General features: G+C 59.6%; 53 protein-coding genes (1 of these 53 running past the window's edge). 39 read left to right on the top strand and 14 right to left on the bottom strand.

Annotated features, from left to right (window positions below):
• Window positions 1–1,180 carry the 3' portion of a hypothetical protein gene (locus ACR0J8_RS20790; RefSeq protein WP_480526841.1) on the top strand. 467 nt of this gene lie to the left of the window's left edge, so only the last 1,180 of its 1,647 coding nucleotides appear in the window; its start codon lies off the left edge, out of view; its stop codon occupies window positions 1,178–1,180.
• A gap of 52 nt (window positions 1,181–1,232) precedes the next feature.
• Here the strand turns inward: ACR0J8_RS20790 and ACR0J8_RS20785 are convergent, their stop codons facing one another.
• The 6 genes from ACR0J8_RS20785 to ACR0J8_RS20760 form a co-directional block, all read right to left on the bottom strand.
• Window positions 1,233–1,616: a carboxymuconolactone decarboxylase family protein gene (locus ACR0J8_RS20785; RefSeq protein ID WP_170613638.1), complete on the bottom strand. Its 384-nt coding sequence runs from the start codon at window positions 1,614–1,616 to the stop codon at window positions 1,233–1,235.
• A gap of 34 nt (window positions 1,617–1,650) precedes the next feature.
• Entirely contained in the window at window positions 1,651–2,154 is a 504-nt protein-coding gene (locus ACR0J8_RS20780) for a sulfotransferase-like domain-containing protein (RefSeq protein ID WP_480892060.1), read from the bottom strand.
• Window positions 2,105–2,383, bottom strand: a complete 279-nt coding sequence (locus ACR0J8_RS20775) for a hypothetical protein (RefSeq protein WP_480892057.1) — start codon at window positions 2,381–2,383, stop codon at window positions 2,105–2,107. The genes ACR0J8_RS20780 and ACR0J8_RS20775 overlap by 50 nt, the downstream gene beginning before the upstream one ends.
• Window positions 2,384–2,435: 52 nt before the next feature.
• Complete coding sequence (locus ACR0J8_RS20770) at window positions 2,436–3,254, bottom strand: hypothetical protein (protein ID WP_480526845.1); 819 nt, start codon at window positions 3,252–3,254, stop codon at window positions 2,436–2,438.
• Between the two features lie 64 nt (window positions 3,255–3,318).
• Window positions 3,319–4,407 (bottom strand): aromatic ring-hydroxylating oxygenase subunit alpha, encoded by a 1,089-nt coding sequence (locus ACR0J8_RS20765; RefSeq protein ID WP_480892054.1) that lies wholly within the window; start codon window positions 4,405–4,407, stop codon window positions 3,319–3,321.
• Window positions 4,404–5,291 (bottom strand): MurR/RpiR family transcriptional regulator, encoded by an 888-nt coding sequence (locus ACR0J8_RS20760; RefSeq protein ID WP_480526848.1) that lies wholly within the window; start codon window positions 5,289–5,291, stop codon window positions 4,404–4,406. Before ACR0J8_RS20760 ends, ACR0J8_RS20765 begins: the two co-directional genes overlap by 4 nt.
• 68 nt (window positions 5,292–5,359) lie before the next feature.
• Between ACR0J8_RS20760 and ACR0J8_RS20755 the strand changes: the two genes are divergently transcribed.
• The 9 genes from ACR0J8_RS20755 to ACR0J8_RS20715 all read left to right on the top strand — a co-directional run bounded on the left by ACR0J8_RS20755 (window position 5,360) and on the right by ACR0J8_RS20715 (window position 14,828).
• Window positions 5,360–7,813, top strand: a complete 2,454-nt coding sequence (locus ACR0J8_RS20755; protein ID WP_480892050.1) for an FAD-dependent oxidoreductase — start codon at window positions 5,360–5,362, stop codon at window positions 7,811–7,813.
• The gene (locus ACR0J8_RS20750) at window positions 7,813–8,895 is read left to right on the top strand and encodes an alcohol dehydrogenase family protein (RefSeq protein ID WP_480526851.1); all 1,083 of its coding nucleotides are present in this window, start codon (window positions 7,813–7,815) and stop codon (window positions 8,893–8,895) included. The genes ACR0J8_RS20755 and ACR0J8_RS20750 overlap by 1 nt, the downstream gene beginning before the upstream one ends.
• On the top strand, window positions 8,892–9,470 hold the full coding sequence (locus ACR0J8_RS20745) for a dimethylsulfonioproprionate lyase family protein (protein ID WP_480526852.1): 579 nt from the start codon (window positions 8,892–8,894) through the stop codon (window positions 9,468–9,470). Before ACR0J8_RS20750 ends, ACR0J8_RS20745 begins: the two co-directional genes overlap by 4 nt.
• Window positions 9,467–10,573: a mandelate racemase/muconate lactonizing enzyme family protein gene (locus tag ACR0J8_RS20740; RefSeq protein ID WP_480526854.1), complete on the top strand. Its 1,107-nt coding sequence runs from the start codon at window positions 9,467–9,469 to the stop codon at window positions 10,571–10,573. Before ACR0J8_RS20745 ends, ACR0J8_RS20740 begins: the two co-directional genes overlap by 4 nt.
• Complete coding sequence (locus ACR0J8_RS20735) at window positions 10,570–10,854, top strand: cupin domain-containing protein (protein ID WP_170806027.1); 285 nt, start codon at window positions 10,570–10,572, stop codon at window positions 10,852–10,854. The genes ACR0J8_RS20740 and ACR0J8_RS20735 overlap by 4 nt, the downstream gene beginning before the upstream one ends.
• Complete coding sequence (locus ACR0J8_RS20730) at window positions 10,851–11,957, top strand: mandelate racemase/muconate lactonizing enzyme family protein (RefSeq protein WP_480892045.1); 1,107 nt, start codon at window positions 10,851–10,853, stop codon at window positions 11,955–11,957. The genes ACR0J8_RS20735 and ACR0J8_RS20730 overlap by 4 nt, the downstream gene beginning before the upstream one ends.
• Window positions 11,954–13,057 (top strand): mandelate racemase/muconate lactonizing enzyme family protein, encoded by a 1,104-nt coding sequence (locus ACR0J8_RS20725; protein ID WP_480526859.1) that lies wholly within the window; start codon window positions 11,954–11,956, stop codon window positions 13,055–13,057. The genes ACR0J8_RS20730 and ACR0J8_RS20725 overlap by 4 nt, the downstream gene beginning before the upstream one ends.
• 1 nt (window position 13,058) lies before the next feature.
• The gene (locus ACR0J8_RS20720; RefSeq protein ID WP_480526861.1) at window positions 13,059–14,330 is read left to right on the top strand and encodes an aspartate aminotransferase family protein; all 1,272 of its coding nucleotides are present in this window, start codon (window positions 13,059–13,061) and stop codon (window positions 14,328–14,330) included.
• A gap of 144 nt (window positions 14,331–14,474) precedes the next feature.
• Window positions 14,475–14,828: a phosphotransferase-like protein gene (locus ACR0J8_RS20715; RefSeq protein WP_480892090.1), complete on the top strand. Its 354-nt coding sequence runs from the start codon at window positions 14,475–14,477 to the stop codon at window positions 14,826–14,828.
• Here ACR0J8_RS20715 and ACR0J8_RS20710 read toward each other — a convergent pair.
• Window positions 14,773–15,606 carry a prephenate dehydratase gene (locus tag ACR0J8_RS20710; protein ID WP_170613612.1) on the bottom strand — a complete coding sequence of 278 codons (834 nt, stop codon included), beginning with the start codon at window positions 15,604–15,606 and terminating at the stop codon, window positions 14,773–14,775. The two genes, ACR0J8_RS20715 and ACR0J8_RS20710, sit on opposite strands and share 56 nt — an antisense overlap.
• A 119-nt stretch (window positions 15,607–15,725) precedes the next feature.
• Here ACR0J8_RS20710 and ACR0J8_RS20705 point away from each other — a divergent pair, with 119 nt between their 5' ends.
• The 5 genes from ACR0J8_RS20705 (at window position 15,726) to ACR0J8_RS20685 (ending at window position 22,097) form a co-directional block, all read left to right on the top strand.
• Window positions 15,726–16,235, top strand: coding sequence for a c-type cytochrome (locus tag ACR0J8_RS20705; protein WP_170613798.1), 510 nt, complete (start codon window positions 15,726–15,728; stop codon window positions 16,233–16,235).
• Between the two features lie 174 nt (window positions 16,236–16,409).
• Entirely contained in the window at window positions 16,410–18,320 is a 1,911-nt protein-coding gene (locus ACR0J8_RS20700) for an extracellular solute-binding protein (RefSeq protein ID WP_480526863.1), read from the top strand.
• A 1-nt stretch (window position 18,321) separates the two neighbouring features.
• Window positions 18,322–19,416: a microcin C ABC transporter permease YejB gene (locus tag ACR0J8_RS20695; protein WP_480526865.1), complete on the top strand. Its 1,095-nt coding sequence runs from the start codon at window positions 18,322–18,324 to the stop codon at window positions 19,414–19,416.
• Window positions 19,417–20,523 (top strand): ABC transporter permease, encoded by a 1,107-nt coding sequence (locus ACR0J8_RS20690; protein ID WP_170613606.1) that lies wholly within the window; start codon window positions 19,417–19,419, stop codon window positions 20,521–20,523.
• Window positions 20,520–22,097 (top strand): ABC transporter ATP-binding protein, encoded by a 1,578-nt coding sequence (locus ACR0J8_RS20685; protein WP_321251197.1) that lies wholly within the window; start codon window positions 20,520–20,522, stop codon window positions 22,095–22,097. Before ACR0J8_RS20690 ends, ACR0J8_RS20685 begins: the two co-directional genes overlap by 4 nt.
• 20 nt (window positions 22,098–22,117) lie before the next feature.
• Here the strand turns inward: ACR0J8_RS20685 and ACR0J8_RS20680 are convergent, their stop codons facing one another.
• Together ACR0J8_RS20680 and hemN are read right to left on the bottom strand one after the other, a co-directional pair.
• Window positions 22,118–24,046, bottom strand: a complete 1,929-nt coding sequence (locus ACR0J8_RS20680) for an elongation factor G (protein WP_480526866.1) — start codon at window positions 24,044–24,046, stop codon at window positions 22,118–22,120.
• 181 nt (window positions 24,047–24,227) lie between these two features.
• Window positions 24,228–25,583, bottom strand: a complete 1,356-nt coding sequence (hemN, locus tag ACR0J8_RS20675; RefSeq protein ID WP_480526867.1) for an oxygen-independent coproporphyrinogen III oxidase — start codon at window positions 25,581–25,583, stop codon at window positions 24,228–24,230.
• A 61-nt stretch (window positions 25,584–25,644) separates the two neighbouring features.
• On the opposite strand from hemN, the gene fnrL reads away from it, so the two are divergent.
• Window positions 25,645–26,388, top strand: coding sequence for a transcriptional regulator FnrL (fnrL, locus tag ACR0J8_RS20670; protein ID WP_170613598.1), 744 nt, complete (start codon window positions 25,645–25,647; stop codon window positions 26,386–26,388).
• Window positions 26,389–26,414: 26 nt separating this feature from the next.
• Complete coding sequence (locus ACR0J8_RS20665; protein WP_170613596.1) at window positions 26,415–26,669, top strand: GlsB/YeaQ/YmgE family stress response membrane protein; 255 nt, start codon at window positions 26,415–26,417, stop codon at window positions 26,667–26,669.
• A gap of 57 nt (window positions 26,670–26,726) precedes the next feature.
• On the opposite strand, the gene ACR0J8_RS20660 is transcribed toward ACR0J8_RS20665, so the two are convergent.
• Entirely contained in the window at window positions 26,727–27,566 is an 840-nt protein-coding gene (locus ACR0J8_RS20660; protein WP_170613594.1) for a universal stress protein, read from the bottom strand.
• A gap of 197 nt (window positions 27,567–27,763) precedes the next feature.
• On the opposite strand from ACR0J8_RS20660, the gene ccoN reads away from it, so the two are divergent.
• From ccoN to nusG, 10 genes are all read left to right on the top strand, one after another.
• Window positions 27,764–29,371 (top strand): cytochrome-c oxidase, cbb3-type subunit I, encoded by a 1,608-nt coding sequence (gene ccoN / locus ACR0J8_RS20655; protein ID WP_170619174.1) that lies wholly within the window; start codon window positions 27,764–27,766, stop codon window positions 29,369–29,371.
• Between the two features lie 14 nt (window positions 29,372–29,385).
• On the top strand, window positions 29,386–30,114 hold the full coding sequence (gene ccoO / locus ACR0J8_RS20650; protein ID WP_170613590.1) for a cytochrome-c oxidase, cbb3-type subunit II: 729 nt from the start codon (window positions 29,386–29,388) through the stop codon (window positions 30,112–30,114).
• Between the two features lie 12 nt (window positions 30,115–30,126).
• Window positions 30,127–30,312 (top strand): cbb3-type cytochrome c oxidase subunit 3, encoded by a 186-nt coding sequence (locus ACR0J8_RS20645; protein WP_170613588.1) that lies wholly within the window; start codon window positions 30,127–30,129, stop codon window positions 30,310–30,312.
• Window positions 30,309–31,172 carry a cytochrome-c oxidase, cbb3-type subunit III gene (gene ccoP, locus ACR0J8_RS20640; protein WP_321251211.1) on the top strand — a complete coding sequence of 288 codons (864 nt, stop codon included), beginning with the start codon at window positions 30,309–30,311 and terminating at the stop codon, window positions 31,170–31,172. The genes ACR0J8_RS20645 and ccoP overlap by 4 nt, the downstream gene beginning before the upstream one ends.
• A gap of 339 nt (window positions 31,173–31,511) precedes the next feature.
• Window positions 31,512–32,939: a cytochrome c oxidase accessory protein CcoG gene (ccoG, locus tag ACR0J8_RS20635; RefSeq protein WP_170678426.1), complete on the top strand. Its 1,428-nt coding sequence runs from the start codon at window positions 31,512–31,514 to the stop codon at window positions 32,937–32,939.
• A 2-nt stretch (window positions 32,940–32,941) separates the two neighbouring features.
• Complete coding sequence (locus ACR0J8_RS20630) at window positions 32,942–33,400, top strand: FixH family protein (RefSeq protein ID WP_480526870.1); 459 nt, start codon at window positions 32,942–32,944, stop codon at window positions 33,398–33,400.
• A gap of 4 nt (window positions 33,401–33,404) precedes the next feature.
• A complete protein-coding gene (locus ACR0J8_RS20625) occupies window positions 33,405–35,582 on the top strand; it encodes a heavy metal translocating P-type ATPase (protein ID WP_480892034.1) in 2,178 nt (725 codons plus the stop codon).
• 4 nt (window positions 35,583–35,586) lie between these two features.
• Window positions 35,587–35,745, top strand: a complete 159-nt coding sequence (gene ccoS, locus ACR0J8_RS20620) for a cbb3-type cytochrome oxidase assembly protein CcoS (protein WP_170613579.1) — start codon at window positions 35,587–35,589, stop codon at window positions 35,743–35,745.
• 67 nt (window positions 35,746–35,812) lie between these two features.
• Window positions 35,813–36,010 (top strand): preprotein translocase subunit SecE, encoded by a 198-nt coding sequence (gene secE / locus ACR0J8_RS20615; RefSeq protein ID WP_050605011.1) that lies wholly within the window; start codon window positions 35,813–35,815, stop codon window positions 36,008–36,010.
• 201 nt (window positions 36,011–36,211) lie between these two features.
• The gene (gene nusG, locus ACR0J8_RS20610; protein ID WP_170407498.1) at window positions 36,212–36,745 is read left to right on the top strand and encodes a transcription termination/antitermination protein NusG; all 534 of its coding nucleotides are present in this window, start codon (window positions 36,212–36,214) and stop codon (window positions 36,743–36,745) included.
• 132 nt (window positions 36,746–36,877) lie between these two features.
• Here nusG and ACR0J8_RS20605 read toward each other — a convergent pair whose 3' ends face one another.
• Window positions 36,878–37,642 (bottom strand): hypothetical protein, encoded by a 765-nt coding sequence (locus ACR0J8_RS20605; protein WP_480526873.1) that lies wholly within the window; start codon window positions 37,640–37,642, stop codon window positions 36,878–36,880.
• The gene (locus tag ACR0J8_RS20600) at window positions 37,639–38,499 is read right to left on the bottom strand and encodes a hypothetical protein (protein WP_480526874.1); all 861 of its coding nucleotides are present in this window, start codon (window positions 38,497–38,499) and stop codon (window positions 37,639–37,641) included. The genes ACR0J8_RS20605 and ACR0J8_RS20600 overlap by 4 nt, the downstream gene beginning before the upstream one ends.
• 313 nt (window positions 38,500–38,812) lie before the next feature.
• Between ACR0J8_RS20600 and rplK the strand changes: the two genes are divergently transcribed.
• Both rplK and rplA read left to right on the top strand, forming a co-directional pair.
• A complete protein-coding gene (gene rplK, locus ACR0J8_RS20595; RefSeq protein ID WP_010440985.1) occupies window positions 38,813–39,262 on the top strand; it encodes a 50S ribosomal protein L11 in 450 nt (149 codons plus the stop codon).
• 1 nt (window position 39,263) lies between these two features.
• Window positions 39,264–39,962, top strand: coding sequence for a 50S ribosomal protein L1 (gene rplA, locus ACR0J8_RS20590; protein WP_170678416.1), 699 nt, complete (start codon window positions 39,264–39,266; stop codon window positions 39,960–39,962).
• Between the two features lie 95 nt (window positions 39,963–40,057).
• Here the strand turns inward: rplA and ACR0J8_RS20585 are convergent, their stop codons facing one another.
• Entirely contained in the window at window positions 40,058–41,035 is a 978-nt protein-coding gene (locus tag ACR0J8_RS20585; RefSeq protein WP_480526876.1) for a phosphotransferase family protein, read from the bottom strand.
• Between the two features lie 423 nt (window positions 41,036–41,458).
• On the opposite strand from ACR0J8_RS20585, the gene rplJ reads away from it, so the two are divergent.
• The 6 genes from rplJ (at window position 41,459) to ACR0J8_RS20555 (ending at window position 53,200) form a co-directional block, all read left to right on the top strand.
• Window positions 41,459–41,977, top strand: a complete 519-nt coding sequence (gene rplJ, locus ACR0J8_RS20580; protein WP_170613569.1) for a 50S ribosomal protein L10 — start codon at window positions 41,459–41,461, stop codon at window positions 41,975–41,977.
• Window positions 41,978–42,057: 80 nt separating this feature from the next.
• Window positions 42,058–42,435, top strand: a complete 378-nt coding sequence (rplL, locus tag ACR0J8_RS20575; protein ID WP_170613567.1) for a 50S ribosomal protein L7/L12 — start codon at window positions 42,058–42,060, stop codon at window positions 42,433–42,435.
• A gap of 250 nt (window positions 42,436–42,685) precedes the next feature.
• Window positions 42,686–46,822 (top strand): DNA-directed RNA polymerase subunit beta, encoded by a 4,137-nt coding sequence (gene rpoB, locus ACR0J8_RS20570; RefSeq protein ID WP_480526878.1) that lies wholly within the window; start codon window positions 42,686–42,688, stop codon window positions 46,820–46,822.
• Between the two features lie 50 nt (window positions 46,823–46,872).
• Entirely contained in the window at window positions 46,873–51,114 is a 4,242-nt protein-coding gene (gene rpoC / locus ACR0J8_RS20565) for a DNA-directed RNA polymerase subunit beta' (protein ID WP_170678407.1), read from the top strand.
• A gap of 203 nt (window positions 51,115–51,317) precedes the next feature.
• On the top strand, window positions 51,318–52,097 hold the full coding sequence (locus tag ACR0J8_RS20560) for a methyltransferase domain-containing protein (protein ID WP_480526880.1): 780 nt from the start codon (window positions 51,318–51,320) through the stop codon (window positions 52,095–52,097).
• A 233-nt stretch (window positions 52,098–52,330) separates the two neighbouring features.
• Complete coding sequence (locus ACR0J8_RS20555; RefSeq protein ID WP_480526882.1) at window positions 52,331–53,200, top strand: DMT family transporter; 870 nt, start codon at window positions 52,331–52,333, stop codon at window positions 53,198–53,200.
• Here the strand turns inward: ACR0J8_RS20555 and ACR0J8_RS20550 are convergent.
• On the bottom strand, window positions 53,185–53,991 hold the full coding sequence (locus tag ACR0J8_RS20550) for a putative rhamnosyl transferase (RefSeq protein WP_480526884.1): 807 nt from the start codon (window positions 53,989–53,991) through the stop codon (window positions 53,185–53,187). The genes ACR0J8_RS20555 and ACR0J8_RS20550 overlap by 16 nt on opposite strands.
• 367 nt (window positions 53,992–54,358) lie before the next feature.
• Between ACR0J8_RS20550 and rpsL the strand changes: the two genes are divergently transcribed.
• The 4 genes from rpsL to ACR0J8_RS20530 all read left to right on the top strand — a co-directional run.
• The gene (rpsL, locus tag ACR0J8_RS20545) at window positions 54,359–54,730 is read left to right on the top strand and encodes a 30S ribosomal protein S12 (RefSeq protein WP_005621086.1); all 372 of its coding nucleotides are present in this window, start codon (window positions 54,359–54,361) and stop codon (window positions 54,728–54,730) included.
• Between the two features lie 15 nt (window positions 54,731–54,745).
• Window positions 54,746–55,216 (top strand): 30S ribosomal protein S7, encoded by a 471-nt coding sequence (gene rpsG, locus ACR0J8_RS20540; protein ID WP_039529242.1) that lies wholly within the window; start codon window positions 54,746–54,748, stop codon window positions 55,214–55,216.
• Window positions 55,217–55,234: 18 nt separating this feature from the next.
• Entirely contained in the window at window positions 55,235–57,352 is a 2,118-nt protein-coding gene (gene fusA / locus ACR0J8_RS20535; protein ID WP_480526885.1) for an elongation factor G, read from the top strand.
• A gap of 60 nt (window positions 57,353–57,412) precedes the next feature.
• On the top strand, window positions 57,413–57,503 hold a 91-nt coding region (locus ACR0J8_RS20530; protein ID WP_215675807.1), incomplete at its 3' end, for a GTP-binding protein.

The raw sequence follows: 57,503 nt of genomic DNA, 5'->3' as shown, positions 1-57,503 counted from the left end.
GATCATGAACCGCACACCCTGGCAGCTTTGGGATTTGCCGACAGGACAACCGGCCGAGGGTGCAGACACCGAAGAGGCCATCGCCGTTCTCGACAAGGTATTCGAAACGCTTCCGGGTGCCTGGGCACATGCCGGGCTGTTGCACATGTATATTCACCTTATGGAGATGTCCCCGCACCCCGAGCGGGCATTGCGCCATGGCGATGCGCTGAGCACTTTGGTGCCTGATGCGGGCCATCTGTTGCATATGCCGACCCACGTGGACGTGCTTTGCGGGGATTACATGAATGTGGTGCTGCGCAACGAAGCGGCAATTGTGGCGGACCGGAAGTTTCTGAAACGCGAGGGAGCGGACAATTTCTATTCGGTCTACCGGTGTCACAACTACCATTTTAAAATCTACGGCGCGATGTTTCTGGGTCAGCCCACTGCCGCGCTGGAAGCGGCCGATGAACTGATCGCGACCCTGCCGTCAGAAACGCTGCGCCCAATGGCAGACTGGTTCGAGGGTTTCATCCCGATGAAACAGCACGTGTTGATCCGGTTCGGGCGATGGCAGGATATTCTGGATCAGTCCTTGCCCGACGATGAAGAGCTGTACAGCGTTACGCGCGCTATGATGCGCTACGCGCGAACAGTGGCGTTGGCCAATACTCAGCGTCTGGAGGAGGCGGAAACGGAACGAGACCTGTTCTATCAGGCGCTGGATCGGGTGCCGGACAGCCGGATGCTGTTCAATAACACCTGCCGCGATATCCTGAAGGTGGCCGAACAGATGATGCTGGGCGAGCTGGCCTATCATCAGGGGCAGTTTGAAAAGGCCTTTGAACACCTGCGCAAATCGGTCGAAATCGACGATAACCTGCCATATGACGAGCCGTGGGGCTGGATGCAGCCGACCCGCCATGCGCTGGGCGCGCTGTTACTTGAACAGGGGCAGGTCGAAGAAGCCGAGGCGGTTTATCGTGCCGATCTGGGGCTTGATGCAACGCTCAGCCGAGCCTGTCAGCATCCGGGCAATGTCTGGAGCCTGCATGGTTTGCATGAATGTCTGAGGCGGCGTGGCGAAACGGTGGAGGCAGCGCACATCAAGCTCCAGCTCGACAAGGCGGTCGCGCGTGCGGACGTTCCGATCCGCGCGTCCTGCTATTGTCGTCAGAAAAACCTGGCCGCAGCGTAAGAACCTCGGTGTCGAAGGCGCGGGGCAAACCGGCCCCACACCGTTGACGGACTTAGCCTTGTTCAATGACCTTGCGCGCCACCCGGAAACACTCCAGCGCCTGCGGTACGCCGCAATAGATGCCGATCACGTGAATGATTGCCCTAATCTCTTCGGTGGTGACACCGTTGTTGATGGCACCCCGGCAGTGGATTTCCCATTCATGCATCTTGCCGAGCGCGCCGATCATTGACAGGTTCATCATCGAACGCGTCTTTGCGTCGATGACGTCATCACCCCAACCGAACCCCCAGCACCACGCGGTCATGGCTTCCTGAAAAGGGCGGGTGAAATCGTCGGCGGCTGCCAGATTTTTCTCGACATATTCAGCGCCCAGCGTTGCTTTTCGCTGTTCCAGTCCTATCAGAAAAAGGTCTTCGTCAAAGATGTTCGCCATTCGGAACCTCCGGTTGGTTTGGGTGAATTCAGGGCTACAGGCGATGCCTGTACAGGTGATCATAATGCGGCTTCATCCGGCGATGAACCTGCCGGACCCTTTCGGGTGCATCTTCGATCGAGATGTGCTTGCGTGGCTGTGGCGCAAGGCCGGTGGAGTTGGCCAGATTGGCGTGAAACGATCCGCCATCCCACCAGCTATGGGCAGACGGATCGCAGCCAGCCTCCCAGGTCAGAGCGTCTTCAATGAATGGTATTCCTATGGAATCGCAAAACTTTTGCGTCATGCTGTGCGGATCTTCCAGCAAGTCGTCGCTGTCGATCACGGGCGGCGGGGTGCCGTTCAGCGCTGTCAGCAGATCAAAAAGGGCGCGTTGCTCGGGGAAGCCGACTTCGCCTTCGGCAAAGTCCGGCCATTGCCGGTACATGGAAGTGATCGTCTTGGCAGGATCGCGGATTAGGAAAGCGTGAGTGAAATGAGACAGCAGCTCAGCATCCCACATGTGATTGATATAATGCGGAAAATCCTTGAGGAACACCGGCCCCTTGCGCGCGCGCCTGGACGTCTTCCCAAACACTTTCAAGGGTCAGGCCCGGCGTGGTCTTTTCGCCCGGCCGAAAGCGATGCCAAAGCGGTTCTTCGCCCTGATACCACGCTTCACCAAAGGGTTCGTGCAGGCAATCGAGATCGCCACGCTGGCGCATCATCCACTCGAAGGCCGTCGAGGTTGACCGGGGTACAGCCCAGAGCGCGAAGATTTGGTGCATTTGTACGACCTTTCAACTGCCATTCTTGTCTTTGTACAAGGCAAAATCCTGGCTACAGACGCCGCAGAAGCTGCCCGTGAGGTGTCTGGGGTGCGATGCCAAGCGATTTGAAGATGCGCCAGTACAGCGCGATGTCGTGGCCGATCACGGGCTTGCTGATTGCGGCCTCGAGATCATCGGCCAGATGCAAGGGACGTTGCGGAAGACCGCCTGGACCGGTTCGGAAATTGCACATGCCGTTGATCAGGATCGCGTCGGCCTTCGGGGCTTTGTCGGCAACATATTCGAAACTGTGGCGGGCCAGATCGCCGTCGAACACCCAGCGATGGCTGTTGACCTCTTCCTGGCTGGAAAACCAACCCTGATCGTGAAAATTGCCGGCCCAGACCACGTCAAACCCGGCCTCGCGCAGGAAGCCGACGGTGCCCTGCCACCATTCGGGCCAGTGATAGGCCGCGTTAAGGGCGACCTTCTCGATGTTCATGTCCCGAAGCGCTTCGACCATGGCATAGCCTGCCATGTGAAACTCCGTGCCGTGTTTGTCGGACAAATCAGCACAGTGCTGCCGCACCCCGTCGACGCCCAGCCCGCAGGCATGGACCCAGTTCGACCCGACCTGACCGCAGACATCCACGCCATTGCGTGACATGCAATGCACGAAATCTTCGAGCATGTCGAAGCTCTTTTTCCGCTGATCCAGCCCGTGGACGTAATCCGGGACATGCAGCATCCAGCCATGAACGCCGACGGTTTCGGGGCACATGCGCAGGAAGTCCGATGGCCCGGCATCGAAATCGAACGGCGGAGAGGTAAAGCCGACCTGATAAGGAAAAAGCTTGTGTTCAGGCCGCCATTCTCCGGGCATCAGCATAATCGGCCTGTCCTTTCGAAGACTGATAAAATTCGACGCATTCCCTGGGACAAAGGCATCGGCGTCATTCGACGGCCTCGCGCATCCATTGTTGCAATTTGGCGATCGAATGTTCCGACATCACGCCGCAACCCGGGTCCAGCACCAGCGGGCCGGGACGATAGCCGCGCGACTTGAGCCCGCGGTGCACGGATTCGACAAGGCGGATGTCTTCCTCGACCGTGGTTTCCCGGTCCTGTACGGCCAGTTGTCGGATCACTGCGCTTTCCGAACCGCCCTCGGTATACCAGCCCCGCCAGACGGTGCAGTGATCGGCATCGTTGGCGCGCCAGTGATAGGTGTTCAGCACGTTGCCCGGGTAGCACTGGAACGAGAACATCGGCCACAGAAACCATGACTGGTAATCGCCCGCATGCGGTACTGACAGGTCAATAGGGTAGGTCATCTTTTCCAGGCTCTGACATTCGGTCGTGTGACGCAGCACATAGCCGCCGCTTGCGTCGGGTTGAATGTCATAGGTCTCGGGCTTGACCACGCCTTCGGCAAAGGTCGGGTGATTGGTCGGGCAGTGGTAGCATTCCGAGTAATTCTCGATACTGACCTTCCAGTTGCAGTTTTCCGGAATTTCCACCCATTCCAGCGGTTCCAGATTGTCGATGTTCGGAACAAAGGCGCGGATTTCTTCGCGCACACCGGGATACCATTCATCCATCGGTGCGGCGTCATCGCCGAGATTGACGAAGATAAAGCCGTTGAAGACCTCGGTGCGGACAGGGGTCAGGCAGATGGCGCTGCGGTCAAAGCCAGGGACGGATTTGATGTTGGGACCGGCGCGCAGTTGGCCGGACAACTCGTAGGTCCAGGCGTGATAGGGGCAGACGACGACGCGCGTGTTGCCCGCGCCGGTGACCATCTCGTGCGCACGATGCTGGCAGACGTTGTAGAAGGTGCGGATTTCGCCATCGCGGCCGCGGATGCAGAACAGGCTTTGCCCGGCGATCTCAAAGGCGAAGTAATCCCCGGTCTCGCGGACCTGCGCGATGTGGCCCGCGAACTGCCACGTACGGGCCAGCAGACCCTGCAACTCCTGCCCGAATATGGCGGGATCGGTATAGTATCGGGCGTCAAGGGAATGGGTCAGGGGGGCGTTCATTCGGGCTCCTCCGCGTAGAGGCCAAGTTGGTGTCTGCGTTGGTGAAACCGTTCCACCCGCTCGACGATCTCATCGCTGGACACCGCGATCACGAAAGACAGCAGTGTTTCCAGCAAAGCGATGGTCGAAACGGAGGACGGGAAGAACTGTGGTGTGTCGGCGGCGACGACAAAACCGTGATGTGCGTTCAGGATCACCGGGCTGGCCGGGCTGTCCGAAATGCCGACGACGGTCAGGCCTTGCTGGCGGGCCAGCTTGATCGCTTCGATCACCTCGGTCCGGTAGGGGCGGCAGGTGATCGCGATCAAAACGTCCTGTTCATCGGCCCAGGCCAGATCATCCACCGGGGTCGAGCCGGGTCGCGGGATGGCGTGGAACTGTTTCATTCCGGTCGAGGCCAGATAGGTGAAATTGCGCGCGTTCGAGTTGTTGACGCCGACCCCCAGCGTGAAGATCTGGCGGCTGCTCCAGATGTCTTCTGCGGCAGCTTTCAGCTTTGTGGCGTCGATACCGGCAAAGGTTTCTTCGATGTTGCGAATCGCGGCGCCGACCATATCGGCGTAAAGCCCGCCCAGTTCGCCCGACTTGCCAATGTCCTGCAACCAGCGGGCACGGTCGGGAAACGACACGCTGCCCTTGCGAATCGCTTCGCGGAAGGGCGCGCGGAAATCCTCGTACCCATCGAAGCCGACCTGACGCGCCATGCGGACAAAGGTGTTGGGCTTCACTTTTGCCGCTTCGGCGATCTCGCGCACGGTCGAGACCCCAACGTCGCTTGGGTTTTCCAGCACATAACGCGCGGCTTTCTGCGCCTCGGGGGTGAGGGCGTCCCATTCCTGACTCAGGCGGTTCAGAACGATTGATGATACATTTGTGTCATTCATGATTGACGATGGTACATTTGTGGAATTAGCCTGTCGAGCAGAAACGCGACTCGGGAAGAGGAAAAATCATGTCCGGGAACGAATTGCCGTCACAGGCCCGTGTGGTCATCGTCGGAGGCGGTGTTATGGGGGTCGGTCTGGCCTATCATCTGGCGCATGAAGGGTGGGGCGGTGATATCGTCCTGCTGGAGAAGGCTGAACTGACCAGCGGCAGCACCTGGCATGCGGCGGGCCAGATCACGCATTCGACCTCGAGCTTTGGGCTGGGCAAATGCGTGGACTACAACATCGGCCTGTATTCCGGCCAGCTGGAGGCTGAGACCGGCCAACCCGTCACATGGCATGGCTGCGGCTCGTTCCGGCTGGCCTATACCGAGGACGAGATGGACTGGTTGCGCCACACGTTGTCGGTGGGCCGGTCGCTGGGGTTCAACATCGAGCTGGTCGGCCCCGAGAAGGTCGCCGAGCTGCATCCGTTCTATAATCTCGAGGGCGTTCTGGGTGCGCTCTATACGCCAGATGACGGGCATGTGGATCCGACCAATGTAACAATGGCGATGGCGACCGGCGCGCGTCAGAAAGGCGTGCGAATCTTCCGCAATTGCCGCGCCACCAACATCACGCAGGCCGAAAATGGCGAGTGGGTGGTCGAAACCGAGTTGGGCACCATCACCTGCGAGCATGTGGTGAACGCGGGCGGCACCTATGCCCGGCAGATGGGTGAATGGTCCGGTTTGCAACTGCCGATGACTTCGATGACCCACCATTACTTCGTGACCGAGCCGGTGCCGGAGTTCCAGAACCTGGATAAGGAGCTGCCGGTGATCCGCGATGACCGCAAAGTCTCAGGCTATATCCGGATGGAGCAGCAGCGCGGGCTGATCGGGATTTATGAGAAGGAAAACCCGAACTCGGTCTGGCACGATCATTGCCCGTGGGAATACGAGAACTGGCTGTTCGACGCGGATTACGACCGGGTGATGCCGTGGCTTGAGGAAAGCCTGAACCGGATGCCGATTTTTGCCGATCTGGGTATTCAGCGCGATGTGCATGGGGCGATCTCGCATCCGCCGGATGGCAATCCGCTGATTGGGCCCGCGCCCGGTGTGCGGAACTACTGGTGCTGCTGCGGGACGCAGATCGGCATTGGCTGGGGCCCCGGCCTGACCCGTGAACTGGCGCGCTGGATGGTTCACGGGGCAGCGGATATCTCGATGCGCGAATTCGATCCGCGACGGTTTGGCAGCTATGCCAACAAGGATTGGCAGGTGATCAAGGCGGAAGAGGATTACTGCCTGCGCCACGAAATCCCCTTTCCGCATTTCAACCGTCTGGCGGGGCGCCCGATCAAGCCGTCCACTCTGTATGAGTTACTGAAATCCAAAGGCGCGGTGCACGAGGAGGTCTATGGTTTCGAACGCCCCCGCTGGTTCGCGCGGGACGGCGTGGAGCAGCGCGATCACTATTCCTTCCGCCGTACATCTGCCGATGACATGGTCGCGGCTGAAGTCAAAGCGGTGCGCGAACGCGTGGGTATCATGGATGTCACCGCCTTCACCAAGGTCGAGGTCTCGGGGCCGGATGCTTATGCCCTGCTGGACCGGCTGACCGCCAACCGGATGCCGCAGAAGGTCGGCTCGATCACGCTGACCCATATGCTGAACCGGCGTGGCCGGATCGAATTGGAGACGACCATTGTCCGCATGGCCGAGGATCGGTTCTATCTGGTCTGTGCGGCATTCTTCGAACAGCGCCTGCTGGATCATCTGGCGCAACAGCGCGCAGGTGAGGATGTTCAGATCACCGCATTGTCCGCAGACTGGTCGGCCCTGTCGCTGAACGGTCCCCGCTCGCGGGACGTGTTGGCGCGGTGCACCGACGCCGATCTGACCAATGCCGGGTTCCGCTGGCTTTCAGCGCAGGAGATCGCCATCGCGGGCCACAAGGTCTGGGCCTTCCGCATGTCCTATGCCGGAGAGCTGGGTTGGGAACTGCACATGCCCAACGCGGCCTGCCGGGATGTCTACAACGCGTTGTGGGTGGCAGGCGAGGCCCATGGCATCACCGATTATGGCAGCTTTGCCATGAACGTGATGCGGATGGAGAAGGCCTTCAAGGGCGCGGGTGAACTGACCAACGAGGTCACGTTGGCCGAGGCAGACGTGCTGCGCTTTGCCCAGACGGACAAGGACTACCTGGGTAAGGACAAGACCCTGAACACTGACCTGCCCTGGGTGTGTGCATATCTCGAAATCGAGCCGGATGGTGTTGCGGATGGCCATGGTGGAGAAGCCGTGATGCTGGACGGGCGTGTCGTGGGGTCGACCGCTTCGGTGGTCTATGGTCACACGGTCGGCAAGATCCTGGCCTTTGCCTATGTCAAACCCGACGCGGCCGCGCCCGGAACCGCAGTAGAGGTCGTGATCCACGGCAAGCCCCGCGCGGGCCGTATTCTTGGTCAGCCGGCCTATGACCCCGAAAGCCTGCGGCCCCGCACAGACGCAATAATGGAGACCGCGTGATGAGCCTGCCCGATACGATGAAAGCCATGGTCACGATGGGTCACGGCGGGCTGGAGCAGATGGTGCTGCACACGGACTGGCCGCGTCCCAATCCCGCCGCCGGAGAAGTTCTGATCAAAGTCGCCGCCTGCGGTCTGAACAACACTGACGTGAACACGCGATCCGGCTGGTATTCCAAGACCGTGACTGATGCGACAACCGGCGGCGCGTTCGAAGAGGTTGGCGAAGAGGACCCCACATGGGGTGGCAATCCCATCACTTTCCCCCGCATTCAGGGCGCGGATATCTGCGGACACATCGTGGCCGTGGGCGAAGGTGTCGACCCCAGGTTGATCGGCGATCGTGTCATTACCGATGGATGGCTGCGCGATCCGGCGGACCCGGGTAATATGGACAAGACCGGGTATTTCGGATCCGAGCGGGATGGCGGCTTTGCGGAATATGCTACGACACTGGCCGTGAATGCGGCGCCGATCACTTCGGATCTTTCGGATGCAGAACTGGCAACGTTTTCATGCTCTTACTCGACAGCCGAAGGGATGCTGACCCGAGCCAACGTGACCGAAAAAGACACGGTGCTGGTGCCCGGCGCGTCCGGCGGTGTTGGGGGCGCTCTGGTTCAGTTGGCCAAGCGCCGCGGTGCGCGCGTGATCGCGCTGGCGTCCGAGGCGAAGCATGCCGATGTGGCGGAACTTGGCCCTGACGTGATCCTGCCCCGCGGACCGGAAAACCTGCGGGCGGCGCTGGGCGACGAGAAGATCACCGTGGTTGCCGATGTGGTAGGTGGCCCCTACTGGCCGACCCTGATCGACATTCTGGAACGAAGTGGTCGGTATACCTGTTCCGGCGCTATTGCGGGCCCGATGGTCGAGTTTGACCTGCGGACTTTCTATCTGCGCGACCTGACCTTTACCGGCTCGACCGTGATCGACCCGCAGGTAATGCGGAACCTCGTGAAGTATATCGAAGCCGGTGAGATTAAGCCCGCGCTCGCCGCGACCTTTCCGCTGGAGGATTTGCGCGAGGCGCAGGCAGCCTTCATCGCCAAACAACACACCGGCAATATTGTGGTGATCCCATGACACTTGATGACGTACTGGAAGCGGCCCGGCTGGTGCATCAGGCACATCCTGATCTTGCCGCTTTCGGGGCCTGGCCCGATGATCTGGCCCCTACAGGTCTGCAGCCTGGCCCCATACCGGCGACCGATCTGGTGCGTGACTTTGCCGAGGACGGCGGGGAGCCGACCCGCGATCTGGTCGCGGCGATCAAGGCGACGGCGCATCTGGCGCAGTGGAAGCTGACCTATACCGAAGAGGAGGTCGGCGCGGATTTTCTGAACCGGTTTGGTTATTACGAACTGTTTGGTCCGACAGGGCATTTCCACTCGACTCAGCTGCGGGGCTACGTCGCGTACTGGGGCGCCGGTCTGAACTATGATTGGCACAGCCATCAGGCTGAGGAGCTGTATCTGACTCTGGCGGGCGGGGCGGTGTTCCGGGTCGACGGAAACGAGGCCTTCGTCGGCCCTAACGAAACGCGGCATCACGAAAGCTGGCAAAGCCACGCCATGACCACGACAGAACAGCCGATCCTGACCTTTGTCCTGTGGCGCGGCGACGGGATGGGCGATCTGCCCAGAATGGAAGCTGCATGAAGATCAACCGTATCCGCGTCTTCCAGACCGGGCTGCCCTATGTAGGCGGTGCGTATGTCTGGGGCGCGGGCAACGCGATCGAAACGGCCACCGCCTCGGTTGTTGTGATCGACACCGACGCCGGATTGCAGGGCTGTGGCGAGTTCACACCCTGCGGCGAGAACTACATGGTGGCGCATTCCGAAGGTGTTCCTGCACTCGCACGTCTGGTGGCACCAAAGCTGTTGGGGGAAGACCCGCGTCAGGTCGGGCGGATCGAACGGCTTCTGGATCATCTGGTGCAGGGGCACGGCTATGCCAAGGCCCCGTTCGATGCCGCATGCTGGGATATTCTGGGGCAGGCCTGTGATCAACCGGTGTGGATGCTGCTGGGCGGAAAGCTGACCGACGGTGCGCCGATGTACCGGGTGGCCCCACAAAAGGCGGTGGACGAGACCGTGGCCGAGATGGATCGCTACCGGGATCAGGGCTATCGCCAGTTTCAGGTCAAAGTCGGCGGCGATTGGGTCACCGATATTGATCGTATCCGCACCACAGTGCCGCTGTTGGAGCCGGGTGAAAAGGCGATGGCCGATGCCAATCAGGGCTGGGGCGTGGACAATGCGATCCGGGTGGCGCGTGCCACGCGTGATCTGGATTTCATTCTGGAACAGCCCTGCCGCACCTATGAAGAATGCCAGCAGGTGCGCCGTGTCGCCGAACAGCCGATGAAGCTGGACGAATGTCTGACCGGCATCCACATGGCGCAGCGGATCGTGGCGGATCGCGGGGCCGAGATCTGCTGTCTGAAGATCTCGAACCTCGGGGGGCTCAGTAAGGCGCGGCGGGTGCGGGATTATCTGGTCGATAACCGAATTCCGGTGGTCAGTGAGGATACCTGGGGTGGTGAGATCACATCCTCGGTCGTGGCACATTTCGCGGCCTCGACCCCTGCAGAGTATCTGCAGAACACCACCGATCTGATGAACTACAACACGCGGTCGACCGGAATCGGCGGTCCGGTGTCGCGTGATGGCAAGCTTTACGCCTCTGATGCGCCAGGGCTGGGCGTAACCCCTGATTTCGAAAGCCTCGGCGCGCCGATAGAGGAGTTCCGCCTATGAGACCACAAGCAACGGCAACTCAAATGATTGACGACGCCCGTGTTCGGGTGACGCGATTTGACTTTGCGCCCGGTGGGGAAACCGGGTGGCATCGGCACGAGATGGACTATGTCATCACCGCCATCTCCGATTGCCATATGCGGCTGGAATTGCCCGATGGCTCGGTCAATGACGTGACGGTCCCGGCCGGATCCGCGTATCGGCGCGATGAAGGGGTCGAGCATAACGTTATCAATAACGGGGACAGCCCCATGTCCTTTGTCGAAGTGGAACTGAAATGAAGATCACCCGGATATCGGTCTATCACGTCGATCTGCCGTTGGAGCATCCCTATTGGTTGTCCGGCGGGCGGCTCAAGTTCGAGGTGCTGGATGCAACGCTGGTCAAAGTCGAAACGGATGAGGGCCTGACCGGCTGGGGCGAGGGCACGCCCTGGGGTCACACGTACGTGCCCGCACACGGGCCAGGTATTCGCGCCGGGATCGAGACGATGGCGCCGTTCGTCCTGGGCCTGGATCCGCGCAAAGTGTTGGATGTGGAACGTGCCATGGATCTTGCCTTACCCGGACATCTCTATGCAAAAAGCCCGATCGACATGGCCTGCTGGGACATCGCCGGTCAGGCGGCGGGCCTGCCCATTGCCGACCTTATGGGCGGCGGGTCACGGACACCGCGTCCGATTGCTTCGTCCGTGGGTGCAAAGACCGTGGAAGAAACCCGCGCGGTGATCGAGCGCTATCGCAGCCGTGGCTACATCGCCCATTCGGTGAAAATTGGTGGAGATGTCGAACGCGACATTGCCCGTGTCCGCGATGTCGAAAGCATCCGGCGACCGGGTGAGATCATCCTTTATGACGTCAACCGGGGCTGGACCCGGCAACAGGCGCTGCGGGTGATGAGTGCCTGCGAGGACCTGAACGTCACGTTCGAACAACCCGGTGAGACGCTGGACGACATTGCGGCGATTTCGGGCAGACATGCCTCGCCCGTTTCGGTGGATGAAAGCCTGGTCACCCTGCAGGATGCGACGCGCCTCGCACGGGATGGGCTTGCCGAGGTTTTCGGGATCAAACTGAACCGCGTCGGCGGCCTGACCAAGGCGGCGCGGATCCGTGATATCGCGCTGGCCCATGGTATTGACATGTTCGTGATGGCCACGGGCGGGTCGGTTCTAGCGGACACCGAAGCGCTGCATCTGGCCGCGACCATCCCGGATGACAACTGCCACGCGGTCTGGGCCTGTCAGGATATGATCACCCTCGATATCGCTGGCGGGCGCGGTCCGCGCAACATTGATGGCCACCTGCATCTGCCCGAAACGCCCGGCCTTGGTGTTTCGCCGGACGAGGATGCGCTGGGCGATCCGGTCGGAGCCTACCAATGAGGATCACCAAGATAACGCTCTGGTCCGTCGACCTGACAAGTCACGAAACCTATCACATGGCCGAGGGCAAGACCTGCGCGACAGTCAAAAGTCATATCCTGTGTCTGGACACGGATACCGGCTTGAAAGGCTGGGGCGAGGTCTGCCCGATCCCGCATTACCTTCCTGCCTATGCCGATGGGGTTCCCTCATCTGTGGCCGAGATGGGGTCGGAAATTCTTGGCATGTCTCCCTTCGGGGTCGATGCGCCCATGCGCAAGCTGGATGGGTTTCTGCAGGGGCATCTCTATGCCAAATCCATCGTGGATCTCGCGCTGTGGGACCTGTTTGGCAAGGCCTCGGGTCAGCCGGTCTATGCGCTGCTGGGCGGGCGGACACAGACGGATATGCCGCTGTACCACTCGATTACCTGCATCGCGCCAGATGACATGGCTCGGATCGCTAAGACCGCCTATCAGACAGGTATCCGCCAGTTTCAGGTCAAGCTGGGCGTCGAAGGCGACTGGCAGGCTGACGCCGAGCGGCTGATCAAGGTACGCGAGGCCGTGGGCCCGGGACCGCTGGTTTATGGCGACTGGAATTGCGGGGCATCGCGGCTGCAGGCGACGCGCACGGGCCGGGCGGTGGCGCATCTGGATGTGATGCTGGAACAGCCCTGCAAAACGCTAGAGGACTGCGCAGCAGTGCGTCAGGCGACCGGCCTGCCGATGAAGATCGACGAAAACGCTCATGATCTGGCGTCGCTGTTGAAGGCGCATGCGCTGGGCTGCATGGATGCTGTCGCTTTGAAAATCTCGAAATTCGGTGGGCTGTCGGCCATGCGCCGGGCGCGGGATCTGACCGTGCATCTGGGGGCCGAGATTTGCGCCGAATGCACCTGGGGGTCGGATATCGTGACGGCCGCGGCGCTGCATTTCGCAGCGTCGACACCGGCTGCGTCGCTGATGAATACCTGCGACCTGTCTTCCTATGTCTCCCCGCGCGTCTGCCCGGACGCACCAAACCGTGAAAATGGCCGGATTGCCCCGCCTGAGGGTCCGGGGTTAGGTGTTACCCCGGACCCGGAGGTTCTTGGCTCCCCAATATTGGAGATCGTTTGAGATGCTGAAAATCAATACTCAATCCGAATGGATCGCCCGCGCGAACGAGGTTCTGCCCGCCGGCGGGTTTGGCAATTTCGATCCGGGTATCATCATCGCCCGCGGCGAAGGCAGCCGCGTCTGGGATGAGGACGGCAAGGAGTATATCGATTACCTGATCGGCTCAGGGCCGATGCTGCTGGGCCATGGCCACCCCGAGGTGATGGAGGCGGTGCTGGAGCAATTGCCCAAGGGTATGACCTTTTTTGCCAACAATGCAAAGGGTGTCGAGCTGGCCGAAGCGATTGTCGATGCGGTGCCGTGTTGCGAGCAGATCCGCTTTGTCGCCTCGGGCGGTGAGGCGGATATGTATGCGATCCGGCTGGCCCGCGCCTATACCGGTCGCGACAAGATCCTGAAATTCGAAGGCGGTTATCACGGGATGAGCGCTGAGGCGCAGATGAGCCTGGCCCCCAGCCGCGAGGTCAACTTCCCGCAGGCCGTGCCCGACAGCGCAGGTATCCCGCAGGGCGTGGCCGACCAGATGCTGATCGCGCCTTTCAACGATCTCGAGGCGGTGTCGAACCTGTTGAATGAACATGACGACATTGCGGCCATCATGGTCGAGCCGCTGCAGCGGATCATCCCGCCCGAGCCAGGTTATCTGCAGGGGTTGCGCGATCTGTGCGACAAGCACAGTGTTCTGCTGATCTTCGATGAGATCGTGACCGGGTTTCGTCTGGCCTATGGCGGTGCGCAGGAGAAATACGGCGTGACGCCCGATATCTGCACGCTGGGCAAGATCACCGGTGGCGGTTTTCCCCTGGCGGCTCTTGGTGCCAGCGCCGAGATCATGAAGCATTTCGACAAGGTGAAGGTGGGCGAAGAGGGCTGGCTCATGCAGTTGGGCACGCTGTCCGGCAATCCGATCGCGTCCGTGGCCGGTTTGAAAACCATGGAGGTTCTGCGCCGCGACGGTGTCTATGACAAGCTGCGCGCAACCGGAAAGGCGCTGCAGACCATGCAGTCCGAAGCGTTGAGCGCCGCCGGTATCCCACACCGGATTTGCGGCGATGAGACACTGTTCGACATCTATTTCACCGCCAACACTTGCCGGGACTACCGCAGCGCGAAACATGACGACCCCCAGCGCAACGTCGTCTACAACGCCGCCTTGCGCGAGGCGGGTATCTTCAAGGCACCGGGTAAGCTGTACCCGTCGCTGGCCGTGACCGAAGCCGATCTGGAGCATACGCGCGCGGCGGTGGCAAAGGCGGTTGCGGCCATCGCCTAGGGGTTTTGACGCCCTGCGATCAGGTTTGCCCGGGCTTGCGCAATGGCCGATGGTCTGCGCAAGTCGCACCTGAGCAGTGTTCCGGGACACAGATCATCGTGAACGAACCCAACAAGCCCTGGCTCCGGGAATTTCGCAGATCATATTCTGCACAGGCCGGGCTGGGCCGAAGCCATGAAACAGGGGCTGAGACACCATGACATGTTGTTTGTCGGCGTGCATTGCCCGGTGCCTGAGCTGATCCGCAGAGAGGCCGCCCGCGGTGACCGTCCGCCCGGCAGTGTGGAACGGGACCAGCGGACAATTCACCGAGGCCGCCAATACGATCTGGAGGTTGATGCGATGGACGGGGTGGATGCCAACGTGGACGCGATCCTTGCGGCGTGGCGCAGTGGCACGCGCAAATCAGAGTTTGCGATCTTGCGTTGGGCGGCCCTGATCCTTAGCCGCGCGGCTGCGCCGCCGGGTAGACGCCCAGAATTTCAACGTTGGTCGTGAAGTGTTCCAGCTCGTCCATGGCCAATTGCACGTTGCGGTCCTCGGGGTGTCCAACGATGTCGGCGTAGAACTGGGTCGCGGTGAACGAGCCGTCGATCATGTAGCTTTCCAGCTTGGTCATGTTGATGCCGTTTGTCGCAAAACCGCCCATCGCCTTGTAAAGGGCGGCCGGGATGTTGCGCACCTGAAACACGAAGCTGGTGATCATGCCGTGATCCCCGCGTGGCGTCAGGTCGGACTGCCGGGACATGACCAGAAACCGGGTGGTGTTGTTGTCGCGGTCCTCGATATGGCGGGCCAGCACGTTCAGGCCGTAGATTTCTGCCGCAAGCTCGCTGGCAAGGGCCGCCGAATGCAGCTCGGCCTGTTCTGAAACCTCGCGCGCGGCGCGGGCGTTGTCGGGGCTGACACGGCCGCGAATGCCATGTTCCTTCAGAAATCCCGCGCATTGCGGCAGCAGCACCAGATGGGAATGCGCCTCGGTGATGTCTTCAAGCTTTGCGCCCGGAACGCCCAAAAGGTTGATGTGGACGCGCACGAAGGCCTCATCGATGATGTGCAGCCCGCTGTGCGGCAGCAGCCGGTGAATGTCGGCCACCCGGCCATAGGTCGTGTTCTCGACCGGCAACATCGCCAGATCCGCGTCACCGGCGCGAACCGATTCGATCACATCTTCGAAAGTGCGGCAGGGCAGGGCCTCCATATCGGGGCGCGCGTTGCGGCAAGCTTCGTGGCTGTAGGCGCCGGGCTCACCCTGAAATGCGATGCGATTGGTCATTTGGTCGATTCCGTGCAACAAGTTCTTGATTTGGGCGTTTAGTCGCGGTGTCTATACCTTGCCTCTTGCAAGGGGAAGCCTTAGACACCCCGCAGACAGCTGAAATGGACTCGCGATCAATGTTCGACACGATGACAGTTACCAAGGCCGCCGCAGGCCTGTTCGGCACCTTCCTGGTGCTTCTTCTGGCCAAATGGGGGGCAGATGTTCTTTATAGTGTAGATGCCCATGGCGCCGAAGCCGCCTATGTCATCGAAACCGAAAGCTCGGGCGAAAGCGCCGACGGCGAAGAAGTGGTATTCGAGGACATGCTGGCAGCCGCCGATCCTGAAAAGGGTGCGAAGGTATTCCGCAAGTGCACCGCCTGCCACAAGCTGGAAGACGGCGCCAACGGCACTGGCCCATATCTGTACGCGATTGTGGATCGTCCGGTTGCGTCCGCCAAGGGCTTTACCGGCTATTCCGCATCCATGCAGGCCCATGGCGGCAACTGGACGCCAGAGGCGCTGGATGCCTTCCTGACAAGACCCAGCAGCTACATTTCAGGCACCTCGATGAGCTTTGCCGGCCTGAAGAAGCCGCAGGAACGTGCCGACCTGATTGCCTATCTGCAGACCATCGGCAACTGATCGGCCCATCGGATGAACCGATTTCAAAGCCGCTGCCCCGTGCAGCGGCTTTATTTTTTGTCTAAGGACAACTTCACAATCCGTTCACGCGTTCTAAACTTGCAACTTACAGTTCTGGCCTTTTAGCTGTCGGTCACAACAATGAAGACGGAAACGACCAAGAGGATGAGCACCATGAAATCCCTTCTGTCCAGTAATCGCAAATTGCACGTCCGGTCCTGGGCTGCTGTTCTGGGGGTTTCTGCCGCTCTGGTCGTGGGCGCCGCGAATCTGGCCGGGGCCGTTGAGGAGGGCGTGACGCGCAGCCACGGGTATTCCTATTTTGGCAATCTCGACTACCCGCCCGATTATCCGCATCTGAACTATGTCAATCCCGAAGCCCCCAAGGGGGGCGAGCTGTCGCTGGCAGGGTCCGGCACCTTCGACTCGCTAAATCCTTATTCGCGCAAGGGCCGCGCCGGGGCGCTGACATCGATCCAGTATGATGCGCTGATCGACAGCGCGTCAGACAGTGTGGGGCAGTATTACGGTCTGCTTGCACACAGCATGGAGTATGATGAAGGGCGCAATTACGTGATTTTCCACATGCGACCGGAGGCGACGTTTTGGGATGGAACACCGGTGACGGCCGAGGATGTGGTCTACAGCCATCGCCTGTTCATCGAGCAGGGGTTGCCATCTTATGCGCAGGCCGTCGGTCGCATGGTGACAGGGGCCGAAGCGCTGGACGATCATACGGTGAAATTTTCCTTCAGCCCGGAAGTGACGCGCCGCGGGCTGATCGAAACGGTCGGGTCGACGCCGGTATTCTCGAAAGCCTGGTTCGAGGCTGACGAATCCCGCCGTCTGGACGAGCCCCGGCTTGAGGTTGCCGTGGGGTCCGGGCCTTACAAGCTGGACAGTTTCGACATCAACCGGCGCATCGTCTACAAACGCCGGGACGATTACTGGGGCAAGGATCTGCCGATCAACGTTGGCCGCAACAACTACGACACCATTCGTATCGAGTATTTCGCCGATCAGACTGCCGCTTTCGAGGGGTTCAAGGCCGGTGAATACACCATGCGGATCGAAAGTGACCCCAAGCTTTGGGCCTCGAGCTATGATTTTCCGAAGCTGACCCAAGGCACGGTTGTCCGCGATGAGATTGCGGATGGCAGCCCGCCGACGCCTTCCGGGTTTGTGTTTAATCTGGGCAAACCGCAATTCGAAGACAAAAAGGTGCGGCAGGCGCTGGCGCTGGCCTTCAACTTTGAATGGGCCAATGAATCGCTGATGTTCGGCTTGAACGCACCGCGCAATTCCTTTGTTCAGGACACCCATATTGAGGCCAAGGGGCCGCCGGAGGGGGCTGAACTGGCCTTTCTGGAAAGCCTTGGCGATATCGTGCCGGATGAGGTCCTGCGCGAACCGGCCCTGGTGATGCACGAATCCAGTTCGGCGCGCCTGAACGATCGGCGAAACATGCGGGCGGCTTCGAAGCTGCTGGATGAGGCTGGCTGGCCGGTTGGAGATGGCAATCTGCGCCGGAACGAACAGGGTCAGACTCTGAAGGTGAACATTCCCTATTCTTCCAGCATTCCGACCTCGACCGCGACGATGATCGAGACTTTTGTTCAGAACCTGCAGGCCACTGGTGTGGATGCAACGGCGGAAAAGGTGGATCCGTCGCAATACACGCTGCGCCGGCGCGAGCGGGACTATGACATGATCCATTCCACCCAGTACGGGGCATTCCTGTCCACGGGTGGCGGGCTCAGCCAGATGTACGGCTCGAAAGAGGCTGCGTTCAGCCTTTTCAATCCGGCCGGTCTGGCCAGCCCATTGGTGGATGCGGTGATCGAAGCCTCGTTCGATACCACGAATCAGGCAGAACAGGACGCCGCGTTGATGGCGCTTGACCGCGTGTTGCGTTATGAGTTCTTCGTGATCCCGGATGGATACGTTGCGGACTATTGGACGGCTTACTACGACATGTATGAATACCCGGAAAACCTGCCTCCATTCAGCCTTGGTTATCTGGATTTGTGGTGGATCAATCCGGAAAAAGAGGCGGCTCTGAAAGCGAAAGGCGCGCTGCGATAACATGGGCGCGTATATTCTAAGACGCCTGTTGCTGGTCATTCCGACCCTTCTGGGCATCATGATCGTCAACTTCACGCTGGTGCAGTTCGTGCCGGGCGGGCCGGTTGAACAGATCATCGCCCAGATCGAAGGGCAGGGCGATGTGTTTGCCGGATTTGCAGGCGGTGGCGATGCTGGGGCGGCCTCGGAACCTGCCGGGGGCGCCTTTGACGACAAATATGTCGGCGCGCGGGGGCTGCCGCCCGAATTCATTGCTGAACTGGAGAAAGAGTTCGGCTTCGACAAGCCTCCGCTCCAGCGCTTTCTGAGCATGATGGGCAACTACCTGACGCTGGATTTCGGCGAGAGCTATTTCCGGTCCATCAGCGTCATCGATCTGGTGCTGGAAAAGATGCCGGTTTCGATCTCGCTGGGTCTTTGGTCGACCCTGATCGCCTATCTGGTGTCGATCCCGCTGGGCATCCGCAAAGCCATCAAGGACGGATCGACCTTTGATACCTGGACCAGCGGAACCATCATTGTGGCCTACGCCATTCCCGGTTTCCTGTTCGCCATCCTGCTGCTGGTGTTGTTTGCGGGCGGATCCTACTGGCAGATATTCCCGCTGCGGGGGCTGACATCGGATAATTGGGACAGCCTCAGCCTGATTGGCAAGATTGCGGACTATTTCTGGCACATTGCCCTGCCGATCATTGCGCTGACGATTTCGGCGTTTGCAACGCTGACGCTGCTGACCAAGAACTCGTTCCTGGATGAAATCAAGAAGCAATATGTGATGACCGCCCGCGCCAAGGGCCTGAGCGAGCGCAAGGTTCTGTACGGTCATGTGTTCCGCAATGCGATGCTGATCGTGATTGCGGGCTTTCCGGCGGTGTTCATCGGGGTGTTCTTTGGCGGCTCGATCATTATCGAGACCATATTCTCGCTGGACGGGCTGGGCCGCTTGGGGTTCGAGGCCGCGGTGGCGCGTGATTACCCGGTGATATTCGGCACGCTGTTCATCTTTGGTCTGATGGGGCTGGTGGTCGGCATCATCAGCGATTTGATGTACGTGGTGGTCGACCCGCGCATCGATTTCGAAAAGCGGGAGGGGTAAATGGCGCTGTCCCCTCTCAACCAGCGCCGCTGGCGCAACTTCCGGCGCAACGGTCGCGCGTTCTGGTCGCTGATCATCTTCTCGGTACTGTTCGGCCTGTCGCTGTTCGCCGAGTTCATCGCCAACGACAAACCGATTCTGGTGAAATACCGGGGCGAGTTCTTCACGCCGGTGTTCAATTTCTACGCCGAAACCGAATTTGGCGGGGATTTTCAGACCGAAGCCATCTATCGCGATCCCGAAGTGCGATGCCTGATCGACAGCGGCGGGCTTGATCAGTGTTTTGACGATCCCGAGCGGATCATCGAAGAGATCGATGCTGGCACTTTTCAGGCGGACGGGTTCGAGCGGGGCTGGGCGATCTGGCCGCCGATTCCGTACTCCTACAACACCAGCGTTGACCGGCCGGGTGCGGCACCCCTGCCGCCGAACGGGCAGAATCTGCTGGGCACCGACGACACCAAACGTGATGTTCTGGCGCGCGTAATCTACGGGTTCCGACTGTCGATCCTGTTCACGCTGGTCGTCACCGGCGCGGCCAGCCTGATCGGGGTGTTTGCAGGGGCCATCCAGGGCTATTTCGGCGGCTGGCTGGATTTGATCTTTCAGCGGATCATCGAGATCTGGTCCGCGACACCGTCGCTCTATGTCATCATCATCATGTTTGCGGTTCTGGGACGAAGTTTCTGGTTGCTGGTCATCCTGATGATCCTGTTCAGCTGGACCGGTTTGGTGGGCGTGGTTCGGGCGGAATTTCTGCGTGCGCGCAACCTTGAATATGTCCGCGCTGCCAAGGCGCTTGGCGTCGGCAACATGACGATCATGTTCCGGCACATGTTGCCCAACGCGATGGTGGCCATGCTGACCTTCATGCCATTTATCGTGACGGGCACCATCGCGGGGCTGGCCAGCCTTGATTTTCTGGGTTTCGGCCTGCCGTCCTCTGCCCCGTCACTGGGCGAACTGACCTTGCAGGCAAAACAGAACCTGCAGGCGCCGTGGCTGGCCTTCACCGCGTTTTTCACCTTTGCCATCATGCTGTCGCTGCTGGTCTTCATCTTTGAAGGCGTGCGGGATGCGTTTGACCCCAGAAAGACGTTTTCATGAGCTTGTTGGATGTGAATAACCTCAGGGTCTCGTTCCGGCAGGACGGGCAGGTTTCCGCGGCGGTCAGGGGTGTGTCCTTCACTGTCGACCGGGGCGAAACGGTCGCGCTGGTTGGGGAATCGGGCTCGGGCAAGTCTGTCACGGCGCTGAGCACGGTTTCGCTTTTGGGTGACAGCGCGATTGTCGAAGGCTCGGTCACGTATGAAGGTCAGGAAATGATCGGCGCGTCCGAGGACCGGCTGATGGATGTGCGCGGCAACGATATCAGTTTCATCTTTCAGGAGCCGATGACCTCGCTCAATCCGCTGCACACGATCCAGAAGCAGATGGCCGAGTCGCTGGCCCTGCATCAGGGCGTGACCGGTGACGAAGCGCGCGAGCGGATTGTGGAACTGCTGATCAAGGTTGGCATCCGCGACCCGAGGGATCGGCTGGACAGTTATCCGCACCAGTTGTCCGGCGGACAGCGCCAGCGGGTGATGATCGCGATGGCGCTGGCCAACAAGCCGGACATCCTGATCGCGGATGAGCCGACAACCGCGCTGGATGTCACAATTCAGGCGCAGATCCTGGAGTTGCTGGCTGACCTGCAGAAATCGGAAAACATGGGGATGCTGTTCATCACCCACGATCTGGGTATCGTGCGGCGGATTGCCGACCGGGTGTGCGTGATGAAGGACGGTGAGATTGTTGAAACCGGCGAAACCGCCGAAATCTTCGACAACCCGCAGCATCCCTACACGCGCAAGCTGCTGGCGGCGGAACCGTCGGGCGAACCCGATCCGGTGGCCGCCGATGCCGAGGAAGTGGCGCGGACGAACCACCTGAAAGTGTGGTTTCCGATTCAGCGCGGTTTCTTCAAGCGGACAGTGGGCCATGTAAAGGCCGTCAACGACGCGACGCTGTCGGTGCGCGCGGGTGAGACGCTGGGGATCGTGGGCGAAAGCGGGTCGGGCAAGACGACGCTGGCGCTGGCGATCATGCGGCTGATTGCCTCTGAAGGCGGGATTACATTCCGCGATCAGGACGTGCGCCGCTGGTCCACGCGTGAATTGCGCCGCCTGCGCAAGGATATGCAGATCGTGTTTCAGGACCCGTTCGGCAGCCTCAGCCCCCGCATGACCTGCCAGCAGATCATTGCCGAGGGCTTGGCGATCCACAACGTTGATCCGCATCGCGCACCGCGCGAACTGGTGGCCGAGGTGATGGCCGAAGTCGGTCTGGACCCGGCGGCGATGGACCGGTATCCGCATGAGTTTTCCGGCGGTCAGCGCCAGCGCATCGCCATCGCGCGGGCCATGGTGCTGCGGCCCAAACTGCTGGTGCTGGATGAGCCGACCAGCGCGCTGGACATGACGGTGCAGGTGCAGATCGTCGATCTGCTGCGCGATCTGCAAAAGAAATACGGGCTGGCCTATCTGTTCATCAGTCACGACCTGAAGGTGGTGCGCGCCATGTCCCACAACGTCATCGTCATGCGAAATGGCGACGTGGTCGAGATGGGCCGGGCCGAGGACCTGTTCGAGAATGCCCAGACCGATTACACCCGAGAACTGATCGCGGCGGCGGGCTGAAAGCAGCCCGCCACGTTGCGTCAGGCGTTGGCCGTTTCACGCGATGCCGATTTCGGCACCGGTCCGCGCAGTTCTTGATAGTGATCGAAGCTCAACTTGACCCAGCCAGTACCGCGCGTGGCACTGGCAAGGGTGCGGTGTAGCTCATCTTCGGCCACGGCGGGAAGCTGGGCGTTGAAGATCTCCCAGCCCGAGGCGTTGGGGTTGCCTTCGAAACCCAGAACCTGCCCCTGTAGCGAGCTGATCGTCGGCACCAGGTCGCCCACAAAATCCGACGGCAGGTGGATCTCGGCATTCAGGATCGGTTGCAGGACAACGGGTTTGCCCTGCGGCAGTGCCTCGCGCACGGCATTCTTACCGGCTGTGCGGAAGGCATAGTCCGAACTGTCCACGTTGTGGTGCTTGCCATCGCTCAGCGTGACTTTGACATCGACAACGGGAAAGCCTTCGGGGCCTTCAACCAGCGCGTCTTTCGCGCCGTGTTCAACCGACGGAATGTAGTTCTTTGGGACCGCGCCGCCTTTGACAACCTCTTCGAACTGAAAGCCCGATCCGCGCGGCATGGGCGCGACAGTGATTACGACATCAGCGAACTGACCGGCACCGCCGGACTGCTTGCGGTGTCTGTGACGATGTTCAACCGGTGTCCGAATGGTTTCGCGATAGGCAGTTTCGACCTGATCCGCCTCGATTTCGATCCCGAAGTCTTCTGCCAGCTTGGCGGTGACGCGCCGCATATGCTGAGGGCCCTGCGAGCCCAGAATCGCGTGACCGCTCAGTTCGTCCTGTTCGAGGGTCAGGCCGGGATCGATTTCGACCAGGCGGCTCAGCGCGTTGGACAGGCGTACGTCATCCCGTTCATGCGCCGGTGAGACGATCTGCCGATGCGCCGCGGGACGCGAGGTGGCCCAGTCTGGCAGAGGCGTGGCGGAGGAACTGTCGTAAATGTTGCCCGGATTGAGGTGATCGGACTTGACGGCGAGACCGATCTGACCGGCCTCAAGCGCGCCGATCTGGGTCTTGGCGTCCAGCGTGGTCAGGTTGCCGACGGTTTCGCCGCCCAACGCTTCATGCGCGGTGACGCCTTCGCCAAGGCCGCGCAGCACGATGATCTTGCCAATGTGTTTTTTCACGTCGGCGAACCCGGCAATGGCGCGGGCATTGTCTGCGGCCTCATCCCGCCCGGCGGCGATGTCGAACTCGGGCGCTTCGTGGCGCAGGGCTTTCATCAGGCGGGTCAGGCCGTTGCCGTGGCTGGCGGCGCCCAGGCAAGCGGGGATCAGCTGGTGGTTCTGCAGAACCTGTGCAGCCAGTTCAAAAACCTCTTCGTTGGGAGGCTGCTTGTCTTCAATCAGCTGTTCCAGCAGCTTGTCGTCGAAGTCGGACAGGGTTTCGAGCAATTCCGTGCGCGCTTCCTGTTCGCGGTGCTCGACCGATTGAGGCAGTTCGATCAGGGCCGAGGGCTGGCCTTCCTGATATTTCCACGCCCGCTCGGATATCAGATCAACTGCGCCGATAATGGCCTCGCCGTCGCGAATGGGCACCTGCCGTAGCGCGATATGATGGGTGCAATAGGTTTGCAGGGCCGCGATGATATCGCGGATGCGGCCGTTGGGGTTGTCCATCCGGTTGATGAACAGGAAGCAGGGAATCCCGGCTTCTTCGACCAGTCTGAGATAGGGGGCGCACAGCACTGCGGCGTCCGGGTCGGGCGGAACCACCACAACCGCCGCGTCCGAGATTGCCATTGCAGGACCGACATAGGCCAGGGAATCCCCGCCGCCATCCACGTCGATGGCGCACCATGGCTCGTCCAAATAAGAAAAACCGTGCAGATGCACGGTTCCGGATACGTCGAATGTTGTTGGCCGACCATCAAGGCGGCTGATGGCCTCGACCAGGGTGGATTTGCCCGATTGACTGGGGCCGAGGACGGTGAAAACGCGCATGAGTGCTGTCCCTCTTTCAGGTTTAAGAACGACTGCGCGATATCGGCTGCCTTGCGCTGACGCGCAGGGGTCAATTGCCTGAAAACGGATCTGCCTCGGGGTTGGGGCGGCTTGCCGCCCGCGTTCTTAAGTTTGCGGAATACCCCCTGTCTGCGTCAACCCCCCCTCTGTCCGAAGTCAATCAGATGGCCGAACTGTGGCCTGCCTTGCTGAGGTCATAGGCGTCAAAGCTGCGGGCGATCATCCGGGTCAAGGCACGGGCCTCGGGCGGTATGAAAAGACCGTCCCCGGTCACCTGCAGCAACCCGTCGAACGCATGGTTGGCCGTGTTGAACATGCCCTGCAATTCCCCGACCGAGATGTCGTGGTCACGCAGGATTTCAGCCGAATCGATCCGGAAATCACACATCAGCGCCTCGATCAGGCGGGCGCGCAGGATGTCCTGCCCCTTGAACAGGTGCCCGCGCGAGGTCGAGAACTGCCCGTTCCGGATGGCCTTGGTATGCGCTGACGTTGCTGGCGCGTTCTGGGCGTACCCTTGCGGAAACTTTGAGATCGAGCTGGCACCAACGCCGATCAGAACCTCGGCCTGATCGTCGGTATAGCCTTGAAAGTTCCGTTTGAGCTTTCCGGTCTGCAGTGCACGGGTCAGCCCGTCATCCTGCGTCGCGAAATGGTCGATACCAATCTCGGCGTAATCGTCCCACATGAACAGGCGGCGCGCGGTGTCGAACAGGTCAAGCCGCTGTTCCGGCGTCGGCAGCGCGTCCGAGGGGATAAGTTGCTGGCGTTTGGCCATCCAAGGCACATGGGCATAGCCATAGAGCGCAACGCGGTCCGGGCTGAGCGACAGCAGCTTTTGTACGCTTTCGGTCATCCGGGTCTTGGTCTGATGCGGCAGCCCATACAGGATATCGGCGTTCAGGCTGGTGATGCCGCGCGCGCGGATCATGTCGATTGCTTTGCGCGTGGTGTCATAGCTTTGGATGCGGCCGATGGTTTTCTGGATTTCGTCGTCGAAATCCTGCACCCCGATCGAGGCGCGATTCATGCCGGCCTCGGCCAGGGCGTCCAGCCGTGCTTCGTCGATTTCGTTCGGGTCGATCTCGACCGAGAACTCGGCGTCCGGGCCCAGCGGCACGATGTCCAGAATCCGCGCTGCCAGATCGCGCATCAAATCGGCGTTCAGCAGGGTTGGCGTGCCGCCGCCCCAGTGCAGCCGCGACAGGGTGACGCCCTCGGGCAGGCGCGCGGCCAGCAGATCAAGCTCGGCCTTCAGAACGTCAACATAAGCGATGACGGGGTTGTCGGTCTGTGTCCCCTGGGTCCGGCAAGCGCAGAACCAGCACAGTCTGCGGCAAAAGGGGACATGGATGTAAAGGGACACGGCGCTTCCGGGCTGAATGCCCGAAATCCAGTCGCCAAACATGCCTGATCCCACATCGTTGCTGAAGTGGGGCGCTGTCGGGTAGCTTGTGTAACGCGGAACTTTAGCGTCAAATAGTCCAAGCTGTGCTAATTGTGGTTTCACTATCATGGCGATACCGTTAAGGGACGGCCTTCAACAAGACCTTGACTGAGATCAAGTGGAAACGCGAATGAACTTGAATTCCCAATTTGACCACTCGAATTGTGCGGACTGCCCGATCCGGCACCGTGCCGTGTGTGCCCATTGCGAACCCGATGAGCTTGTGGAACTGGAAGAGATCAAGTTCTACCGCAGTTTCGAGGCCGGGCAAACAATCATCTGGTCGGGCGATCAGATGAATTTTGTCGGCTCCGTGGTTTCGGGCATCGCCTCGCTGACGCAGACAATGGAGGATGGCCGGACCCAGATGGTGGGCCTGTTGCTGCCCAGCGACTTTGTGGGCCGTCCGGGACGCGAAACTGCGCCCTATGACGTTCAGGCCACAACTGATCTGGTGATGTGCTGTTTCCGCAAGAAACCGTTCGAAGAATTGATGAGCACCACCCCGCATATCGCGCACCGGCTGCTGCAGATGACGCTGGATGAGCTGGACGCGGCCCGCGAGTGGATGCTTGTCCTTGGGCGCAAAACCGCGCGCGAGAAAATTGCCAGCCTGTTGTCGATCATCGCGCGGCGCGATGCTTCGGTGGCCCAGAAAAGCAACTCCGGTCCAATGGTGTTTGATCTGCCGCTCACGCGTGAGGCGATGGCGGATTATCTGGGGCTTACACTGGAAACGGTCAGCCGCCAGATGTCGGCGCTGAAAAAGGACGGCGTCATTACACTGGACGGAAAACGCCACGTGACCATTCCGGACATGGCGCGCCTCATGGATGAGGCCGGCGATGATGCGGACGGCGGTTTTCTGGTCTGACACCCGATACGCAAAAGGAGATTCGGATGGAGTTCACCAGCCTGCTTGCAATGTTGTTCATCGGCGCAATCGCCGGATGGCTTTCAGGCAAGATCATGGAAGGCCGGGGTTTTGGCCTGTTCGGCAATATCATCATCGGGATCGTCGGCGCGTTTCTTGCGGGCGCGATTTTCCCGGCCTTGGGCTTTTCGGTTGGCGGTGGGCTATTCTCGTCGATCTTTTTCGCAACCATCGGTGCGGTGATCCTGCTGTTCGTGATCGGCCTGATCCGGCGCAACTAGTCTAGAATACTGCCCCGATGAAAGGGGCAGTATCTGCAAGCCGCACGTCTTTTCGGATCAATGGGCCAAAAAGACCGGCACAACGGATTGTTCCAGCATGTTCCGGGTGGCACCGCCCAAAATGGCCTCGCGGAACCGCGAATGGCCATAAGCGCCCATGACGATCAGGTCAGCCTCGGTATCGCCGGCATGGCGGTTGAGGATGTCCGAAACGCGGGTCATGGTTTTGCTCAGCACGTCAATTTCACATTTCACCCCGTGCCGGGCCAGCATTTGTGACAACAATCCGCCCGGGTCCGAGCGGTCTGGCCCGTGGCGCGGCGGATCGATGACGACGATGCGCACCAGGTCCGCCTGTTTCAGGAAGGGCAGGGCGCGGCGGATGGCCCGCATGGCCTCGACGCTTTCATTCCATCCGATCAGAACGGTTTTTGGTTTCTCGAACGGCGTCACATCATCGGGCACAACCAGAACCGGGGCGTGGCCTTCGAACATGGCGGCTTCAATGATGGGCTCGGCCTCGGCCGCGCGATCCTCGCCATAAGGCTGCGGCAGCACAACCAGATCGGAAAACCGTGCGCGATGGGCCACGTGGCGGCCGATATCGGCAATCTGGGCCACGCCGTTTTCCGCGGACCAGCGGATCCCGGTTTTGCCCAGGTAGTTCTTTGCATACTCCAGAACAGCGTCAGAATCGGCATTGGCGCGGCTGAGCGTCTCCTGAAGGATCAAGGCGTTTGCGCCAGCGTAATAGTAGCCGGTTTGGCTGCGATCAACGCCGAGACACAGCGCTTCGACATGTGCGTCCTGCGCGTTTGCCAGAGCTACAAGCTGGGCCAGTGCCGCGTTCGCCTGCTTTGTCTCTGTCATGACTGTTAGAAGGGATTTGTAAGCCATTTTGACCTCACTCGATGTGCGCGGGGGGCAAGCTGCGACCAGTTAACCCACTCAATTGTTTATCACTGCCACGGAAAACAGGTTATTGTCTTGACACAGATCAAAGCAGCTATGGCCCTTGTCAGACAGAACAGCGGCCAGTCAAATGGGTTTCGTGCGGCGTCAAGAATCGCACGGGGCATGCAAAGGGACGCAATATGTCAAATTACATCAAGCTGATCGTGCTTGGTCTGATCGTGATTTTTGCCGCGATCGGGTCCAACTATGCACGGGATTTGGCGTATCAGGTGCACGCGATTCTGGTGATGCTGATCGCCGTTGGATTGTTCATCTGGACGCTTAGAAACACAGATGAGCCAGATATTCTCGTAGACCGCTCGGCCGAGTACATGGATGACGTGATCCGCTATGGCGTGATCGCAACTGCCTTCTGGGGCGTGGTCGGGTTTATTGCAGGAACTTTCATTGCGTTTCAGCTGGCCTTTCCGGCACTGAATTTCGAATGGGCGCAAGGATATCTGAACTTTGGCCGTTTGCGTCCGCTGCACACCTCGGCGGTGATTTTTGCCTTTGGCGGCAACGCCTTGATCGCAACCTCGTTCTATGTTGTGCAGCGCACCAGCGCCGCGCGCCTGTGGGGTGGCAATCTGGCGTGGTTCGTCTTCTGGGGCTATCAGCTGTTCATCGTGCTGGCGGCAACCGGCTATGTCCTTGGCGGTACGCAATCCAAGGAATACGCCGAACCCGAGTGGTATGTTGACCTGTGGCTGACAATTGTCTGGGTCGCCTATCTGGCCGTTTATCTGGGCACGATCATCAAGCGGAAAGAGCCCCATATCTACGTGGCCAACTGGTTCTATCTGGCGTTCATCGTCACCGTCGCCATGCTGCACCTGGTCAACAACATGACCATCCCTGTCAGCATCTGGGGTTCGAAATCGGTCATAGTCTGGTCGGGCGTTCAGGACGCCATGATCCAGTGGTGGTATGGCCACAACGCCGTGGGCTTCTTCCTGACTGCGGGCTTCCTGGGCATGATGTACTACTTCATCCCGAAACAGGCCGAGCGCCCCGTGTTCTCGTACAAGCTGTCGATCATCCACTTCTGGGCGCTGATCTTCCTGTATATCTGGGCCGGTCCGCACCACCTGCACTATACCGCGCTGCCTGACTGGGCGTCGACGCTGGGTATGGTGTTCTCGGTGATCCTGTGGATGCCGTCCTGGGGTGGCATGATCAACGGTCTGATGACCCTGTCGGGTGCATGGGACAAGTTGCGTACAGACCCGGTGATCCGCATGATGGTGATCTCGGTCGGTTTCTACGGCATGTCCACCTTTGAAGGCCCGATGATGTCGATCCGCGCGGTCAATAGCCTGTCTCACTACACCGACTGGACCATTGGTCACGTGCATTCGGGCGCGCTGGGTTGGAACGGCATGATCACCTTTGGTGCGCTGTACTTCCTGGTGCCTGTCCTGTGGAAGCGGGAACGCCTTTATTCGCTGCAGATGGTCAGCTGGCACTTCTGGCTCGCGACTATAGGCATCGTGCTCTACGCCGCGTCGATGTGGGTGACCGGTATCATGGAAGGCCTGATGTGGCGTGAAGTGGATGCCAACGGCTTCCTGGTGAACTCGTTCGCCGACACCGTGGCCGCCAAGTTCCCGATGTATGTGGTGCGTGCTCTGGGTGGCGTTCTGTTCGTCGCTGGCGCTGTGATCATGTGCTACAACCTGTGGATGACTGTGCGGAAAGCGCCGGCCAAAGAGGCCAGCCTGACCGTTGCGGTCCCGGCTGAATAAGGAGGGCCGGAGCAATGGCAATTCTCGACAAACACAAGATCCTCGAGACCAACGCGACCCTCCTGCTGATCTTCAGCTTTCTGGTCGTGACCATCGGCGGCATCGTGCAGATCGCGCCCCTGTTCTACCTTGAGAACACCATCGAGAAGGTGGAGGGCATGCGTCCTTACACCCCCCTCGAGATGGCGGGGCGTGAGATCTACATCCGCGAAGGCTGCTATACCTGCCACAGCCAGATGATCCGTCCGATGCGGGACGAGGTCGAACGCTATGGCCACTACTCGCTGGCGGCTGAATCGATGTATGACCATCCCTTCCAGTGGGGGTCGAAGCGTACCGGGCCCGATCTGGCCCGCGTCGGCGGCCGCTATTCGGACCAGTGGCAGGTGGACCACCTGCGTGATCCGCAGTCGGTGGTGCCGGAATCGGTGATGCCGAAATACGGCTTCCTTGAGCATCGCAAGATCGATGGCAAATACATTGGCGACATCATGAAAGCGAATGCGATGGTCGGCACGCCCTACACCGACGAGATGTTGGAAAACGCGGTGGCGGACTTCCGCGCTCAGGCCGATCCGGACAGCGACTATGACGGGTTGCTGGAACGCTATGGTGACAAGGTCAACGTGCGCAACTTCGACGGTCAGCCCGAACTGACCGAAGCCGATGCGCTGGTTGCTTATCTGCAGATGCTGGGAACGCTGGTCGATTTCTCGACCTTCACCCCGGACGCAAGCCGCTAAGGGAGGATCGTGATGGAAGAGTACACCCTTCTCAGGCAGTTCGCGGACAGCTGGATGCTGCTTGTGCTGTTTGTCTTCTTTGTGGGCATCATCATCTGGGTTTTCCGCCCCGGTGCCAGCAAGGAATACAATGACACCGCCAACATCCCCTTCCGGCATCAAGACAAACCCGCCACATCCAAGGAGGCGCGGCAATGAGCAAGACACCTGAAAAACAGCCGGGTGATCCGAACACCACCGGCCACAGCTGGGACGGGATCGAGGAATTCGACAACCCGATGCCGCGCTGGTGGCTGTGGACCTTCTACGCGACCATCGTCTGGGGTGTGATCTACACGATCATGTATCCGGCATGGCCTCTGGTACAGTCAGCAACCGCCGGTGTCATGGGCTGGTCTTCTCGGGCGCTGGTTCAGCAGGAGATGGTTGCGTTCGAAGAAGCCAATGCGCCCTGGAACGCCAAGCTGGTGGAAACGCCGCTGGAAGACATCGCCAAGGATGCCGAATTGCAGCAATACGCCGTCAACTCGGGTGGCGCCGTGTTCCGCACGTGGTGCGCGCAGTGCCACGGCTCGGGTGCGCAGGGCGCGCCGGGCTTCCCGAACCTGCTGGATGACGCCTGGTTGTGGGGCGGTTCGCTTGAGGATATCGAGTACACTGTGGCCTATGGCATTCGAAACGAAGAAAGCGACGATGCCCGCTATTCCGAGATGCCTGCCTTTGGTGAAATCCTCGAAGCGGAAGAGATCACGCAGGTGGTTCAGTATGTCATGTCCCTGACCAACGCCCAGACCGACGATGCAGCGGCACAGGCTGGCAAGGTCGTGTTCGAGGACAACTGCGCGTCCTGCCATGGCGAGGACGGGACCGGCGACGTCACGCAAGGTGCACCGAACCTGACCGACGCGATCTGGCTGTTCGGCGGCTCGGAAGAGGCGCTGACAGAGACGGTTACCTACAGCCGCTTCGGAGTCATGCCCGCGTGGGAAAACCGCCTGACCGAGGCACAGATCCGCGCCGTGTCGGCTTACGTCCACCAGCTGGGTGGCGGTCAATAAAGATAAGTGAACACCTTCGGGCGGTTCGCCGCCCGAAGGCTTAGGCACCGGCTGTTCCATCTGTTCGCGCGTTTCCTGAACAGCCGGTGCCGACATTCCCGAGAATAGAACCAGGACCTGCCCGGGTCCAGTTTCCGGTGTGGCCATCTTCGTCGGATGTCACCGATTAACCTGCCGGTTTTCCGCTTTGCGGCCTATCCTTTCTTCGCTGAAACCGACCGAAAATGTGCTAGGTGTGACAAAAGGTGTCTGCCCGATGCGCATTTGACACATGTCAAAGTTGGTCAGCGCATGATCTGGGAAAAGACGCCTGATCAAAGCCAGACGTGGAGCCAGCCCGTGAGCGATTCCGACCCTGCCCCCAGCCTTTATGCAGCACGTGAGCCGATTTTCCCGCGGCGTGTGTCGGGTCCATTCCGTAACCTGAAATGGATCATCATGGCTGTGACCCTGGGGATTTACTACATCACCCCATGGTTCAGATGGGACCGGGGTCCCAGCCTGCCGGATCAGGCCGTGTTGCTGGATCTTGCGAACCGGCGATTCTATTTCTTCTGGATCGAAATCTGGCCGCACGAGTTCTATTTTGTCGCCGGCTTGCTGATCATGGCAGGGCTTGGACTGTTCCTGTTCACCTCGGCCCTGGGCCGGGTCTGGTGCGGATATGCCTGTCCGCAGACGGTTTGGACCGACCTGTTCATTCTGGTCGAGCGTTGGATCGAGGGCGATCGGAACGCACGTTTGCGGCTGCATCGGCAGAAGAAACTGGATTTCCGCAAGGCCCGCCTGCGGGCGACGAAATGGGGGGCGTGGTTTCTGATCGGACTGGCCACCGGCGGAGCCTGGATCTTTTATTTCGCGGATGCACCGACACTGGCGCGCGATCTGGTGACGGGCAACGCGCATCCGATCGCCTACACAACCATGTTGATCCTGACCGGCACGACTTTTCTGTTCGGCGGGTTTGCCCGTGAACAGATCTGCATTTACGCCTGTCCCTGGCCCCGTATTCAGGCGGCAATGATGGATGAAGACACGCTGGTCGTCGGCTACCGCGAATGGCGGGGCGAGCCGCGCGGCAAGGGCAAGCGGACCGCTGACACGGAATTGGGCGATTGTATCGACTGCATGGCTTGCGTGAATGTCTGCCCGGTTGGCATCGACATCCGCGACGGTCAGCAATTGGAGTGCATCACCTGTGCCCTGTGCATCGATGCCTGTGATGACATGATGGCCAAAATCGGCAAGCCGCGCGGCCTGATCGATTATATGGCGCTGAGCGACGAGGCGCATGAACGCTCGGGCCAGCCGGCCAAGAATGTTTGGAAGCACATCCTGCGCCCGCGCACGATCATGTACACCGCGCTGTGGGCGCTGGTTGGGTTCGGCCTGTTGTTTGCCCTGTTCATCCGTTCCGACATCGACCTGACCGTGGCGCCGGTACGCAATCCGACCTTTGTCACCCTGTCAGACGGCACGATCCGCAATACCTATGACGTGCGTCTGCGCAACAAACATGGCGAGGATCGGTTGTTTAAACTGTCCCTTACCGGAGACCCGGCCATGCGGCTGGAGATTGAAGGCACGATCATAGACACTGTGAATGTCAGCGCGGATACGGCACAATTGAGCCGCGTTTACATCACCGCCCTGAAGGACACCGACCCAGCCAACACCGACGCGACGCCGGTTCGTATCTGGGTCGAGGATCTGATCAGCGGTGAACGCGCGTACAAGGACACCACGTTCAACGGACGAGGGAACTGAGAATGGCAGAACGACAGTTTACCGGAAAGCACGCGCTGGCCGTGTTTGTCGCCGCCTTCGGCGTGATCATCGGTGTTAATCTTGTACTGGCCTACAGTGCGGTCAAAACCTTTCCCGGGCTCGAGGTCAAAAACTCGTATGTCGCCAGCCAGGAGTTCAACGAGCGTCTGCAGGAACAGCAGGCGCTGGGTTGGGACGTGCGGGCCGAGACCAAGGGCGGCTTGTTGATCCTGCACATCAACGACGCGCAAGGCGCGCCGGTCAGGGTCGATCAATTGCAGGCCGTTGTGGGGCGGGCGACCCATGTGCGCGAGGATTTCACCCCCGACTTTGTGTTTGACGGAACCGCATATTCCACCCCGGCGACCCTTGGCGAGGGCAACTGGAACATCCGGCTTGTCGCCAAGGATGGCGAAGGGGCGACCTTCTCGCAGCGTATTCCGCTTTACGTCAAAGGCTAGGCTGATGACGGCGCAACCCTCACCCGGAACCATGGCCTGTCCCGGCTGCGTCGCGGCCCCGGCCGAGCCTGCCCGTCCGTTTCCCGAGGATATCCAGATCGCCCTGTCCTTGCCGGGCATTCACTGTTCGGCCTGCATCTCGACGGTCGAGCGGGAACTGAACGCGCATCCGGGCGTCGAGGATGCGCGGGTCAACCTGACCCTGAAACGGGCGATGATTAAGGCCGCGCCTGACATCCGCGCCGCCGATCTGATCCCGGTGCTGGAACAGGCAGGTTTTGAGGCGCATGAGCTGGACACTGGTGCGCTGTCGCCCACGCAGACGGACAAGGCGGGCCGGGATTTGCTGATGCGGCTGGCGGTGGCCGGGTTTGCGTCGATGAACGTGATGCTGCTGTCGGTTTCCGTCTGGTCCGGGGCCACGGACGCGACGCGCGACATGTTCCACTGGATTTCGGCGGCCATTGCGTTGCCTGCCATCGCCTTTTCGGCGCAGCCGTTCTTCGCCAATGCCTGGAGCGCCCTGCGCGTGCGCCGTCTGAACATGGATGTTCCGATCGTGCTGGCCATCCTGCTGGCGCTGATCACCTCGCTTTGGGAAACTGCGCTGAGCGGCAAACATGCCTATTTCGACGCTGCGCTGACGCTGACATTCTTCCTGCTGGCCGGACGGTATCTGGATTATCGCACGCGCGCCGCTGCCCGGTCCGCGGCCGAGGAACTGACGGCGCTTGAGGTGCCGCGCGCCATCCGGCTGGTCGACGGCACGGAAGAGGAAGTGGCCGTCGCGACGCTGGCCGTCGGTGACCTGATCCTCGTTCGGCCCGGTGGCCGTATGCCCGTGGACGGAGAGATCGTTTCGGGCCGGTCGGAACTTGACCGCTCGTTGCTGACCGGGGAAACCCTGCCGGTTTTTGCCGAAGCCGGGCTGACTGTCAGCGCGGGCGAGGTCAATCTGACCGGTCCGCTGACGATCCGGGCGACAGCGGTGGGCGAGGACACCTCGCTGCACCGGATGGCCGATCTGGTGGCCATCGCTGAATCGGGGCGCTTACGATACACGTCGCTGGCGGACAAGGCGGCCAAGCTGTATGCGCCGGGGGTTCACATCCTGTCGGCGCTCAGTTTTCTGGGCTGGTACATCTATTCCGGCGATATCCGCACCGCACTGAACATCGCGGCGGCGGTTCTGATCATCACCTGCCCCTGTGCGCTGGGGCTGGCGGTGCCTGCGGTGACGACGGCGGCATCGGGGCGGCTGTTCCGCAAGGGAATGCTGATCAAGCACGCCACAGCGCTGGAGCGTCTGGCCGAGGTGGACACTGTTGTCTTCGACAAGACCGGCACGCTGACATCGGGTGCGCCTGAACTGACCAATCTGGCGGATCATACCCGTTCCGATCTGGAAGTTGCGCTGGCGCTGGCCGAGGCGTCGGCGCATCCGCTTTCCGTCGCGCTGGCCAAAGCGGCGCGTGACGCGGGTATCAGGCCGGCCTGCCTTGACGCTGTGGTCGAAGTGCCAGGTTTTGGCACCGAAGGCGAACATAAAGGACAGCGCGTTCGGCTGGGCCGGGCGAATTGGGTCGGAGCCGAACCCGGCACCCAGACGTCAGCATGGCTTGCGGTCGGGAGCTGTAAACCCGTGCCGTTCGTGTTCGCGGACGCTCTGCGACCGGGCGCGGCCAGCGCGGTTGAGGCGTTCAGGAAAGCGGGCAAGGATGTGATCCTGATTTCAGGCGATACACGGGCTGCAGTGGAAAAGCTGGCTGGAAATCTGGGTATCGCAAACTGGGTGGCCGAAGCGCTGCCACAGGACAAGGCGCAGCGTGTTCAGGACCTGCGCGACAACGGGAAAAAGGTTCTGATGGTGGGGGATGGCCTGAACGATACCGCCGCCCTTGCGGCGGCGCATGTGTCGATCTCGCCCGCCTCGGCGCTGGATGCGGCGCGGGTTGCCTCGGATATCGTGCTGTTGGGCAACGACTTGTCGCCCATCGCCGATGCCTGCGACACGGCCACAAAAGCGACCAGACGGATTCGTGAAAACTTCCAGATCGCAACCGTGTATAATGTCATCGCGGTGCCCCTGGCGGTGGCCGGGCTGGCGACGCCACTGATCGCGGCGCTGGCGATGTCGACCTCGTCCATCACCGTGTCCCTGAACGCTTTGCGGCTGAGGTGATCTGATGGAAGTTCTGGCCTATCTCATTCCGATTTCGCTGCTTTTGGGCGGTGTCGGTCTTGTAGCCTTTGTCTATACCGTGCGGTCGAACCAGTACGACGATCCCGAAGGCGATGCCCGGCGGATTCTGAGCGACGAATGGGACGACAAGCCCAAGCCCTAACCGCCCTTGAAATTGCCGCAATGCCCGGCTATGTCGGGCGCATCCGCTAGCAGAGAGACAAAGCCTCATGGCCACCACAAACCCGATCCAGTTCATCCAGCAGGTCCGTGCCGAAGTATCCAAGGTCGTCTGGCCGACCCGGCGCGAGGTGCTGTTGACCACGGTCATGGTGTTCATCATGGCGGCGCTGACGGCCGTGTTCTTTGCGCTGGTGGATCTGGGCATTCGCGGCGGGCTGCAGTTGATTCTAGGCGCGTTCAGCTAAGACGGGACGGGCAGTGCGGAAACGCGGCTGCCCCCTTGCGCCGCGCGCAATGTCAGAGTAGTTCACGCGGAACTATCCGGAATGGGCGTGCGGCGATTCGGGCTGCGCGCCGCTTTTTGTTCCGGGTCTCGTGACAGAATTTCAATGACGGTACATCCGGATGTGCGGATGCGACCTAAGGCAAACAAGGACGGCAGGTTCATGGCGAAACGGTGGTACTCGGTCAGCGTTCTTTCGAATTTCGAAAAGAAGATCGCAGAGCAGATCCGCACGTCGGTGGCCGAGCAGGGCCTTGAGGACGATATCGACGAAGTTCTGGTGCCCACCGAAGAGGTGATCGAAGTGCGCCGGGGCAAGAAGGTTACGACCGAGCGCCGCTTCATGCCCGGCTATGTGCTGGTGCATATGGAAATGTCAGATCAGGGCTATCACCTGGTCAACTCGATCAACCGCGTCACCGGTTTCCTGGGTCCGCAGGGCCGCCCGATGCCGATGCGCGACGCCGAGGTGAACCAGATTCTGAACCGTGTTCAGGAAGGTGAAGAAGCGCCCAAGCTGATGATCACTTTCGAGATCGGCGAAAAGGTTAAGGTCAACGATGGCCCGTTCGAGGATTTCGACGGCATGGTCGAAGGCGTGGACGACGAGAACCAGAAGCTGAAGGTCTCGGTCTCGATCTTTGGCCGGGAAACCCCGGTCGAGCTGGACTTCACGCAGGTGACCAAGCAGAGCTGACAAGCTCGCCAACGCGTTTCGAAGCGCCGCGATGCCCTGGGCAACGTGGCGCTTTTTTGTTGTGCCGGGCCAGTGAATCAGGCCCAGGCAAAAACTGCAGGTTACTTCCCCGGCAATGAAAGCGCTTTTCGGTTATGGTCGGCCGGGGATCAGTTGTTGTTCCTGAAGAACCGTCAGAATGTCGAGAATGGTCGAAGGGCTGACATCCACCGATCCTTCCAGAAAAACACCAAGCCCACCCTCTCCGATCTCCTTTGGACCGCCATTGTCGTAAGTGGGGTCAAGGGACGCGAGTTCGGGGGGTAATTCCGGGCACAAGGGGGTTTCGTTCAATACAAGGTCAACAGCGGCCAGCATAAGTTCCTTGGCAGACTCGAGCGTGTCGTCCTCCAGAAGCTGTTCGCGCTGTTCTTCCGGGGCCGCAAGCGTCAGATCGATGAGTTTGAAGTAGGCACAATTGTCACGCAGTTCGACGGTCGCTTCGGTGGCCATGTTCGCTTGGATTGCCCTTTTCTGTTCACCCCGCTGAAAGTCGCGTTCACTCGTCCGGCTGCATTCGAAAATCGTGATGGTCACGTCTCCATCCAGATCGATCGCATCGTCCAGTGCTTGCAGGCTCAAATCGTCCAGGCGCACTTGCAGACCACAGTTGTCGATTATGGCATTGTCCGCCAATCGCTCGGGCACCGTTTTCTGGATTTCGCGCAGATCGAGAAGGGCGCCCACCCCGATCCGAGTGGGCGCAACAGCGCTCAGGCTCAGATCAAGCTTGTATGGCAGTTCCGTTTCCCGGACCTGCTGGGTTGCATCGATGACAAAAGTCACTTCCTGTGCGCTGGATGATTGGGCACCCAGCGCAGCGGCCATCAGGGCCGGGAAAACCAACCAACGTCTCATTTGGCAAACTCCAATACGCCAAGGTCCTGCAGCCCACCAAGGACTTTGACGATGGTCTCTGCGCTGACATCAGCCGATCCGGTGATGGCTGCGCCCAGCCCGCCGGGCGCAATCTCGCGCGTGCCTCCGGATTCGTAATTCGGGTCGAGAACCGTGAATTCCTCGGGCAAGGGCGGACAGACCGGGTTGGCAGCCAAAAACTCGCCACCCTTTTCAAGGACGGCTTCATTAATGCGGCTGGTCAGGCCGAAGAGGTTTGAGACAGCGCCGATGAACCCGCGCGGGTTCAGATCAACGTCTTCGATACTGAATGTAAGGCACTGGCCTTTCACCTCTGCCTTGGCGACCGCAACCGCGTCCACGGTTCCCCCGAAATAACGAAAGCCCGGTTCCTGGCGCCGGTTGCAGGTTGTAAATCGTGCACGTGCCGAGCCTTCGACCCTGACGGTGTCATCATTGGCGGTGACATCCCGGATCTCGAGGTAGATTTGGCGCTTGCAGCTTTCTTCAAGCGGGCCCGTCAGTATCTGGGGGGCCTTTTCCTGCAAGCCACGCAAGTCCATGAACGCCCTCAACCGCAAGCGGGTAGGGCTGGCTTCTTCCAGGCCGCTGTAGACCGTGAAAGGCACCGGAATGTCGCGAACGGGGACTTCCTTGGTGAACTTGATCTGAAACCGACCGGCGTAACTGGCAGGGTCGATCCCTGTTGCGCCGAAGGAAGCTGTGCTGTTGGTGCCGTCGGTTTGGGTTGCCGATCCAGACCCTTCGCCCTGATCCTGAGCCCTGCTGCCACAGCCCGGCAGCATGGCAAAAAGAACGCAGATCAGTAATCCCTTGTTCAGCCGAGATGATCCCATCCCTGACCACCTCTTTTGTGTCCAAGTTTCACCAAGATACCCACCTGCGTCTCCGACGCAACTTATGTATTCAATAAAATCATTTTGTTCCGTCAGTTCCCTGGCCTCACCGAAGCCCGACCGGTATACAACTGGGTCACTTGGGAATAGGGTGCCAGCCACTTGCCAACCCCTCCGTTCCGCTGTACATGCCGCCTCTATCGTCTTCGGGCGAGATTCTCTCGTGGGAGATTGCAGGGATCGCGATCCCGGATCGGACCACGCAACATAATCTGGGTGAGACGCGTTTCACCTAAGTTGAAAGGAAAACCAAATGGCCAAGAAGCTTGCTGGTACAATGAAGCTGCAGGTTCCTGCAGGTCAGGCGAACCCGTCGCCGCCAGTTGGTCCGGCGCTGGGTCAGCGCGGCATCAACATCATGGAATTCTGTAAGGCGTTCAACGCCAAGACCGCAGACATGGAGCCCGGCGCTCCGTGCCCGACCGTGATCACCTATTATCAGGACAAGTCCTTCACCATGGACATCAAGACGCCACCCGCGTCTTACTACCTGAAAAAAGCGGCTGGCCTTAAGCCGGTTGGCAAGCGTAACCGTCCCCGCGGCGCGGAAAATCCCGGTCGTGAGACCGTGGCAACCGTGACCTCGAAGCAGGTTCGTGAAATCGCCGAAGCCAAAATGAAAGATCTGAACGCCAACGACGTCGAAGGCGCAATGCAGATCATCCTGGGCTCGGCCCGCTCCATGGGCATCGAGGTGAAATAAGATGGCAAAACTCGGTAAACGTACCCGCGCTGCGCGCGAAGCTGTCGCCGGCAAGGAAAACCTGTCGGTCGAAGAAGCCGTTGCCCTGGTCAAAGGCAATGCTACCTCGAAATTCGACGAGACCATCGAAATCGCTCTGAACCTGGGCGTTGACACCCGTCACGCAGACCAGATGGTGCGCGGCGTTGTCGGCCTGCCGAACGGCACCGGCAAAGACATGCGCGTTGCTGTGTTCGCACGCGGCCCCAAGGCTGACGAAGCGAAAGAGGCAGGCGCAGATATCGTCGGTGCAGAAGACCTGATGGAAACCATTCAGGGCGGCACCATCGATTTCGACCGTTGCATCGCAACCCCGGACATGATGCCGATCGTTGGCCGTCTGGGTAAGGTTCTGGGCCCCCGCAACCTGATGCCGAACCCCAAGGTCGGCACCGTGACCATGGACGTGAAAGCAGCCGTGGAAGCAGCCAAGGGCGGTGAAGTTCAGTTCAAGGCGGAAAAAGGCGGCGTTGTGCACGCCGGTGTTGGCAAAGCGTCGTTCGACGAAGCCAAGCTGGTCGAAAACGTCCGCGCATTTGTCTCGGCTGTTGCCAAAGCCAAGCCGTCGGGCGCCAAAGGCACCTACATGAAGAAAATCGCGCTGAGCTCGACCATGGGCCCGGGCGTGACTGTTGATGTTGCGCAGGCTTCGGGCGAATAAGCCTCAGCCTCTGCAAAAGCACAAAATGACCCGGGTGGTTCCAGCCACCCGGGTTCTTTCGTTTTTGGATCGCTTGAATTCCAGTAGATGCCGGATCAACCTGAACTTCGGGGCAGGTTGAATGCCTGTTTAAGTCGTATCTCCAGCCGGGTGCGCCGGTGGTCTTCGAATTCGCTGCAAACATGGCTTGGCTGGCTGAGAAACAGCCAGTCCTTGAGCAGGCGTCCGCGAATGCAGAAATCCAGAATGTCCATAATGATTGGATGGCGGTACTGGCGGAAGAACATGTCCTTGTTTCGTTTCAGGATGCCGCTGCGATCCACATCTGACGGCTGACTGTCGCGGAATATGTCGGCCTTCAGGAAGTCGACGATGTCGTATACGGCCAGCTTTTCGCGTGCCTCGGTGAAATCCAGCCCGATGGTTTTCCCTTGCCCCATGATCAGGTTGAGACCGTGAAAATCGCCATGCGCGAACACCTGAATATCCGGCGCCCCTTTCAGGCGCGCGGCCTCGGCCAGCATCGTGTTGATCATTCGCTGACTTGTGCCGGCAAGATTGGCGGGCAGGTTTTCCGACAGGTCCCGGATGCTGTCGGTCATCCATTTGGGCCGGAACCCATAGTCTTTTGGCGGGCGAAACCCGTGCAGATCGTTCAGCCTTGCTCCGGCGCGGCGATAGACCTGGGCGACCTGATCGTTGTCGGGGCTGTTGTAGATCAGATCGACGGCGGTGGGGCGTTTGATGTATTCGGTGACCATGAAGTCACCTGCGGAGGAGAGGTAGATCGGACGCACAACCTGCGACGTCTTCTTGTCGTCGAAGTATTCGGCAAGCTGACAGAGTAAATTATACTCCTTGCGCAGCCGGTCGGTTATGGGGGCTTGGGTGTTGGCCTTCGGCGCGTACATCGCCCCTTGGGTTTCAAGCTTGAGAACAAGCCGTGTTTCGGGGAAATCATGAGACCGGTAGATACAGGAATGTTCGCGGATGGGGTCGATCGTACCGCTTCGGGAAAGCTGATGCAGATATTGGGATGTCCGGTCGCGCTCTTGTTGAGAAAGGATCAGCATTTTAAGGACGCGCGCCAGTTCGGATCGGGATCGGGGCCATAGACTTTGACAGGACCGCAGCGCGTCCTTGGTGTCAATGAGTGGTTGGCGCGATTTATCCGTGTCAGAACCGATGACGCCACAGCCCGCGAAACCCGTTTTTCGTGCAATTTACCTCTTGGAAACCGAGCGTGTCTGCCCTAAGTAAGGCTACGAAGTAAAGCGTGCGATTCGTCGTGCGCTTTATTTTGTTTCGTCCAAGACGGTGGGTGGGGCCATACGGTTCCTTAATTCCCTGCCTGAGACGGGTAAGACCAAAGAATTCTGAGGGTCCCACCCTCGGGCGAGTTTTGGCCAATCCCGTAACAACGGACCTGAACGCCGGGGCGCAAGCCGCGGCAAATATGAGCCGGGATGTCTGACATCCCTAACTTGGAGAGAACTGTGGATAGAGCCCAGAAAGAGAAAGTGGTCGAGGAACTCGGCCAAATCTTCGAAAGCTCTGGCGTCGTAGTGGTTTCGCACTACGCCGGTCTGACAGTTGCCGAGATGCAGGACCTTCGCGCACGTGCTCGTGACGCGGGTGGCTCCGTGCGTGTTGCCAAGAACAGGCTCGCCAAAATCGCCCTTGAGGGTAAGCCGTGTGCAAGCATGGCCGACCTGCTGACAGGGATGACCGTTCTGACCTATTCCGAGGACCCCGTGGCAGCAGCCAAGGTGGCCGAGGACTTCGCCAAGGATAACAAGAATTTTGAAATCCTCGGCGGTGCAATGGGCGAGAACGCTCTGGACCGCAAAGGCGTTGAAGCCGTTTCGAAAATGCCGTCGCGTGAGGAGCTTATTGCTTCGATCGTGGGCTGCATTGGCGCACCTGCTTCGAACATCGCCGGCGCGATTGGCGCACCTGCAAGCAACATCGCAAGCATCCTTTCCACCATCGAAGAGAAGGCGGAAGCTGCGTAAGCGGTTGGCACTGAATGATCTGCGTGGGGCATTTGCCCTGACGTTGGAACACACACTGTAAAACGGAAAGAGCTAATACAATGGCTGATCTGAAAGCACTCGCAGAAAGCATCGTGGGTCTGACCCTGCTGGAAGCACAAGAACTGAAAACCATCCTCAAAGACGAGTACGGCATCGAGCCCGCAGCAGGCGGCGCAGTTGTCATGGCAGCTGGTGGCGACGCCGCCGGTGGCGCAGCTGAGGAAGAAAAAACCGAATTCGACGTCGTTCTGAAGAACGCCGGCGCTTCGAAAATCAACGTGATCAAAGAAGTTCGCGGCATCACCGGTCTGGGCCTGAAAGAAGCCAAGGAACTGGTCGAAGCCGGCGGCAAGATCAAAGAAGGCGTGTCGAAAGACGAAGCCGAGGAAGTCAAAGGCAAGCTGGAAGCAGCTGGCGCAGAGGTCGAACTGGCCTAAGCCCTTTGTCTGGTGCGTCGCTGATGCGCCTGAAAATTTGGCTGGGTCCGGAGAAATCCGGGTCCAGCCGAACCTGTCTTAGAAAGGGCCTCATGGGTTGGGGCGTTTTCTAAGACACGGTTTTCGGATCGGGAGGCCGCCTTCGGGACGGTGGCCATGAATTGATCCGGACGTGTCGTCTCGAATGTGCAAGATGCCGGGGCCCGACGGTGTCTTTGCCCGCTGAGAACATCGAAAGGTGACATCTGACATGGCTCAAACGTTCCTTGGCCAGAAACGTCTTCGTAAATATTACGGCAAAATCCGCGAAGTGCTGGAGATGCCGAACCTCATTGAGGTCCAGAAATCTTCTTATGATCTTTTCTTGCGCTCCGGCGATGCAGAACAGCCCACAGACGGCGAAGGCATCAAAGGTGTGTTCCAGTCGGTTTTCCCGATCAAGGATTTCAACGAAACCTCCGTTCTGGAGTTCGTGAAATACGATCTGGAAAAACCCAAATACGACGTCGAAGAGTGCATGCAGCGCGACATGACCTACAGCGCTCCGCTGAAGGTAACCCTGCGCCTGATCGTGTTTGATGTCGACGAGGACACTGGCGCCAAGTCGGTCAAGGACATCAAGGAACAGGACGTGTTCATGGGCGACATGCCCCTGATGACGCCGAACGGGACCTTCATCGTGAACGGTACCGAGCGTGTGATCGTGTCCCAGATGCACCGTTCGCCCGGTGTGTTCTTCGACCATGACAAGGGCAAGACCCACTCCTCGGGCAAGCTTCTGTTTGCCTGCCGCATCATCCCGTATCGCGGCAGCTGGCTGGACTTCGAGTTCGACGCCAAGGACATCGTGTTCGCCCGTATCGACCGCCGTCGCAAACTGCCTGTGACAACCCTGCTGTATGCGCTGGGTCTGGATCAGGAAGCGATCATGGACGCGTATTACAACACCGTGTCCTATAAGCTGGACAAGAAAAAGGGCTGGATCGCGCCGTTCTTCCCCGAGCGTGTACGTGGCACCCGTCCGACCTATGACCTGATCGACGCGAAATCCGGTGAGGTGATTGCCGAAGCGGGCAAGAAGGTCACGCCGCGCGCGGTCAAGAAACTGATTGACGAGGGCGCCGTCACCGACCTGCTGGTTCCCTTCGATCATATCGTTGGCAAATTCGTCGCCAAGGACATCATCAACGAAGAAACCGGTGCGATCTATGTCGAAGCCGGTGATGAACTGACCCTGGAATACGACAAGGACGGCGACCTGATTGGCGGTACCGTCAAGGAACTGCTGGATGCGGGCTTCAAAGACATCCCGGTTCTGGACATCGACAACGTCAACGTCGGCCCCTACATGCGCAACACTATGGCGCAGGACAAGAACATGGGTCGCGAAAGCGCGCTTATGGACATTTACCGTGTCATGCGCCCGGGCGAGCCGCCCACCGTCGAAGCTGCGTCGGCACTATTCGACACCCTGTTCTTCGACAGCGAGCGTTATGACCTGTCCGCCGTTGGCCGTGTGAAGATGAACATGCGTCTGGCACTGGACGCGCCGGACACCCTGCGCACCCTGCGCCGCGAAGATATCGTGGCCTGCATCAAGGCGCTGGTTGAACTGCGTGACGGCAAGGGCGACGTGGACGATATCGACCACCTCGGCAACCGTCGTGTGCGTTCGGTCGGCGAACTGATGGAAAACCAGTACCGCGTCGGTCTGCTGCGCATGGAGCGCGCGATCAAAGAGCGTATGTCGTCGGTCGAGATTGACACCGTCATGCCGCAAGACCTGATCAACGCGAAACCGGCTGCGGCTGCTGTTCGTGAATTCTTCGGCTCGTCGCAGCTGTCGCAGTTCATGGACCAGACCAACCCGCTGTCGGAAGTCACCCACAAACGCCGTCTCTCGGCGCTTGGCCCCGGTGGTCTGACGCGTGAGCGTGCGGGCTTTGAGGTTCGTGACGTACACCCGACCCACTATGGCCGGATGTGCCCGATTGAAACGCCGGAAGGTCCGAACATCGGTCTGATCAACTCGCTGGCCACCTTCGCCCGCGTGAACAAGTATGGCTTCATCGAAACACCGTACCGCGTCGTCAAAGACGCCGAGGTGACCGATGAGGTTCACTACATGTCTGCGACCGAGGAAATGCGTCACACCGTGGCGCAGGCGAACGCGACGCTGGATGAGAACGGCAAGTTCATCAACGATCTGGTTTCGACCCGTCAGGCCGGTGACTACACGCTTGCTCCGCGCGAGAATGTGGACCTGATCGACGTGTCGCCGAAGCAGCTGGTCTCGGTCGCTGCATCGCTGATCCCGTTCCTTGAAAATGACGACGCCAACCGCGCTCTGATGGGCTCGAACATGCAACGTCAGGCGGTTCCGCTGCTGCGGGCCGAGGCGCCGCTGGTCGGTACCGGGATCGAGGAAAAGGTTGCGATCGACTCGGGTGCTGCGATCCAGGCGAAGCGCGCCGGTATCATCGACCAGGTCGATGCCCAGCGTATCGTGATCCGTGCTACCGAGGATCTGGAACTGGGCGACGCTGGCGTTGACATCTATCGTCTGCGCAAATTCCAGCGTTCGAACCAGAACACCTGCATCAACCAGCGTCCGCTGATCAAGGTGGGTGACACCGTCCAGAAGGGCGAGGTCATTGCCGATGGTCCGTCGACCGATATGGGTGAACTGGCCCTTGGTAAGAACGTGGTCGTCGCGTTCATGCCGTGGAACGGTTACAACTACGAAGACTCGATCCTGATCTCGGAACGTATCGCGCGTGATGACGTCTTTACCTCGGTCCATATCGAGGAGTTTGAAGTCGCCGCCCGTGACACCAAGCTGGGCCCGGAAGAGATCACCCGCGACATCCCGAACGTCGGTGAAGAAGCGCTGCGCAACCTCGACGAGGCGGGCATCGTTTACATCGGTGCGGATGTTGAGCCGGGCGATATTCTGGTTGGCAAGATCACTCCGAAGGGCGAAAGCCCGATGACCCCGGAAGAAAAGCTGCTGCGCGCCATCTTTGGTGAGAAAGCATCTGACGTGCGCGACACCTCGCTGCGCGTGAAGCCGGGCGATTACGGTACGGTCGTTGAGGTCCGCGTCTTCAACCGTCACGGTGTCGAGAAAGACGAACGTGCGCTGCAGATCGAGCGTGAGGAAGTCGAACGTCTGGCCCGTGACCGGGACGACGAGCTGGCGATCCTTGACCGAAACATCTATGCGCGTCTGCAGGGCCTGATCCTGGGTAAAACCGCTGTCAAAGGCCCGAAAGGCGTCAAGCCAGGCTCGGCGATCACCGAGGATCTGCTGGAAACCCTGACCCGTGGTCAGTGGTGGCAGCTGGCGCTGGAAGGCGAGCAGGACGCACAAATCGTTGAGGCTCTGAACGAGCAGTACGAAGTGCAAAAGCGTGCTCTGGACGCCCGTTTCGAGGATAAGGTCGAAAAGGTCCGTCGTGGCGATGACCTGCCGCCGGGTGTGATGAAGATGGTCAAAGTCTTCATTGCCGTGAAGCGTAAGCTTCAGCCGGGCGATAAGATGGCCGGTCGTCACGGGAACAAGGGTGTGATCTCCAAGGTTGTTCCGATGGAAGACATGCCGTTCCTGGCCGATGGTACGCCGGTTGACTTCTGTCTGAACCCGCTGGGCGTGCCTTCGCGTATGAACGTTGGTCAGATCCTTGAAACCCATATGGGTTGGGCCGCGCGCGGTCTGGGTCTGAACATCGACGACGCTCTGGGTGAATACCGCCGTTCCGGCGATCTGACCCCGGTGCGTGAAGCGATGAAGCTGGCCTATGGCGAGAATGTCTACGAGGAAGGCATCACCGGTCTGGACGAGGATGGTCTGATCGAGGCTGCGGGCAACGTGACCCGCGGTGTTCCGATCGCAACCCCGGTCTTCGACGGTGCCAAAGAGGCTGACGTCAACGACGCGCTAGTGCGTGCGGGCTTCTCGGAAAGCGGTCAGTCGGTTCTGTTCGACGGTCGCACCGGTGAGCAATTTGCACGTCCGGTGACCGTGGGCATTAAGTACCTGCTGAAACTGCATCACCTTGTGGACGACAAAATCCACGCGCGTTCGACCGGGCCGTACAGCCTGGTTACCCAGCAGCCGCTGGGTGGTAAGGCGCAGTTCGGTGGTCAGCGCTTTGGTGAGATGGAGGTCTGGGCTCTGGAAGCTTACGGCGCCGCCTACACCCTGCAGGAGATGCTCACCGTGAAATCGGATGACGTCGCCGGCCGGACCAAGGTCTATGAGTCGATCGTCAAGGGCGAGGATAACTTTGAAGCGGGCGTACCGGAATCGTTCAACGTTCTGGTGAAAGAAGTTCGTGGCCTCGGCCTGAATATGGAACTCCTGGATGCGGAGGTTGAGGAGTAAGGGCGCTGCCCCTTCTCCCGTCCCCCCTTCCGCAAGATTTGAGGTAACAAATGAACCAGGAAATCACCAACAACCCGTTCAACCCGCTGACGCCCCCGAAGGTTTTCGACGAGATCAAGGTCTCGTTGGCGTCGCCCGAGCGGATCCTGTCTTGGTCCTATGGCGAGATCAAGAAACCCGAAACCATCAACTACCGGACGTTCAAGCCCGAGCGTGACGGTCTGTTCTGCGCGCGTATCTTTGGCCCGATCAAAGATTACGAATGTCTGTGCGGCAAATATAAGCGGATGAAGTATCGCGGCGTTGTCTGCGAGAAATGCGGTGTGGAAGTCACCCTGCAGAAAGTCCGCCGCGAGCGTATGGGTCATATCGAACTGGCCGCACCCGTCGCACATATCTGGTTCCTGAAATCGCTGCCGTCCCGCATTGGTCTGATGCTGGACATGACGCTGCGCGATCTGGAACGCGTTCTGTACTTTGAAAACTACGTCGTCATCGAGCCCGGTCTGACCGACCTGACCTACGGCCAGATGCTGACTGAAGAAGAGTACATGGATGCGCAGGATGCCTATGGCATGGACGCGTTCACCGCGAATATCGGTGCCGAAGCCATTCGTGAGATGCTGGCCCAGATCGATCTGGAAGCCGAAGCCGAGCAGCTGCGCGCTGATCTGGCTGAAGCAACCGGCGAATTGAAGCCCAAGAAGATCATCAAACGTCTGAAGGTTGTTGAATCTTTCCTCGAGTCGGGTAACCGCCCCGAGTGGATGGTCATGACCGTGATCCCGGTCATCCCGCCGGAATTGCGTCCGCTGGTTCCGCTGGATGGTGGCCGCTTTGCGACTTCGGATCTGAATGACCTGTATCGCCGCGTCATCAACCGGAACAACCGTCTGAAGCGTCTGATCGAACTGCGTGCACCTGACATCATCGTCCGCAACGAAAAGCGGATGCTGCAGGAATCCGTTGATGCTCTGTTCGACAACGGCCGTCGTGGTCGCGTGATCACCGGCGCCAACAAGCGTCCGCTGAAATCGCTGTCGGACATGCTGAAAGGTAAGCAGGGCCGCTTCCGTCAGAACCTTCTGGGTAAGCGCGTCGACTTCTCAGGCCGTTCAGTCATTGTGACTGGCCCGGAACTCAAGCTGCACCAGTGTGGTCTGCCCAAGAAGATGGCGCTGGAACTGTTCAAGCCGTTCATCTACTCGCGCCTTGAAGCCAAGGGTCTGTCTTCGACCGTGAAACAGGCGAAGAAACTGGTCGAGAAAGAGCGTCCCGAAGTGTGGGATATCCTCGACGAAGTGATCCGCGAACACCCTGTCATGCTGAACCGTGCGCCGACGCTGCACCGTCTTGGCATTCAGGCGTTCGAGCCGGTCCTGATCGAAGGTAAAGCCATCCAGCTTCACCCGCTGGTCTGTTCGGCCTTTAACGCCGACTTCGACGGTGACCAGATGGCGGTTCACGTTCCGCTGAGCCTTGAGGCCCAGCTGGAAGCCCGTGTTCTGATGATGTCGACGAACAACGTTCTGTCGCCTGCAAACGGCGCACCGATCATCGTTCCGTCGCAGGACATGATCCTAGGTCTCTACTATGTGACTCTGGAACGCGAAGGCATGCCGGGCGAAGGCAAGGTCTTTGGTTCGATCGACGAGGTTCAGCATGCGCTGGACGCGGGTGAAGTGCATCTGCACTCGAAAATCACCGCGCGGATCACGCAGATCGACGACGAGGGCAACGAAGTTCAGAAGCGCTATGAAACCACACCGGGCCGTCTGCGTCTGGGTGCCTTGCTGCCGATGAACAACAAAGCGCCGTTCGAGCTGGTCAACCGCCTGCTACGGAAGAAAGAAGTGCAGCAGGTGATCGACACCGTCTACCGTTACTGCGGTCAGAAAGAGTCGGTCATTTTCTGTGACCAGATCATGTCGATGGGCTTCAAGGAAGCGTTCAAGGCGGGCATCTCGTTTGGCAAGGACGACATGGTCATTCCGAACGACAAGTGGGGCATCGTTGATGACACCCGCAACCAGGTGAAAGACTTTGAACAGCAGTACATGGACGGCCTGATCACTCAGGGCGAAAAGTACAACAAGGTTGTCGATGCCTGGTCGAAGTGTAACGACCGCGTCACCGAGGCGATGATGAGCACCATCTCGGACGTCGCCAAGGCCGAAGACGGGTCGGACATGGAGCCGAACTCGGTCTACATGATGGCCCACTCGGGCGCGCGTGGCTCGGTCACTCAGATGAAACAACTGGGCGGTATGCGCGGCCTGATGGCCAAGCCGAACGGTGACATCATCGAGACGCCGATCATCTCGAACTTCAAGGAAGGTCTGACCGTTCTTGAATACTTCAACTCGACCCACGGTGCCCGTAAGGGTCTGTCGGATACCGCTCTGAAGACGGCGAACTCGGGTTACCTGACCCGTCGTCTGGTGGACGTGGCGCAGGACTGCATCGTGCGCGAGATCGATTGCGGCACCGACCGCGCGATCACTGCCGAAGCAGCCGTCAACGATGGTGAGGTTGTCGCCTCGCTGGCCGAGCGTATTCTGGGCCGAGTGGCTGCTGACGACATCCTGCGTCCGGGTACGGACGAAGTGATCGTGGCTGCTGGTCAGCTGATCGATGAACGCATGGCCGACACCATTGATGAGGCCGGCGTTCAGTCGACCCGCATCCGCTCGCCTCTGACCTGTGAGTCCGAGGAAGGCGTTTGTGCTACCTGCTATGGTCGTGACCTGGCGCGCGGCACCATGGTGAACACTGGCGAAGCTGTCGGCATCATCGCTGCCCAGTCCATCGGTGAACCCGGTACGCAGCTGACGATGCGGACCTTCCACATCGGTGGTGTTGCGCAAGGTGGCCAGCAGTCGTTCCAGGAAGCAAACCAGGAAGGTGTTGTCACATTTGAGAACCCGCAGATTCTGATCAATGCCGCAGGTGAAAGCCTGGTCATGGGCCGGAACATGAAGCTGGTGATCAACGACGAACATGGCGAAGAGCGTGCCAGCTTCAAACTGGGCTACGGTTCGAAGCTGTTCGTCAAGGACGGCACCAAGGTGGCCCGTGGCGACAAACTGTTCGAGTGGGACCCGTACACCCTGCCGATCATCGCCGAGAAAGCCGGTACCGCGAAATACGTCGATCTGGTTTCGGGCCTTGCCGTCCGCGACGAGACCGACGAAGCAACCGGCATGACCCAGAAGATCGTGATCGACTGGCGCGCGGCCCCCAAAGGCAGCGACCTCAAGCCCGAGATCATTCTGGTCGGTGAAGATGGCGAGCCGGTCCGCAACGATGCGGGCAACCCGGTTCACTATCCGATGTCGGTGGATGCGATCCTGTCGGTCGAAGACGGTCAGAAGATCGAAGCCGGTGACGTCGTTGCGCGTATCCCGCGTGAAGGCGCCAAGACCAAGGACATCACCGGTGGTCTGCCGCGTGTGGCCGAACTGTTCGAAGCCCGTCGTCCGAAAGATCACGCGATCATCGCAGAAGCCGATGGTTACGTGCGCTTTGGACGCGACTACAAGAACAAGCGCCGCATCAGCATCGAACCGGCTGATGAGTCACTGGAACCGATCGAGTACATGGTGCCCAAGGGCAAGCACATCCCGGTTGTGGAAGGTGACTTCGTCCAGAAAGGTGACTACATCATGGACGGTAACCCGGCACCGCATGACATCCTGTCCATCATGGGTGTCGAAGCACTGGCGAACTACATGATCGACGAAGTGCAGGACGTTTACCGTCTGCAGGGCGTGAAGATCAACGACAAGCACATCGAGGTTATCGTGCGCCAGATGCTGCAGAAGTGGGAGATCCTGGATTCAGGCGACACCACCCTGCTGAAGGGCGAGCATGTCGACAAGCAGGAGTTCGACGCGGCGAACGAGAAGACTATCGCCCGCGGTGGTCGTCCGGCACAGGGCGAGCCGATCCTCTTGGGGATCACCAAGGCCTCGCTGCAGACGCGTTCGTTCATCTCGGCGGCGTCGTTCCAGGAAACCACCCGCGTGCTGACCGAAGCCTCGGTTCAGGGCAAGAAGGACAAGCTGGTTGGCCTGAAAGAGAACGTCATCGTCGGCCGCCTGATCCCGGCCGGTACAGGTGGAGCCACCCAGGCAGTGCGTCAGGTTGCCCAGTCGCGCGACAACGTCGTGATCGAAGCCCGCCGGGAAGAGGCCGAAGCGGCCGCTGCCCTGGCTGCGCCGATGATCGACGACGACATGGTTGGCGACGAGCTGGACGTGCTGGTGGAAACACCGGAAAGCCGCGAGTGAGCGCCATAAAATGCTAAAGATCAGGCCCCGCGAAATCGCGGGGCCTTTTTTTTGTGAGGCCACCACCGCCATTTTCTTAAGACTCAAGAACGCGTCGGGCTTTGGCGCTGGCAAAATTTTTCTAAGTTTTGGGTGGTCTTGCAGATATTCTATAAGGCCGCGCTGCAATGTGGTAAGCTTAAGACTTGATGCTGGGGGCGAAAATGCTCAAGTTTGACCGGGAAACGGCCAAGATACTGGACGTTGCCTATCAGGGTGCCGACATTATTCGAAGAAGACGGGCTTCTTTTGATGCTCTCAATCCAAGTCCGGGCGAGACCATCTTGGATATTGGTTGCGGAAATGGACTGCTGACCGCAGAGCTCGCGCGCGCAGTTGGCCCGTCAGGTCGGATCGTGGGCGTAGATCCAAGTAAAGATATGCTGGCGGTCGGAAAGAACAGATGCCTGGATTACTCCTGCGTTGAGTTTCTTGAAGGTGTTGCCGGCGATCTGCCACTAGCGGATGAATTCTCTGATAAAGCTGTTTCTGTTCAAGTATTTGAGTATGTTGAAGATATAGGGGCGGCCTTCGGCGAGGCGATGCGTTGCCTCAAACCTGCAGGGCGGTTTGTGATCAGCGATCTTCATTTCGGCAGTCTCATTTGGTTCAGCGATGAACCGGAAAGAATGCAGCTTGTGCTTTCCATCTGGAACGAACACTTCGCCAGTGGAACAGTTCCGGAACGACTGCCAGCCCTAATCAGGGAAAGCGGGCATAGTGTGGAGGATGTCGTATCGATCACGATGACGGATCACCAGTTAAAGCCGGATGGGATTGCTATCATGATGATGCATCTCATGAAACAATTTGTAGTGAACAGCGCAAAAATTGAGTCAGCTGTCGCACAAGCTTGGTTCGACGAACAAGTCAGACTTGCGGAGCAGGGTCGCTTTTTCTTTTCGGTTACGCAGTTTGTTGTCGTGGCGCGGAAATCAAGCTGAACCGTGAAATTGAGTGCGAGCGCGCGCGGTCGTCGCATGAACACAAACGTCGATAAGCGGGCTCCAACTTTGGGCTGTAATCAATTGGTGTGTTTTTCAAGCCTCTGCGGGGGCATGCTGAACCCTGGTTGCCAACGCAGCCCGATGACCTTTCGCCGTCACTGGTATGAGTTGACAAAACTGGTCCCAATAGCGCCAATGCTTCGATTGATTTGAGACCGGGCCTGATTGAAATGACCCCAAACCTAAAAGGCGCCTTGCTGATGATGGGCAGCATGGCCGCGTTTACCGTGAATGACACGCTGGTGAAGGTGGCGCTTGATGATTTGCCGCTGTTTCAACTGGTTGCGTTGCGCGGGTTGCTGGCATCGTGTCTGGTGTTCATTCTCGCCCGGCATCTTGGGGCGTTGCACCTGAATTTCTCGCACCATGACAAGTGGCTGGTCGCGCTGCGCTGTCTCAGCGAATTGTCGGCAACGTTCTTTTTCCTGACAGCGCTGAAGCATATGCCGCTGGCGAATGTCACTGCCGTGCTGCAGGCGCTTCCGCTGACGGTCACCCTTGGAGCCGCGCTTTTCTTTTCCGAGCATATCGGCTGGCGGCGAATTACCGCGATCGCCATGGGCTTTGCTGGAATGTTGCTGATCGTCCGTCCCGGCCCGGACGGGTTCAGTATCTATGCGCTTTATGCGCTGATCGCTGTTGCCTCGGTCACGGCGCGCGATCTGATCACGCGGCGTATGTCGGCAGATGTGCCGTCGATGGTTGTGACACTGGCGACATCGTTTTCGATAACGACCGCGGCTGCGGTTGCTTCGGTCGTTGAAGGATGGGTGCCTGTCACGGCCGGCTCTGGCCTGCTGGTTGCATCGGCCGCCGTGTTTGTTCTGATGGGTTATTTGTTGAGCGTCATGGTGATGCGGGTTGGTGAGGTCGGATTTGTCGCGCCCTTCCGGTATTCCAGCCTGCTCTGGGCCCTGGGCTTGGGGTGGACCGTTTTCGGCGACTGGCCGGATGCCGTGACGATGCTTGGCGCAGCTCTGGTCGTGGGTGCGGGCCTGTTCACACTGTTCCGCGAGCGGTCGCATCAACCGGCGGAGTGAACCCGCCGAACGACGTTTTGGTCAATGGCAAATCGCGCAATGAACTCGCCTTCCTGCTCGGGGCTTAGGTCTGACAGACCGGCCTTGCTGTTGCGGGTCTGGGGCGAGTCGTTGAACTGATTCAGTGAACGCACCCACATGGGCGCGTCCGGATAGCTGACAACGGGCATGCGCCGAGCGATCTTGTTGTGGGCGAAATTCATGATCGTCAGCGGGCAACCGCCCTGAACGTGCATTCCCAAACCGGCGGTGACGAGATCGCTGTATACATTCAACGCCCGAATACCTGTCGCATCCATGCGGGCCAGAAATCCGTTGTTGAAATCAATGCCGACCGCAGGGTTGTTTTCAAAAAGTCCCCGGCAATCCTGCGCTGCAAGACGAAGGCGTTCGACGAAGTCGACGGAAACGGCGTCATCGTCATCATGGCGAAACTGCAGGCAGGGTTGGTCCGGGTCCTGACGTGCAGCGTTCAGGATATCCTGCATGACCCTGCGATGTCGGGCAGGCTTTCTTTCGATGATCCGGACCTGACGAATGTTGGCCGTCAGGTCTTGCAGCCGGTCACGGGCCTGTGTGGGCATGCAGTCCCCGATCACGATCAGAAGCTGGAAATCTTCATCGGTCTGCTCGTGAAAACAAGGCAGGGTGCTGGATTCGAACAGCCTGAACCGTTCTTCCAGCCGCCTGGGACTGTAAAGATGACGCCGCCTGTCCTCCACGGTCTCGTGTTCGATCTGAAAACCGCCGAGGGCTGGATAGGAAAAGCGGCACAGGCCGATGACTTGCATTGAATGTCCGGAAGCTAGGGTCTTGCCGGGACTATGCCGCTGCATTAGGTGCATCGCAAGCGGCAGACCGCTCCTTTGTCGCGGCCGCGAAAGCCGGTTGGACAGGGCACTGTTGACACTTGGGCCGACTCCCCCTATTACGCGCGTCATCTCGGTACCGGGGGCCGCCCCATAACCGATTTCAGTAATGAACTGGTCAAGGCCCGGACAATTTTGCAGTTCGCGCCCTCTGATAACAAACCGCGACGTTCACCTCGGAATGGGAACGCTCGCGGGTTTTGCGCTTGTGGACGCATGAGTGCAGCAAGTTTAACCGCACGCAACCGCGTGCATGTCATGTGTGTTGCAAAACGGGGAAGAAACCGGAATGCCAACTATTCAACAGCTGATCCGCAAGCCGCGGCAGCCGAAAGTAAAACGCTCGAAGTCCATGCACCTGGAGCAGTGCCCGCAGAAACGCGGCGTCTGCACACGTGTTTACACCACCACACCGAAGAAGCCGAACTCGGCTATGCGTAAGGTTGCCAAGGTGCGCCTGACCAACGGGTTCGAGGTCATCTCGTACATCCCCGGTGAAAGCCACAACCTGCAGGAACACTCGGTTGTTCTGATCCGTGGCGGCCGTGTGAAAGACCTTCCCGGTGTGCGTTACCACATCCTGCGCGGTGTTCTGGATACTCAGGGCGTCAAAGATCGTAAGCAACGCCGTTCGAAATACGGCGCGAAGCGTCCCAAGTAAGAAGGAGAGGCTGATATGTCACGTCGTCACGCCGCCGAAAAACGCGAAGTCCTGCCTGACGCCAAATTTGGCGACAAGGTACTGACCAAATTCATGAACAACCTGATGATCGACGGCAAGAAGTCGGTCGCAGAGCGCATCGTTTACAACGCATTTGACCGCGTTGAGAACAAGATCAAGCGCGCCCCGGTCGAAGTGTTCCACGAAGCGCTCGACAACATCAAACCGTCGGTCGAGGTTCGCTCGCGCCGGGTTGGTGGTGCAACCTATCAGGTTCCGGTCGAAGTGCGCCCCGAGCGCCGCGAAGCTCTGGCCATCCGCTGGCTGATCACCGCCGCCCGTGGCCGCAATGAAAACACCATGGAAGAGCGCCTTGCAGGCGAGCTGCTGGACGCCGTTCAGTCCCGCGGTACTGCCGTCAAGAAACGCGAAGACACCCACAAGATGGCCGAGGCGAACAAAGCCTTCAGCCATTACCGTTGGTAATCCCAGAGGCTTATCCAAATGGCACGCGAATATCCGCTCGAACTATACCGCAACTTCGGTATCATGGCGCACATCGACGCAGGTAAGACCACCTGCTCGGAGCGTATCCTGTATTACACTGGTAAATCCCACAACATCGGTGAGGTGCACGATGGTGCAGCCACCATGGACTGGATGGAGCAGGAGCAGGAACGCGGCATCACCATCACTTCGGCTGCGACCACTACCTTTTGGGAGCGCACCGAGGACGGTCAGACCGCCGATACCCCCAAGCACCGCCTGAACATCATCGACACCCCCGGCCACGTTGACTTCACAATCGAAGTTGAACGCTCGCTGGCGGTTCTCGACGGTGCCGTCTGCGTTCTGGACGCAAACGCCGGTGTTGAGCCCCAGACCGAAACCGTGTGGCGTCAGGCAGACCGCTACAAGGTTCCGCGTATGGTTTTCGTCAACAAGATGGACAAGATCGGCGCAGACTTCTTCAACTGCGTTCGCATGATCGAAGACCGCACCGGCGCACGCGCTGTTCCGGTTGGTATTCCGATTGGCGCCGAGTCCGAACTGGAAGGCCTGATCGATCTGGTCACCATGGAAGAGTGGCTGTGGCAGGGTGAAGACCTTGGCGCAAGCTGGGTCAAGGCCCCGATCCGTGACAGCCTGAAAGACATGGCCGATGAATGGCGCGGCAAGATGATCGAAGCGGCCGTCGAAGAAGACGACGACGCGATGATGGCCTACCTGGAAGGCGAAGAGCCCGACGTTCCGACCCTGCGCAAACTGCTGCGCAAGGGCACGCTGGCGCTGCACTTCGTTCCGGTTCTGGGCGGTTCGGCGTTCAAGAACAAAGGCGTTCAGCCGCTGCTCAACGCTGTGATCGATTATCTGCCCAGCCCGCTGGACGTTGTCGATTACATGGGCTTCAAACCCGGTGACGAGGAAGAAGTTCGTAACATCGCACGTCGTGCCGACGACAACATGGCCTTCTCGGGCCTGGCGTTCAAAATCATGAACGACCCCTTCGTCGGTTCGCTGACCTTCACCCGGATCTATTCGGGTGTCATGAACAAGGGCGACTCGATCCTGAACTCGACCAAAGGCAAAAAAGAGCGCATCGGTCGTATGATGATGATGCACTCGAACAACCGGGAAGAGATCGAAGAAGCGTTTGCAGGCGACATCATCGCGCTGGCGGGTCTGAAAGACACCACCACCGGTGACACCCTGTGTGACGCGAAGGATCCGGTGGTTCTGGAAACCATGACCTTCCCCGATCCGGTAATCGAGATCGCGGTCGAGCCCAAAACCAAGGGCGACCAAGAGAAGATGTCCCAGGGTCTGGCCCGTCTGGCCGCCGAAGACCCGTCCTTCCGCGTGGAAACCGACCTGGAATCGGGTCAGACCATCATGAAGGGCATGGGCGAACTTCACCTGGACATCCTGGTGGACCGCCTGAAGCGCGAGTTCAAGGTCGAGGCGAACATCGGTGCGCCGCAGGTGGCTTACCGTGAAACCATCTCGATGCCTGTCGAGCACACCTACACCCACAAGAAACAGTCGGGTGGTTCGGGTCAGTTCGCGGAAGTCAAGCTGGAGATCCAGCCCACTGAGGCGGGCGAAGGCTATTCGTTCGAAAGCCGCATCGTTGGTGGTGCCGTTCCGAAGGAATACATCCCCGGCGTTGAAAAAGGCATCAACTCGGTCATGGACAGCGGCCCGCTGGCTGGCTTCCCCGTGATCGACTTCAAGGTTGCCCTGCTGGACGGTAAGTTCCACGACGTTGACTCGAGCGTTCTGGCGTTCGAAATCGCATCGCGGATGTGTATGCGTGAAGGCATGCGCAAAGCCGGCGCGAAACTGCTGGAACCGATCATGAAGGTCGAAGTGATCACCCCGGAAGAATACACCGGCGGTATCATCGGTGACCTGACCTCGCGTCGTGGCCAGGTGTCTGGACAAGAGCCGCGCGGCAACGCAATCGCGATCGACGCGTTTGTTCCGCTGGCGAACATGTTCGGCTACATCAACACCCTGCGTTCGATGTCGTCGGGCCGTGCCCAGTTCACCATGCAGTTCGACCACTACGATCCGGTTCCGCAAAACATCTCGGACGAGATCCAGGCGAAATACGCATAAGCGAAGATTTGAGGGAGCTCGGGTAACGGGCTCCCTTCATTACCGAAAAAGGAGGCCATCATGGCAAAGGAAAAGTTTGAGCGTACAAAACCGCACGTCAACATCGGCACGATTGGGCACGTTGACCACGGCAAGACGACGCTGACGGCGG

It is taken from the genome of Ruegeria sp. N11 (assembly GCF_056531525.1).
The sequence above is the reverse complement of the archived record's forward strand: the minus strand, read 5'-3'. Positions and strand labels throughout refer to the sequence as shown.

Coding starts and splice junctions, on each gene's coding strand:
- ACR0J8_RS20785 (WP_170613638.1), bottom strand. CDS start 1,616: ATGGCGAACATCTTTGACGAAGACCTTTTTCTGATAGGACTGGAACAG.
- ACR0J8_RS20775 (WP_480892057.1), bottom strand. CDS start 2,383: ATGCACCAAATCTTCGCGCTCTGGGCTGTACCCCGGTCAACCTCGACG.
- ACR0J8_RS20770 (WP_480526845.1), bottom strand. CDS start 3,254: ATGCTGATGCCCGGAGAATGGCGGCCTGAACACAAGCTTTTTCCTTAT.
- ACR0J8_RS20765 (WP_480892054.1), bottom strand. CDS start 4,407: ATGAACGCCCCCCTGACCCATTCCCTTGACGCCCGATACTATACCGAT.
- ACR0J8_RS20760 (WP_480526848.1), bottom strand. CDS start 5,291: ATGAATGACACAAATGTATCATCAATCGTTCTGAACCGCCTGAGTCAG.
- ACR0J8_RS20755 (WP_480892050.1), top strand. CDS start 5,360: ATGTCCGGGAACGAATTGCCGTCACAGGCCCGTGTGGTCATCGTCGGA.
- ACR0J8_RS20750 (WP_480526851.1), top strand. CDS start 7,813: ATGAGCCTGCCCGATACGATGAAAGCCATGGTCACGATGGGTCACGGC.
- ACR0J8_RS20745 (WP_480526852.1), top strand. CDS start 8,892: ATGACACTTGATGACGTACTGGAAGCGGCCCGGCTGGTGCATCAGGCA.
- ACR0J8_RS20740 (WP_480526854.1), top strand. CDS start 9,467: ATGAAGATCAACCGTATCCGCGTCTTCCAGACCGGGCTGCCCTATGTA.
- ACR0J8_RS20735 (WP_170806027.1), top strand. CDS start 10,570: ATGAGACCACAAGCAACGGCAACTCAAATGATTGACGACGCCCGTGTT.
- ACR0J8_RS20730 (WP_480892045.1), top strand. CDS start 10,851: ATGAAGATCACCCGGATATCGGTCTATCACGTCGATCTGCCGTTGGAG.
- ACR0J8_RS20725 (WP_480526859.1), top strand. CDS start 11,954: ATGAGGATCACCAAGATAACGCTCTGGTCCGTCGACCTGACAAGTCAC.
- ACR0J8_RS20720 (WP_480526861.1), top strand. CDS start 13,059: ATGCTGAAAATCAATACTCAATCCGAATGGATCGCCCGCGCGAACGAG.
- ACR0J8_RS20710 (WP_170613612.1), bottom strand. CDS start 15,606: ATGACCAATCGCATCGCATTTCAGGGTGAGCCCGGCGCCTACAGCCAC.
- ACR0J8_RS20705 (WP_170613798.1), top strand. CDS start 15,726: ATGTTCGACACGATGACAGTTACCAAGGCCGCCGCAGGCCTGTTCGGC.
- ACR0J8_RS20700 (WP_480526863.1), top strand. CDS start 16,410: ATGAAATCCCTTCTGTCCAGTAATCGCAAATTGCACGTCCGGTCCTGG.
- ACR0J8_RS20695 (WP_480526865.1), top strand. CDS start 18,322: ATGGGCGCGTATATTCTAAGACGCCTGTTGCTGGTCATTCCGACCCTT.
- ACR0J8_RS20690 (WP_170613606.1), top strand. CDS start 19,417: ATGGCGCTGTCCCCTCTCAACCAGCGCCGCTGGCGCAACTTCCGGCGC.
- ACR0J8_RS20685 (WP_321251197.1), top strand. CDS start 20,520: ATGAGCTTGTTGGATGTGAATAACCTCAGGGTCTCGTTCCGGCAGGAC.
- ACR0J8_RS20680 (WP_480526866.1), bottom strand. CDS start 24,046: ATGCGCGTTTTCACCGTCCTCGGCCCCAGTCAATCGGGCAAATCCACC.
- hemN (WP_480526867.1), bottom strand. CDS start 25,583: ATGATAGTGAAACCACAATTAGCACAGCTTGGACTATTTGACGCTAAA.
- fnrL (WP_170613598.1), top strand. CDS start 25,645: ATGAACTTGAATTCCCAATTTGACCACTCGAATTGTGCGGACTGCCCG.
- ACR0J8_RS20665 (WP_170613596.1), top strand. CDS start 26,415: ATGGAGTTCACCAGCCTGCTTGCAATGTTGTTCATCGGCGCAATCGCC.
- ACR0J8_RS20660 (WP_170613594.1), bottom strand. CDS start 27,566: ATGGCTTACAAATCCCTTCTAACAGTCATGACAGAGACAAAGCAGGCG.
- ccoN (WP_170619174.1), top strand. CDS start 27,764: ATGTCAAATTACATCAAGCTGATCGTGCTTGGTCTGATCGTGATTTTT.
- ccoO (WP_170613590.1), top strand. CDS start 29,386: ATGGCAATTCTCGACAAACACAAGATCCTCGAGACCAACGCGACCCTC.
- ACR0J8_RS20645 (WP_170613588.1), top strand. CDS start 30,127: ATGGAAGAGTACACCCTTCTCAGGCAGTTCGCGGACAGCTGGATGCTG.
- ccoP (WP_321251211.1), top strand. CDS start 30,309: ATGAGCAAGACACCTGAAAAACAGCCGGGTGATCCGAACACCACCGGC.
- ACR0J8_RS20630 (WP_480526870.1), top strand. CDS start 32,942: ATGGCAGAACGACAGTTTACCGGAAAGCACGCGCTGGCCGTGTTTGTC.
- ACR0J8_RS20625 (WP_480892034.1), top strand. CDS start 33,405: ATGACGGCGCAACCCTCACCCGGAACCATGGCCTGTCCCGGCTGCGTC.
- ccoS (WP_170613579.1), top strand. CDS start 35,587: ATGGAAGTTCTGGCCTATCTCATTCCGATTTCGCTGCTTTTGGGCGGT.
- secE (WP_050605011.1), top strand. CDS start 35,813: ATGGCCACCACAAACCCGATCCAGTTCATCCAGCAGGTCCGTGCCGAA.
- nusG (WP_170407498.1), top strand. CDS start 36,212: ATGGCGAAACGGTGGTACTCGGTCAGCGTTCTTTCGAATTTCGAAAAG.
- ACR0J8_RS20605 (WP_480526873.1), bottom strand. CDS start 37,642: ATGAGACGTTGGTTGGTTTTCCCGGCCCTGATGGCCGCTGCGCTGGGT.
- ACR0J8_RS20600 (WP_480526874.1), bottom strand. CDS start 38,499: ATGGGATCATCTCGGCTGAACAAGGGATTACTGATCTGCGTTCTTTTT.
- rplK (WP_010440985.1), top strand. CDS start 38,813: ATGGCCAAGAAGCTTGCTGGTACAATGAAGCTGCAGGTTCCTGCAGGT.
- rplA (WP_170678416.1), top strand. CDS start 39,264: ATGGCAAAACTCGGTAAACGTACCCGCGCTGCGCGCGAAGCTGTCGCC.
- ACR0J8_RS20585 (WP_480526876.1), bottom strand. CDS start 41,035: ATGCTGATCCTTTCTCAACAAGAGCGCGACCGGACATCCCAATATCTG.
- rplL (WP_170613567.1), top strand. CDS start 42,058: ATGGCTGATCTGAAAGCACTCGCAGAAAGCATCGTGGGTCTGACCCTG.
- rpoB (WP_480526878.1), top strand. CDS start 42,686: ATGGCTCAAACGTTCCTTGGCCAGAAACGTCTTCGTAAATATTACGGC.
- rpoC (WP_170678407.1), top strand. CDS start 46,873: ATGAACCAGGAAATCACCAACAACCCGTTCAACCCGCTGACGCCCCCG.
- ACR0J8_RS20560 (WP_480526880.1), top strand. CDS start 51,318: ATGCTCAAGTTTGACCGGGAAACGGCCAAGATACTGGACGTTGCCTAT.
- ACR0J8_RS20555 (WP_480526882.1), top strand. CDS start 52,331: ATGACCCCAAACCTAAAAGGCGCCTTGCTGATGATGGGCAGCATGGCC.
- ACR0J8_RS20550 (WP_480526884.1), bottom strand. CDS start 53,991: ATGCAAGTCATCGGCCTGTGCCGCTTTTCCTATCCAGCCCTCGGCGGT.
- rpsL (WP_005621086.1), top strand. CDS start 54,359: ATGCCAACTATTCAACAGCTGATCCGCAAGCCGCGGCAGCCGAAAGTA.
- rpsG (WP_039529242.1), top strand. CDS start 54,746: ATGTCACGTCGTCACGCCGCCGAAAAACGCGAAGTCCTGCCTGACGCC.
- fusA (WP_480526885.1), top strand. CDS start 55,235: ATGGCACGCGAATATCCGCTCGAACTATACCGCAACTTCGGTATCATG.